We start from the raw sequence: 57,671 nt of genomic DNA, 5'->3' as shown, positions 1-57,671 counted from the left end.
CTTTAAAAGGCTTGGAGTAAAAAGTATAAGGTTAGATTTTGGATATGATATAAATAAAATTGCAAAGCTTAGCAATAATTCCTATGGGTTAGAAATAGATTTAAATGCTAGTACTATAACTTTAGATGATTTAAAAAAGCTTAAGGAATTAGGGGCTAATTTTAATAATATAAAATGTACTCATAATTATTATCCTAAAAAGTACACAGGCCTAGGAGAGGATTATTTTATAAATCAAAACAAAATTTTAAAAAGTTATGGATTAAAAGTGGCAGCATTTGTACCTTCTAATAATCAAAGAAGAGGTCCTATATATGATGGACTTCCTACATTAGAGTGTCATAGATTAGGAAGTGCGGAAATGTCTTGGAATCATCTTATAGCTTTAGGTGTTGATGATATTTACTTTTCAGATGCTTATTGCAGTATAGATGAAATAAAATCTGTGGCTAAGTTAAGTGATGAGTGTGTAACTTTAAGAGTTAAAACAGATAAAAATATAACTGAAAAAGAAAAGGCAATATTATTTGGAAATATTCATTGTAATAGAGTAGATTATTCTGATGTTGTAATAAGATCAGCTACAGTTAGAGGACAAGATGTAAAAGCTAGGAAAAATGATTCTTATAGTTATAGTGGTGGAATGGTTACTATAGATAATGAATTATATAAAAGGTATTGCGGTGAAGTTCAAATTTTTATTAGAGATGTAAAGGTAGATGAAAGAAGCAATGTAGTTTGTGAAGTTATAAAGGAAGATTTATATTTATTAAAGCATATAAAAGGAAATACAAAATTTATATTTGTAGAAGTTTAGATTTTTATAAAAAGGAACCTAGTAAAAACTAGGTTCTAATTATATATTGAAGTATTAAATTTACTAGCCCATTTTTCTGCTTGTTCCTGTATCTCTGTGCAATAGAATCCCCAAGAAAAATCTTTAGTAAATCTATGTTTACGTATTTCTGGAAATTCAGAGGAAACTCGATTCGCATTGGCTCGCTGAGTAAGTTCGTCTTGCCAAATGTAAAATTTGGAGACTTAGAGGAAACTCGATTCGCATTGGCTCACTGAGTAAGTTCGTCTTGCCAAATGTAAAATTTGGAGATTCAGAGGAAACTCGATTCGCATTGGCTCACTGAGTAAGTTCGTCTTGCCAAATGTAAAATTTGGAGACTCAGAGGAAACTCGATTCGCATTGGCTCGCTGAGTAAGTTCGTCTTGCCAAATGTAAAATTTGGAGATTCAGAGGAAACTCGATTCGCATTGGCTCACTGAGTAAGTTCGTCTTGCCAAATGTAAAATTTGGAGACTCACTTAGTAACAATTATGTATGGTAATGAATATATTGTAGTATACAAAAGATGAGAGGTGATTAGGTATGCAATGGTGTAGATGTTGTTGCTGCCGTAGATGCTGTAGATGTTGTTGTTGTAGATGTTGTAGATGTTGTAGATGTTGTAGATGTTGTTGTTGTTTCGGGTGTTGTTAATTTTTACAATTATTTATTGACCTTATAATAAATTAAGAAATTCCTAGTGAAAAATATATTTTACATTAGGAATTTTTTGTTTATAGATATGAGTAGAAATTAGGGGGGGATATTAGATATATTGCTATTAAATTATGTTAATGTAGAACCGCCTGTCCCCGGAGATATTGAGGGATATTGGATATATTGCTATTAAATAGTATATATAATCCATGTTTTTGAATAATATTAAATATTAATAAAATTTTTCGCATATAAAATACATTAATTTTATATATTATACATAAAAAGTAATATAAACTATTGCATTTTAAATTAATTTATGCCAATATATTCATGTAAATTAATTTAAAGGATAATTAATATAAAATTACAGGAGATAAGTTGTTAGAAACAGATGGAGGAGATACTATGTTTAAGTATTATGAAAAAACAAGCAAGTTTAATACACGAGGCTTTTCGGAAACCTGGCTTAGGCTTTTTATATTTATAATTTTATTGGTGAATTTATTTAATATTTTTATATTAGGTCCTATTTTAGAAATACCGTTATCTAATATAGATTTTTTTTATTTAAGTATAATATTGTCAGGTATTCTTAGTGGATGTGCCGCTTCTTATTTAAAAATAGAAATAGAAACCTTAAAAGTAAGTAATACTGAGGAATTTATTAAAGTTATAAATTTTGTATTACCACAAATGGCATACTATCCAGAAAGTAAAATTGATAATTTTATTACATTTAAACCTTCTTTTGAAGTTGGTTTATTTTCTAGTAGAGTTACTATACATATAGATAATAATTCAGTTACAATAATGGGACCTAAAAATATAGTAAAAAGATTAAAAAATATAACTGTGTAAATAAAAAAATAACTCCTTCTTGGTAAGAATTAAGGAAAATTCTTTATCAAGAAGGAGTATTTTAAAAATTAGACATATTACATAATTACTTAAATTCTTTATCTGTTTTGGATATTTTTGTAATTATATAGATGGATAATAATAAAGAAAATATTAAAACTAATATACTATATAGCTTATAATCTAACAAAATAAACATTAATGAAGTTATAGTTGATATCCTTAATAGAATTGTAGATACACTACTAATCCTTAATTTATTTTGTAATAAAATAATATATTTATTTGTTTTAGATAAATAATTATTTATAGATATAATTGGAGGGAATATACTAGTTATCAAAGTTAATATAATCGTAATAATAATAGGGAAGTAATCTATTTGAATTACTTCAAAGGGTAAAAAATAACTATTATTAATGTCAATACTTAACATAATCCAAGGAAATAATCTGACAATTATAAGTGAAAATATAAATATCCCAAATAGTCCAAAACTAAACTTTTCTAATTTTAAAAAAGTCTTAAAAAATTCATTTGATTTAAGTTGGCAAGTAGTATTAGTCTTTAGTAAGAAATCACAAAAGAATTCAATACAAAGAACTACAACAGCAGATATTATTAATATATAGTCTAATCTTGTAGTATTTACTAATGCTAGAAATATTAAAATAAGTGAAATTATAAGTAGTAGAAGTTTGTTTTTGTTATTTATTTTAGTCATTTTAAAATCCTTCTGAAAATATTATAATATTTAATGGATATTTTGTAAAATATTACATGGAATATGTGAGGTAATATATTCGTTTAAATTTATATTTTAGGATTAAAGGGAATGTAAGTGAATTTCGATAATTAAGTGAAAATTTACATTTAAGGTGATATAATTTGTATAACAGTTTTTAAAATAAGGTGAGTTTTTTAGGGAATTATGAAAAATAATATGCTTAACTTTATAATTATCTTAAAATCCTTAGTTTTGCTGGGGTAACAAAATATAAATGGATTAAAAGGAGATTATTCAATATGGTAAATGGATTAAGATGTGATATTCCTAATGAATGGGGCAGATATTTATTTGATATATTAAAAGGAATAGATATTCACAAATATAATTGGCATGTGGATAATGATGAGGTGATTATATGCTCAAAGGATAATGAGTATAAATCGTTATTTGATTCTACTTCATTAAGGGGTGGGGAGCTATATGATAGAATCTGTAATGAAAAATATTATGTTATTTTTTTAGAACTTACTGGACAATACGGGACAAGTAATATACCACAAATAGAAACTTATAATGATTTTGTAGAAGGTAATTGTGAAATATTTTTAGTAGTAACAGATTGCAGTTATTTAGAGGTATATTGTAAGAATTCTGATGAGTTAAAGATTATTGAAAGAAATTTAAAAGAATTAAGTTTAATTCCTGAAACTATAACAGAAGAGACCCTTAGAAGTAGCTTGTTAGCTTTTTAATTAAGGGAGATCTTATAAGAAAAATTTATAATAAAGTTAGTTAATTTTAAGCAGTATTCCTAAACTTTATAGGGGGTACTGCTTTGTTTTTTATTATGGGAAGAAGAAGGTATAAAGTAATATATTAAAAACCTCGTAAAAAGTAAAAATAGTGAGAAATAATTAGAAATATGAAAATAATTTACTTAAAAGATGAATTATGATATTGATAATCATTTTCAACAAATGGAGGTTTATGTTAAAATTACTTCATAGTTTAATTTTAAAGGAGGTAAACAATGGCTAAAGATAGAAGACCACGTTTTAAAATGTGCAGAAGACTTGGTTTAAATGTTGTTGGTCATCCCAAAGCAATGGACCGTGCCATTAAGGGGACTAGCAGAGCAGACAAAAAGTTATCAGATTATGGAGTTAGATTGTTAGAAAAGCAGAGGTTAAGAGCTTACTATGGTGTATTAGAAAAACAATTTGAAAAGTATGTTTATGATGCGTTTAATGAAAAAGGTGTTACCACAGGCGAAGCCTTACTTATTAGATTAGAATCTAGACTAGACAATATGGTGTATAGAATGGGATTTGCAAACTCAATTAGAGCTGCAAGACAAATGGTTACACATGGGCACCTTCTTGTTAATGGAAAGAAGATAGACATTCCATCATATAAACTAGTACCAGGTGATGAAATCTCATTAAGAGAAAAATCAAGAAAGATTCCTAATTTTGTGGAGGCTGCGCAAACCAATAAAAGTAATATTTTACCTTATATAAATAAGGACTTAGATAATTTTAAAGGATCTTATACAAGATTACCCCAAAGAGAAGAGATTCCTATTCAAATTAATGAAAATCTAATAGTAGAATTCTATTCTAGATAATATAGCTATAGTTTACATACCTTCTTAAATTAAAGTATATTTTGCCAACAGAAAGAAGTCATACATTTTGTATGGCTTCTTTTTTTATTTTGTGGAAATTATATAAATATCTAGAAAAAATTCTTTTTTTGAGTAATATTTATCTTTTTAAAATTTTATTTGCAAATAAAAGGATAAAAATGGTATAATTTGAGAGTGGAATTTTAAATTATTAAAAAAAAATATTATAATAATTAAAATAATGTAAATTTTTTATATTTAATCTGATTTATATATAGGATATAATAAAAGTAATACAGGAAGTATATATTAATTATGTTATTTAGGAGAAAATATGAGATTAGAAGATTTTAAAGACATAGAAGAAGATTTTCAAATTACTTTTAAGGAAAGGCTAAGAGATTATATGAGAATTTTTAATCTAGGTGATGACCATAGGATTATTGCAATGCATATGGGGGGCGTATTCTTAGAATGTCTATTAAAACATAAAATTATTTCAATGTATGAATTAAAAAAATGTAAATACGTAAAGAAGAACGAAGTATGGTTTTCAGATGAAGCAGTAAGGGAAATAGTTACTGAGGACAAGCCTACTGAACAGTATATTAAATCCAGAGGAATTATAAATCCAGGACATAACCTAATTAATGCAATTAAGCTTTTAAGAGATTTAGACGAATCTTTAAATAGTTACGATATGGAGTTAGTAAATAATCCACTAATAAATGATTCCAAAGAATATAAAAGTTTTATTGATTTAGAATATTGTACTATAAAGGATTTTAGAAATCTTGAGAATACTTTTGATAGCTGGATTAAAAGCTTTAATAATCTAAAAAGTATAATTGTTGCATATAAGGGATGGGAGGAATAAAGTATGCTGTATAACAATAGAAAGAAAAAACTTATAGATGATGTAAGATCATATTTTGTAAATGGTTATAATGAGTGGATAACCATTGACATAGTTAATTTAAATAGAGTTGATATAATTGGGGTTACTGAAAGAGCTAATGATATTCTTTTGGCTAAAAAGTACATACATAAAAAAATCGAAGAAATTAATTTATTAGGAGTAGAAAAAGAGTGGGAAGTTTTTACCCCAGGAATTATTGAGCTATATACAGAAATGGAAGCTAAGTTTTTACAGTTAGATAGAACAGTAAAAGTTAGTGGAGCAGCTTCTTTTAGTGAATTCATAGATAAAAACGATTTAGAAGAGCGTTATGAAGAAAAGAAGATTATAGCATTTTATTCATATAAGGGGGGCGTAGGAAGAACTTCAGCCTTAATACAAACTGCATATTCTTTAGCTGAAAGAGGCAAAAATGTTGCCTTAATTGACTTAGATTTAGAATCTCCAAGTTTTAATTATGTTTTTTCAAATGATATACAATCTGATACTGGACTAATAGATTATTTACATGAAAACATTTATGATACTAACATAGAAAGAAATAATTCAGGTTTAGAAATAGATTCTTTTATAACTAAGCTAAATAAAGGTTTTTTAGGTGATATATACATAATTCCAGCTGGGGAAGTGAATTATAATTATATAAAAAAACTAGAAAGAATAAAGCAAAATAGCGTTTATAAAAATAGCTATATTGAATATTTAATTGAAAAAATAAAACAGATGTATGATATAGATTATATATTAATAGATTCAGTAAATGGCATAAATAAATGGGCAGCATTAGCGTTAACAGATCTTGCAAGTGACGTATTTATTTTTGGAGGGCCAAATAAAGAAGATATTTCAGGAATAAAATTAATTTTAGATATAATAGGAAGTAAGAGAAAATCCACTATTGTTATGTCAAAAATTAAAGGTCATGGAGAAAAAGTAGCTAAATCCTTACTTAATGATTTAGGTATATATGAAGATTTTATATCTATTAAGTATGATCCAGATATAGAGGGAGCTTCAAATTATATAACTGAAAATAGGTTAGAGGATTTTGATGAAATAAGTAACTTTATATTAGGAAATGATAATACAATACAAAATAAGAGATGGATATATGAAAATAAAGAAAAGGTAAGAAGAATTTTAGATAAAATAAGTGCTAAAAAATTATTTTCAAATGTAGTTATAAATAATGAAATAAATATCTTAGATAAAAGTAAATTTATAATAGTAAAAAATAATAATGTTAATTTAGAAAATTTATTTCAAGTTAACAATAAAAAAATAAACAAAATAGATATGTTTAAATTAGATGTAAATCTTATAAATGCTACCAACAGTCCAGTAGATTCACTATCAGTGATATTAGCGTATTTATTTAGTTCCTTCGAAGAATTATTTAGTATAGAAGTCAAAGCAGGACTAGAGGGATTTGAGGATAGAGTTATAGCCTATAGCGAAGAGTTTATAAATGTCAAAAGAAATAAAAATGTAGCAAAAATATATGAAGATAAATGTAATGAAATAAGTGAACGATTATCCCAAATGGGAAGAAATGATAATATATATATGTATTGGAGTTTAAACGATTTAGGATTATTACTAAGAGATGTTGAACAAGAATGGATAGCCAATGAAAAAAGCTTACTTGATATTATATTCTTAGCTACAGATATAATAAATAGCATTAAAAATATTAATTTAAAGATTATCATGGATGAAGATGTATATGAAAATATTAATAATTATGATATGTCTATATTAGCGGGCATAAACTCTAATATATTAAACTTATCTTTAAAATCAGAAAATAAAGATGCTCTTAGAGACATAATAACTGAAATACTAGATAAAAGTATAATGTACTTAAATAACAGTGTCATGCGTTCTGAAACAATATTGAGAGATTTAAATTTATCAAAGGAAGATGATATAAACTTAAATTTAGTATATTGTGAAAGAATTGTTGAAAATAGCTATTCTAAAACCCTTGCAGCATGGTTAGCTGAAAGGTTAATTTATGTTGAGGATTTAAGCAAGGAAGTTATATTAGATGTTATAGCTAAGGCTGCTGAAATAGAGAAATCTAATGAAAATTATAAAAGAAATAGTATTATTACATTTGAAAGCTTCAAAAAGGCATTAGAGGATGAAGAATAATAAAATATAATTTTTATATATTTTAATTTATATGTTTTCAGTATGTTATAATTATGATGATCTATATTATTGAAAGAATAAGAAAGAGTGGTACAGTATATGGGAAATGATATTATATATAATAAAATATCAGATGAATTGTGCACAAAAAGCTTAAACATATGGTTGGTTTTAGAAATATAGCTGTTCACAACTATCAAGAAGTTAGTCTTAAAGTTATTAAAATGATAATAGAAAAGCATATATATGATTTTAATGAGTTTATATATGCAATTAATAAATTAATATAGAATAGATGTCTTTTCCTGTCGGAAAAAACTTTTAAAAAAAATCATGTTTTTTACGTAAAAATCGTAAAAAACATGATTTTTTTCGTATTTATATATTAGAAGGATAATTACATAATGTTTATTAATTACCTAGAAATTTTATATATAAATTGAGAAAGGAGTTTTCTTATGGAAAGAAAGAATTTTACTGTAATTGATAATTGGATTTTAGAAAGTGAGGATTTAAATATTGAGGAAAAGTATTTTCTTATAGCTTTAAAGAAATTTGATCATAGAAATTGTGGAGAGGTTTTTCCAAGTTATAAATCATTAATGATGATTTGTAGTACAAAAAGAAAGGCAAAGATTTCTAAGTTAATTAAAGCTTTAGTTGAAAAGGGATATATTGAAAAGAAAATTATAAAAAGAGTTAATCATTATTATTTTAAAAAAGATTTTTAGTTAGGGGGAGAGTTTATGGGGATGATGAATTACATGGTAAGTGAGGAAGCTATATTTTTAGATGAAAGGTTAAATGCAGAGGAAAAGTATTTTTTAATTGGTTTATGGTCTTTAGATAGAAGTAGAGTTGGAGTTGTTGAAGTTACTTATAAAGATATTATGGATTTTATAAAAATAAGAAGTAGGTCTAAGATTTCAAAACTTCTTTCAAACTTAAAAACCAAGGGTTATATTGAAATGATGAAAACAGGAAGAGCTACTAGATATTTTCTTTATAAGGGATATTTATTTTATAAAAGTTTGGTAGAGAAGACTTTGAATATAGGTGGACAAGAGTTTAAGAAAGTGAAAAATAATAGTGAAGAAAATATAGAAGATAAAGTAGATGTAGAAGTATCAAAAGATAATAATATAACTAAAGATAAGGTAAATAAAAAAGTAACAGAAGATAAAAATGTAAGTAAGAATGAATATGATGATGGAGGTATTAATGGAATATCTAATATGAAAAATTCAAATGAAAAGTACTCTAAAGCCTCTGAAATAGGTGAAGTTCTTCAAAGTCTTAATGGTAAAACATCAGATGTATCTATGGTTTCTAAAGTTGGAACCCATAATGGTTCTATAGATGAAACCCTAAAAATACAAGAAAAAAACAATAATATATATATAAGGATTATTGAGTGTTGGAACTCTTGTAACATAAATGGCAAAGAGGAGTTAAGTTTAAAAAATAAGCTTGCTATGGAAAAAGCTTTACTTAACTTTTCAGTTTATGAAATTATTGATGGCATATCTCATTATTCAGAAATTCTTAAAAGTAAATATTACTATAGCTTTGTATGGTCTTTAAAGAGCTTTTTAGTTAAAGACAATGGTATTAAAAGATTTGTTGATAAAGGGGATTTGTGGAATCAATATTCTTTGAAGTTTAAGAATAAAGATAAATTTAAAAAGAAAATGGACTTTACTAAGTATATATATTAATAGGCTGTAGGAGGAAATATTTATGCTTACAAATCAAGAGGTTATATTAGAGCAAGAGATTTTAGGAGGAATATTTAATAATAGCAAGTTGCTTTTAAAGGCTAAAGAGAGGATAAGCCCTTTTATGTTTAGAATTGCAACTCATAAAAAGATGTATGAGTATATTTTAAGAATGTCTGAAGAGGGGAAGGCCATAGACACTATAAACTTTCTTGAAAATTATAAAGAGGTTACTAAAGAAATAGGTGGAGTAACTTATATTACCCAAGTTGCAACATGTTCAAGTAGTGATGAAAATTTTATAACTAAGCTAGAGCTTTTAGTTGAAAATCATAAAAGAAATGAGCTTTTATCCCTTATCCAAAAATTAAATCACAATTTATCAACAGCAAATATGATTGAACATGTGGAAAACACCTTAGCTTCTGTGTATAAATCTTCCATAAAGAAAGAAGTTGACATAGTAAGTCCTTATGAAAACTACTTAGATTGGCTTTATAACAATAATGGGGAAAATGGATTTGAAAGCGGTCTTAATAAACTTGATAAGATGCTTTGTAATTTCCAAAGAGGTCGTCTTATAACTTTCTTTTCAAGAAGTGGAGTTGGAAAAACTACAATGTCATTACAAATTGCTTTAAATATGGCTATGAATGGGCAAAAAATAATTTATTGTAGTGGAGAAATGAGCAATACAGAAGTTTTTAATAAAATGTCAGCAAGTTATTGTTATATAAAATATGCTGATATTTCTAATAGAACATCCATTCTAGAAGAGAAGAAGGACAAGATCAACTTTCTTGTAACTAAGCTTCTTAGCAATGATTTTTACGTTACTAATGAAACTAATGTAGATGCTTTAATAGATGAAATTAAACTATATAAGCTAGAGCATGGCTTAGATATTATATTTGTTGATTATATTAATAAATATATAGGTGGAGTTTCAGGAAATTCATTAACAGAAAAGCTTGGAACAATTTCATCAAAATTCAAAACTCTAGCTATGAATGAAAATATCTGCGTAGTACTTTTAGCACAAGCAAATAGAGGGGTTGATAGAAATATTTCAGATAATATCTGTGATAAGATATCAGAAAGTGATATACAAGATAGTGCAAGAATAGAACAAGATAGCGATCAAGTTATAGCCCTTTATAGAAATAAAAAATTAGAAAATCCAGCATATAGAGATGAAATGAGTATAGAAGGAAAAGTTAATTACAACTCTAAAAGCGCCGACGAAAATCCAAACTGCATAAATGCAATGATACTAAAAAACAGACACGGAGAAAAAGGAATGGTGGGATTGCGGTGGTTTGGGGAGTATTCGAGAATTGAGAATATGTTTTAGATGAAAGTTTGTAGAGTATGAAGTAGTTAAGCAAATACATTCAAGAAAGCTATATTAAAGTTGTATTTATAAAACTCTAGGGTCCATAATAATGTCTCTTTCATGTGTCACCTAACTAATCTCTTCAGTAGTATTATTTCTACAAGTTTATTTATAGTAAACTAAAAAACTATATTTTTTCAAGTTTTAATATCTTATAAATGGCTTAAAATCGTTAATTTTAATTTCTTAGTGAAAATTACTTTTAATGAAATTTACAAAATTATGGGATCTTAATTTATAATTTGAAGCTTCATAAATATAGCTTTAAAATTTAATATTTAAGTTACAAGTTATGACAAAAAAATAAATTATAATAATGTATAATTAAACAGAAATATATAATATGTTAAGTTAATATGAGTACAAATTCTGTATAATAAAAGCCATTTTTTATATTATGGTTATAAAATTTAAAAATAATGTAGAAGATGTAGAAAAGTTTATGTAGTACACTTATTTAAATTGGTTTTGGTTGAAAACATATTATATGACATTTAATATAATTTGTATATTAAGTCCAATTATAATTAATGTTTATGATGTAAAGAAGAAGTCAGAATTTTATAGTGATGCTTCTATGCTGATTCTTAAGATATTAATGACTATAATTATGATTTTATTTGATATATATATATTTTTTTATTTATTACCAAAAGTGATAATGAAAATATTTAAGAAACTTTCTATTAAACATTATAAAAACAAGCCAATTTTTTCAGCTGAAAAGACAGTGTTAGTGAAGGATGATTCTATAGAAGTTACATATGATAATAAAAAGTTAATTATTCCATTAAAAGAAAATATTTTTGCACATGAGTTTAAAGGAAATATAATTATAGCATCTATTTTTCTTAAGAATAAAATAAATAAAGTTTATCCTGTTATAATTCCAGTAACAGCATTTGAAAATGAAGAAAATAAAGATGAATTTATTAGAAATATTAATGAAAAAGGATGTTTTATTGGGACAAAAGTAAATAGTTAGGCATTATTCTAAATCAAGATTCTATGAGGTTTTAGAAGACATGTATAATGTTAGCTTAATGTTTATATACTTTATTGATTAAAGTAACATATAATTATTTTTTTAATTATACTGTATTGGAGTTTTTATTATGTATTTAATGAAAAATATAAAACAAATTTTTGATTATAAAATTAAAGAATTTCTAGCATTATCGGGAGGGTTAACATTAATCTTTTTACTTACAAGATTAGATACACCAGATTTTATTGATGGGTATATGCTAGCTATTTTAATTACCATTTCTATGATGGGAAGATATAATTTTGTTTCAGAACATATAGTAAAAGAAGATTCTATTTACTTAAAAAAACATAAGGCAACCTTAAAATATATTATATCAAAAAATCTAGTTACACTTTTTTTAGTTATGATATTAGTTTTTATAGTTTTCTTACTAGAATTTATAATAACTAAAGCAACTTTATCCTATGAATTCTATTTTAAAAGTTTAATTTTATCTATATTAACAATGGCTTTTAATAATATTATTTTCATGTTTAATAATAAACCTGAAAAATCAAGCTCAGCTGAATTTGATGAGTGGACTAGTATTGTTTTAGGCTTTAAGAGTTTAATTAATAGTTTGCCATCTATTTTAATTGTATTTATAATACTGTATTTTAATAAATATTTATATAACATAAACATGTATGATGCTTTAATAGTTGAGATAATGTCAATTATTTTATTAAATTTTAAGTTGAAAAGCGAGTATAAATAATATATTAAAATTAATTATTCAAATATTAATCTTTATTTATAGATTAGATTAAAGTAATAATAAAAGCCAATGTTTAATATAGCATTGGCTTTTATGTTGACTAAAGATGGATTTAACCATAAGATAACTATCTATATTTCAAAAGTCTTGTTGTCAATGAAAATCATAGAATAACAAACATATAGCTTAAGACTTTAAAATATCTGTATAAGAAATGTGACCATCCATATTTAGTTACTTAACTTTGTTTTACAAAAGTTTGAAGATTATTCACCAGCCAGAACCTTCTTTAGACTTTCATCTATAGCCTCAGAGTCTTCAGGATGATTCATAAGCAATTCAGTTGACTTCATAATAGCAGCAGAATGTGAAGTTTGTACTGATTGTTTTACTTTAGAATCATCAATAGAATCAATGTAATCTTCTTGTTTCTGCCAAGCTTCTTTTATTAAGTCATAATAATCTTTTTCATTTGCTTCTTGGTGCGTATCTTTTTGTACATCCTCATCCTCTTGTTTACTTTCTACTGCATTTTCAACAGAGGGATGTGTATTTTTTTGTACATCCTCTTGTTTGCTTTCTACTACGTTTTCAACAGAAGGATTTGTAGTTTTTACACTTTCTTTTACCGAATTTTGAGTGCTGCTAACAAATTGGCTTGTACTTGATTTAGAAGAATTATCTTCTTCTGATGAATTCTTTTTTTGTCCACATGAGACAAGTGATAGAGATAATAACAATAATCCTAATTTCAAAAATAGCTTTTTATTCATTTCAAATCTCCTTAAAATAGATATTTCATTTTTGTTAGAAATATATCGACAGATTTATTTTAAATCAATATTAAAAGAAAATGAAGTAATATGATTTTCTATATTCATTTTAACAATGAACACCATTATAATTAATACTTGAAAAAATTGCAATTTATTTATTTTTTATGTATAATTTTCATGTGAAAAATAAATTATATTAATTTTTTAGAAAAAATATAACCTAGTATATTTATTTGAATTGAGAAAAAGTAATAAAGAGAACTTTTAAAATGGGAGGATTATATGAAATTACAAAGGATAATAAAAATTAAATGTTATGAAAGCTTAATTTTTATTTCAATTTTTTTATTAACTATAGTATCTAATAGCATTTATGAGGCTGTTTCATTACAAAAAAATTTAAATTCACAGCATATAGATACTGGATTTATACAATTGAAGGATAATTATGATGGATTTAAAGGAAGACTATCAATTATAGAATTTTTTAATGAACCTAATTCTTTAGATAAAATGAAAAAGTTATACATAGATATCGCTAATGATAATAATTTGAAGTATTATGAAATATTAAAGCAACCTTTAACGTATATCGGAGAGTATAAAGGTAACCCCATATGTACTAAAGGTGAAGAGTTTATTAATAAAGAAGTAGATGGAAAGCTTATGACTACAGTAAATTCATTGCAAATAGGTTATAAAACTAGTAATTATTTAAATATGAAGGATAAAATCGAATGTGGAGAATATTTCTCGGGGGATGATTATCTTTTAGATGAAAGTAAGGCAGTTCCAGTGGTTTTAGGTTATTCATATTTAGAGAATTATAATATAGGAGATTATATTCAATGTGATTATTTATTTTTAAACCTTAAATTAAAAGTTATTGGATTTCTAAAAAAAGATAGTAAATTTTCTATAGAATACGAAAATTTCTTAGATGATAAAATTATTATGCCTTCATTAAATATAGAAAGTGATAATTTTTCAGACAGTAAATTTACTAAGATATTATATTCTTTAAAAAATACTGGCTATATTCCATATGATAATGACAGTGAATATAATTATATAACAACCACAGTTGATAATATAGTTGATAAATTAGATATTGATTGGACTTATCGTGGCAGAGTAGAAAACCCATTTAAAGAAAATCCAGTTAATATTTCTGTTAAAGCAAGTAAAATTATAAAAATATCCTCATGGATTTTATCATTAATTTTATTAATATTAATTTTTATTTTAGAGAAAAAAAGATGTGATTTTGAAGATTTTAGCCTAAATAAAAGGGATCGCCTTATAATGAAGACAAAAATTTTCGGGGGTACACTTCTACAAATAATATTACTATATATAATTACATGTTTTATATTGTGGGTTTGTTTTAGAAGTAATGTTATATATTTTACGCTAAAGAACATACAAATAAGAGTGTTTCCAATTATGTTACTTGGCTTTATTATTATAGTTTATATAAATAACTTACACATAGAAAAGTCAGTAAAGGAGTGATTTATATGAACATTATTAGTACAGCTATTTTTGGAGCTATTCCATTTTATATATCAGCAATTCCAATAATATTATTAAATATGCTTTTAATTAGTGAAAAAAGAGCATTGCTAAATATTAGATTTGAATTAAAAGAAAAAATAGCTATCCTTGGATTCATACTAAGTATAATATTTGTTTTAGGTATTACAATAGGAAATAATTCTTCTGCCTCTTTCGATATGGTAAGATTGAGGAGTATAAATATAATCCCTTTTAAGGGTATGAACGTTCAGTATTTATTTGCACTTAAGGGAGATATGTATTCTATAGTAAATCTCTTTGGAAATATTCTTATCTTTATTCCATTTGGTTTTTTTCTATCAATATATTATAAAGATGATGCAAAAGAGAGGTTTAAAATTATAATAACTGCAATGATTATATCTTTCTTTATAGAATTTTTACAGTTATTTATAGGACGTGCTGTAGATATAAACGATATAATTTTAAATACAACAGGAGTACTTTTAGGTAGAATTATATTCCGATATTTTAATATTATATTTGGAAATATCTTAAATACTATTAATTTAAGATGTATAAATATATCTAATAATAAAGGAGTAAAAAGAATAAGGATACTACAGTTATTTCTTTGGATTATTTTTCTTGTATTTAATTTGATGTAAATTAAATATAACTAATAGTATAATAATATTTAATGTTATGTTAAGTAAATCTTTACTATATCCAAGAGTAAATTTCAAAAAACTATAAAAATTTAATCTATACATATTATATATGTGTAGTACACATTAATAATAAAGTCCAGCAAATTACTTGCTGGACTTCAATTTTTTATAATTTTAAATTATGAAATAAAGACTCTATTTATGCTTTTTCTCAATAAAACATTTATTATTCCCATAGAAAATATTAAAACACCAATTAGGTTTTTAATAAAAAAAGATAACATATAGCTAAGTGGTTATACTAGGTGTAGATTTTAATGAAACATTATTTTGAAATTCACCTAAAAGTAAACGTTTAAATATCTTAAATCTTCTAAGTATATATATAGAAAATGGTAAGCAAAAACTTCCTACTATCATATTACTTATAAAAAATATATTGTAGTTAGAAATTTTTAATATTTTAGTTATTAATATCATTGAAGTTATTTGAAAAAACCATGAAAAAAGGTAAATGTCCATAGAGTATTGTCCTAAATAGGATAATGTACTGCAGACTTTTAAATTTTTAATCTTTTCTATAAGCATAAGTATTAGAATCATACCACATAATCCACAAAGAAAATTTAAAGTGCTTAAAAGATATTTTGATATAAATATTCCATTAGTTATTATATATGAATAAGAAAAAATACAGATTGCAGAAATAATAAAGAGAGTTATTTTTTTAAAGGTAGAAATCATTTTAAATATATTATTTTTATTAGCTTGATAATATGTTCTAAAATAAAGTCCTATAAGAAAATATACTAAAAAGAAGTTTATTCTACTAATAGATAAAAAGTTTATGTATTTAGGTGTAAAGATATTTAGCAATAATGATAAGGTAATTGTTAGCTTTAGTGGTAGCTTAACAATAAATGGTGCAAGTATAGCAATAAAAAATAAAGTGTATAAAAACCAAAGAGCTCCCATAATTCCATCTTCAGGATATAAAAATATTGTTTTAATCCTATCTAGTAAAGTACTAGTAGATACCGGTTCATTAAGTACTTGTTTAAAAGCAATAATTATAAAATTAGTTATAAAAGAAAATATTAAAAATGGAACTCCTAATCTGTAAAACTTAGTTTTTATAAAAGATAAGTATTCTTTATTTAAATTCATATTAATAATTTTGTATGATAAAAAACCAGATACTAAAAAAAATAATGGCATATGAATAGAGTAAATTAATTGTACCATGAATTCATAAGTATAAGGTCTTTGTAAAAAAGATGGTGTAGAAGCATGTCCTATAAAAACTAATAGTATTGCTATTCCTTTAATATAATTAATTTCTTTGATAGTATTTTCTTTTATCATATAAGTTATGTCCTCCTAAAAATAAGTTGATAAAAATTTATATTATCTATTTGAATTTTATTTCTGCCAATTTACATCTTTCTTTTCTTCTAATTATTTAATCTGTAGTCTAACTAAAAAAGGATCTGCCTTTAACTAACTAATAAAAGAGCCCAACAAATCTTTAATCTTTCTCGAAATTGAATTACATTTATATAAAATTATATCATTAAATACAACTTTTTCATATAATTTGAAGAGAAAATTTATAATAATTTAATTTTTTTTATATAAAAAAGTATTTTAATGGTGATTTTCAAATTAGTAATTATATAAGAATTTGTTAAATCAATAATAAATTTTATAATTTTTATTGCAAATTTAATATGGGTATTAAAGAGGAGTTTTAAAAAATAGCTTAATAATTTTAAGCTATTAATTTTACTAATGATAAAAATAATGAGGTAAGTATAAATGAGAAAAATAAAACCTTTGAATGATTTTATATTTCTGAAACTACATTAAAGTAGTTGATGAGTTTGGATACAGCAATAGAAAAAGCTGAACAAAAAATCGAATATTTAAGTAGTGATGAAGAAGTAATGAGGATTTATTATGAGAGAGAAAGGTCACTTCATGAAAGGGCAAATATGATTAACTCAGCAGAAGCAAGAGTAATAGAACAAGGGAAAAAAGAAGAAAAGAAAAATATACCAAGTGAAATATTATCAGTTGTAAAGTGTTTATATTCAGATTGGGATTATTTCTTTTATATATTATCTAATTTGTCTTTTTAGTAGTTATGGCTTTATATAGATTAAATGTAATTAAAGCAATTAAACAAATTAAAATTAAGTAAATATAGGGTAATGAATTCATGAAATAATCTGTATTTGCATTTTGTGGTAATCTTGAGTCATTATCTATTTTTATAGTAATAAGAAAGCTGACAAGTATAATTATTGATGTGAAAGTGTTAAATAAATATCCTTTTTTAAAGATCTTCATAGTGCACCATCCTTTTTCATTTCACTGGCAAATAGTTTTATAAATATAATCCTATATTAGTATATATATTCAATATTAACATATTTTACCAAAAGTGTGTTATTAATTTTATATAAATTTTTTATTTGTTTTATATTTAAAACCTTTCAGCAACTGTAAGTGTTTTATATTATAAACTCCATTTATAATAAGTATATAGATAAGAATTAGTAACAGTTAGATTCCGGAGTTTTATTTGTTAGATATAAAGTTATGAAGTGAAAGGTGATTATAATGATAGAGAGAATATTAGAAGTTAAAAACTTAAAAAAATATTATGGTAAAAAAGATTTTGAAACTAAGGCTTTAGATGGAATTAGTTTTCAGGTAATGAATGGTGAATTCATTGGAATTATGGGAAGCAGTGGATCAGGAAAAACAACACTTCTTAATTGTATTGCAACTACAACTCATCCTACTGAAGGCAATATTTTATTAAAGGGAGAGAGAATAGAAGACTTTAAAGGAAATAAATTAGCAGATTATAGAGGAAATAAGATAGGTTATTTATTTCAAAACTTTGAGCTACTAGAAAATTTGACTGCAAAGGAAAATATTCTACTTCCAATGGCTATTCACAATAAATTGAAGAAAAATAGTAATATAGAATTAGAAAAGTTAGCAGAGTATATGGAGATTACAGATGTATTAGATAAATTTCCTAATGAAATTTCAGGTGGACAAAAGCAACGTGTTGCAGCAGCAAGAGCTTTAATTTTAAATCCACAAATTATTCTTGCAGATGAACCTACAGGAGCATTAGATTCTAAAAATGCAAAAGCATTAATGCAAAAACTATCTGATTTAAATGAGGATGAAAAAACAACTATTTTAATGGTTACTCATGATGCAAATGTAGCTAGCTTTTGTTCAAGAATTTTATTTATACAAGATGGAAAGCTTTTTCATGAGCTAAGACGTAAAAAGCCAGAAGAATCTAGGCAAGATTTTTATGAAAGAATACTTCTAGTTATGGCACAACTAGGAGGTGGAAGTGCAAATGTTTTATGATTTAGTTAAGAGAAATAGTAAGCGAAATAGAAAAGAAAATGGGTTATTTTTTGTATCATTAATTATATCTATTGTTGCATTTTATATTATTTTATCTCTTGAAAAACAAGATGTTATTATATTTTTAAAGACTATGGAAAGTGAAGCACTAAACAAGTTATTTTTATTGATTCCATCTTTATATGGATTATCATTATTTATCTTATTTTTTCTTGTATATTTTGCAGGGAAATATCAACTAGAAAGAAGAAATAAAGAACTTGGAATGTATTTAATGCTTGGTATGAAGCGTAGTAAGTTATTATTAATGCTTTTTGCAGAAGAGTTATGGAATAGTATATTGTCAGTACTAATTGGTATTCCAGTTGCAATCTGTATATCTGAAATTATTAGTTTAGTAACAGCTAAAGTTATAGGGTTAGGTATAATAGGACATAATTTTTCATTTTCATTTTCAGCAATTATAGGAACTATTATAGGATATTTTATTATTAGATTTATAGCACTTATTATTTTAAGTGGTAAATTTTCAAGAAAAGAGGTTACCGAATTACTTTCAGAATCTCAAGGAGAAAAGAAAAGAAAAATAAATAAAGTAATTGTTATTATTAAATTAGTTTTAGGAGTAATATTACTTACAGTTGCATTTATTATAGCAATTAAGGGAGTTTCATGGGGAAGTATAAAGCTTATGGGGATTACACTAATATTAGGACTTATTGGAACTTTACTATTATTTCAAGGTATAGGTGTATTATTTGAAGTAATTCTTAAAAATAAAACTAACATAAATGAATTAAATATGTTTACCTTTAGACAATTGCAAGAATCAGTATTTTTAAAGCCAAATACTTTAGCTATTTCATCACTTTTAATTTTAATGGCAATTAGTTGTTTTGCATATGGTATTCCAGTAGGATACTTATTTAATTCAAAGCAATCTCATGTTATAGACTACACATTTGAAGCAGAATATAAGGATGTGGAGTCAGTAATAAATAAGTTAGATTTAAATGAGTATATTGATGGCATATATGCTATGAATTTAGGAATGTTTCATGGTGACAATAGTTTTTCAGCAAAAGATTTGATAAGTGTAATAGAAAATCAAAAGAATGAAGAGGGTAAAGATACTTTATTAAACAACCTTCAATATATGGATAGTCCGTATTTAATTTCTGTAACTTCATATAATAAGCTTTTAGAGTTACAAGGAAAGGAAAAAATTATATTAAAGGATAATGAGGTAGCTCTTTATAATGATCCTAAGTTTAAAGTTGGAGATTTAATTGAAAATGCTTTAAAAGAAAGACCTACTTTATATTTTGATAGAGAAGAATATAAGTTAATAGATAAATGTTATACTGATAGCGTTGTAACAGATAAATTAATTACTATTAGCTATGGTTTAATAGTTACAGAAGAAGTTTTTAACAAATATACTAGTGAAAATAATGTTAGCACTTATTGGAATGCAACTTTAAATAAGGAATTTGTTAAGGAAAATGGGTTAATGCAAGCTATTAGTAAAGTTAATGAAAAACTTAATACTACTGATATACTTTATGAAAGTTATCTTCAAAATATAGGAAGAGAGTTGTTTTATACTGTTGCAGCAAGTTATGTAACTATTTATTTAGCAGTTATTTTTCTAATAATAGCTAATACAGTTATGGGAGTACAATTTTTAATGCATCAACAAAAAACAAAAAAGAGGTATCAATCATTAACATATTTAGGTGCAAGCTATGAAGTGCTATGTAAATCTGCAAGAAGTCAAATTACTTGGTATTTTTCACTACCAATAGCAATTGCAGCAATAAGTAGTATATTTGCAGTAAGAGCATTATTTACAGGTATTGTGACAACAAGAATGAAGGAACAAGTTGGTAAACTAATGGTTATTTCAATTTGTGTTGTTGTCTTAATATGTGTGATAGAATTAATTTATATGCAATTTGTAAAGAAAAGCAGTGATAAAAATATTTTAAAGATAATGGATATAAAAAGAGAAGATAATTAGAGGTGATAATGGTGAAGAAGATTTTAATTGTAGAAGATGAACTTTTTATGAGAGAGGAACTTCAGTATATTTTAGAAAAGGAAGGTTATGATACCTTTTGTATAACGAAGTTTTCAAATCCAATAGATGAGATTATAGCTGCTTCACCAGACCTTGTATTATTAGATTTAAATTTACCTAGAATATCTGGGTTTGAAATTTGTAAGGGAATTAGACAGAAAAGTAATGTACCAATACTTGTTTTAACAGGTAGAGATCAAATGAAAGATGAATTACATGCTCTTGATATTGGTGCAGATGAATATATAAATAAACCTTGCCATAAAGAACGTTTATTAGCAAGAATAACAAATTTATTACGTCGTTTAGATGATAGAAAGAACTTTGTAGAAATAAAGGACATTAGTTTAGATTTACAAACCTATACTATTAACGTTAAAGGTAAAGCTATGATTTTACCTGATAATCAGGGAAAGATTATGAAGCTATTACTTGAAAATTATCCAAAGCTTGTTACTAAGGAGATGCTATTTAAGAGTCTTTGGGGTACAACAGAATATATAGATGAAAATGCTCTTCATGTTAATATGACTAGGTTAAAGAAATCATTACATAATTTAGATACTCATTATAAGATAAGTACAATTAGGGGGAAAGGTTACTCCTTAGAGCCTATAGGAGATAAGAGTAATGATTAGAAAGTTAAAAGGAATATTTCAAAAAAATAGACTTTGGATTATTGTTATATTTACATTGAACTTTATATTTGGAGTATTGCTATGGTTAAGTAATGATAAAGCTTTTATTTATATTTTTCCTACAATGATTATTGGTTCTTTAATTTTATATTGTGCTACAGCATTTAGTATTTATAAAAATGACTTAAAAAGAGAACAAGCAATTAGAAGGTTTTTAGATGAGCCAACTAAAGATGTGGAAAATGAAATTATTAGCTTATTTAATTACGAAGAAGTAGAAGTAATAAAAGATATAGGTGAAATTTTAAGGCAAAATCAAAATACTATAAATACTCATAAGAGAGGAATTGATGAGTATGAAGAATATATAGAGGCTTGGGCACATGAGATAAAAACTCCTTTAGGGCTAATGACCTTTGTACTAGATAATAGAAAAGAAGAAATATCACCTATAGTATATAAAAGACTACAATATGTAAGAACAAAAATGCAAGAGGATATAGAAAGAATGCTATATTATGCAAGGCTAAAATCCACTTGTAATGATTACTTTTTCAAAGAGTTATCATTACAAGAGAGTTGTATAGAAGTAATTGAAGAATATAAAGTAATATTACAGGAAAAATCTATAGATGTAATACTAGACATTGGGGATTATAAAGTACTATCTGATAAAAGAGGAATTCAATTTATTATAAGGCAAATAATTAGTAATTCAGTAAAATATAAAAATATCGAAATAAGTGATCCACATATAGTTATTACTTCATATGAAAATGAGAAAAATATAATCCTTACTATAAGAGATAATGGAATAGGAGTTAAGGAATATGATATACCATTTATATTTGAAAAAGCTTTCACAGGTGAAATTGGAGAGCAAAGAAAAAACTCAACAGGAATGGGATTATATCTAGCAAAACAAATGGCTAAAAATTTAAAAATAACCTTAGAAGTAAATAATAATTATACCCATGGGTTTGAAATTTCATTATTATTTCCTAAGGTAATTCATTGAATCCTTCTAGGCAGTATTTTATATGAAAAATAAAGATATTAATTTATATGATATTTTCACAAGATATTCCTATAATGATATTATGAAATTGCTTGAAAGCTCAAAAAGCAAAGAAGAAAAAGACTTTTATGCGAATTTATAAAACATCATATTACAACGAGAACAAATGAAGGTTATAGATAAGTAATATAAAACAGGCAAAAGAAAAAGGATTTTATGTTACCATGAATTTTAATAATAAGTAGTAGAAGTTAAGCAAATTTTACTGCTTATTTTTTTATGAAAATATATAATTAAAACTTGAATTTGAAATATTACTAACTATATTGTATATGTGAAAGTATATAGTTTTTAATAAAATTGGATTTTAAAATGTAATGATAAAAGTTTGGATAACGCCTACAGGGGGTGGCTATAATAGCAGCATTCCTTGTGGTGTTTTTTTATAATTAAACAAGATATATAAATAAAAAGCAGTAGATAAACATTTGACATATATATCATTTATTGATATAGTACATTTAATGATATATCAATAAATGATATAATGATAGGAAGGAGAATTTTATGCCAAGAAAAGATTCTATTGATATTGGGGAACTAACAGATTCTGCTTTTTATATTTTATCTAGTGTCATTGAGGAAAAGCACGGATACCTAATTATGAAAACTATTGAGAACCTTACTAATAATGAAGTTACTATTGGTCCTGCATCACTTTATACAACACTTAAAAAGCTTTTATCAGCAGATTTAGTGGAATTAAGTTCTGGTACAGATGAAAATAAAAAAGTATATAAAATAACAAATAAAGGACGAGAGATGCTCATAAAAGAGATTGAGCGTAAAAAGCAGATGGTTAAATTTGCTGAAAATTTTTTAAAGTAGAAAAGGAGGGTATTCATGAAAAAGAAATATGTAATGATTAGAGGACTTGCATTTAGTGAAGAAGATGATATGGAAAAACTAAAAAATTATGCAAGTCAAGGTTGGATATTAGAAGACATAGTAGTAGGAATTTTCTATAAACTAAGAAAAGATAAGCCTCAAAACATAGTATATAACCTAGATTACCAAACAGAGACAAATGAAGAATACTTCACTATGTTTAAAGAGGCTGGATGGAAACTTGTTGTTTCTATAGAAAATTATATGCACATTTTTTCAGCACAAGTTGGAACTAAACCAATTTATAGTGATTGTGAATCAGAAATAGATAAATATACAAGTATAAGAAATACAACAAGAAAAGGAACTCTATATTCTTTAATAATAGCTATAGCATTAATGGGGTTACTAGTTGTTTCCTTAATGGTTATTAAACCTATATTTCTGATTATCCTTGGATTATTAATAATTGATATATTTATATTTGTATTTAATTTTATGCCTTATTTAGCATATAATTCAAGAATCAAGCAAATAAAAAAGTATGGTAAATGTAACAGTAAAACAATAGATAATAAAATTTCATGGAAATTATATGGAATTGCAGGCGTTTTATGGTTAGCTATAGGAATATGGCATTTAATTGGAGAACTATATTTTTCTTCAGTATTTTTTATAATTTTTGGTGCTTTTTTTATTTTTTTAAGTTCATCTTACTTTAAGAAATATAAAAAGTCTTTATAAATTATATACAAATTAAAGAATATTAAGATAGTATAACAATACCAAGTAACATCAGGTTTGATATTATATAAATAAATAGGAATTTGTATGGATAAAGATATATTTAAAAGGATATAAAGTTATGGAGTTTAGTAAATTATATGAAATTGCAAAAGCTACATTAAATCCACGTGAGTTATCACGTAGTGCTTATGCAGCCTCTGTAGCAGCAGCCATACTTACAGAAAAGGGGAATGTATATAAGGGAGTTTGTATTGATACACCATCTTCAATGGGATTTTGTGCTGAACATGCAACAATTGCTACTATGATAACAGCAGGAGAAAGTTGTATAGTAAAAATGGTAGCTGTTTATCGTTCAGGTGAAATAGTTGCACCTTGCGGACGCTGTAGAGAATTTATAAATCAGATTGATTATAATAATTATAAATGTGAAGTAATGTTAAAGGATAAAATTCTTACAATATCAGATTTACTTCCAGAACCATGGAACTAATAACATAATGGATAACTATGACGATAAATTCCAATTTGTATAGTAGATTTGATGAACAATATTATAAAATAAATCTAAAATATAAATATATATTATAGTTAAGAATGATATTTGAATAAAGACATTACTTACAATAAACTTCTATGTGTAATTAGATTGCATATAGAAGTTTTTATATTTTAGGGAGGATTGATGCTGAAGAAGATTTATAAGGAAAATATAGATTAGAAAAGAATAAATACTGAGCAAATTTTACTGCTTATTTTTTATGAAAATATATAATTAAAACTTGAATTTGAAATATTATTAACTATATTTATATGTGAAAGTATATAGTTTTTTTACTTACAGTAAGGTGAAGCATATTTGTGGAGAAGCAAAATTAGTAGAAATATGAAAAAGATATAAAGCTAATGATATCAATAGGATTTCTGGTTTATGTTATAATTAAAAGGTAATTATTTGAATATGTATATTATACAAACATACATATTAGGGAACTTAAGGAGATTGGAGATGGATTTGGATAAAAAAAATATTATAACAATAATTAATGATAAGATTGATTATTCATTTTTATCGATGTGTAATGATGCTAAACTAATATATGTTAATGGATCTGGTAAGTTAAAGACATCTACTAGCATTGTTGAGGATTCATATTATGGAATGCGTTACTTGAAACAGATAACTCTTAATGATATTCCCTTAGTGAAAATTAATTCTCCATCTTGTCCAACCTGCAAATGTATATTATCTCTAGGTTTAGGAATTAATAAAGTAAATTCACATGAACTCATGGAAATTAGTAATAAAATTAATAGTAATTTTATTAGTTTGGAAACATCAATTAATGATTTAGAATCATTATTGTCATTATTAGAAAGTGGGTTATATGTAATAGCAGATATTTTATGCTATCCGACAGATGGAGATGGAAATTTCTTTTGGAATATACCAAACAGACCAACTGAATATTCAGGAACAGTAGGTGTTTTATTGCCTGAAGATGACTATAACTATGTTGATGGTGAGCCAGTATTTCTGTATCCAACTGAAGATACAAGTTGTTTTAATGAAGAAAGAGTTGAATACTACCTAAATACAATAAATAATTCTGAATCACCACCAAGAGCAATAGTTTATAACTTTAAAGAGTTTATGAGCTTCATTATTGATGGTCATCATAAGACTTGTGCTGCATCTATTTTAAGAAGGCCAGTAAATTGTATAGCTATAATACCAGTTTCAGCATATGAATATAGAAAAAATGGGGACGAAATGCTTATAGATAGCTTGTGTTTTTCTAATATTAGAATAAATAGCAATGATATACCAGTACAATATCTTACTCAAAAGTCTAAGAAGGAATTTTTGGTTGACAAAAATAAAGTGGAATTAAGTGAAGGAAGATTTAAGAATACATCTTGGGCGCAAAAGTATTTGGATTCTTCCAAATATTATCCTACAGTAGAAGAGTATGCTGAGATGATATCAAGTGAAGTATACAATATTTCAGATGAATTAATTGAGGAATGTCTTGAAAATCTCAATAATGAGAATCAAAAAAGAATGAAAAAAATACTTTTTTATCTTAGTAATAGGGAGGATATTCGTCTTAAAAAGATAGCTATTATTTGTGCTAAAAAATTAGGTGATTGTAAGTTGAAGGTACAGGCATTTAAAATATTATCAAATATTAAAGATGATACTGAGATTGAAGAATTATTTATTGACTATTTAATTGAAAATGAAGATAAGCATAGTATATTAAGAGAGATAGCAAATATTGGACTTAATAAATAGGCAAAGAGATAAAATATAATAATATGGTTAGAATTTTGAATTGAGATAGGATTAGTTAATAAATGAGAGATTATGTAACTAAAACTATCTTATTTTTTATAAAAACATAGTTGAAACTTGAATTTGAACTAATGTTAATTATATTGTATATGGGTAAGTCTATAGTTTTTTATTTATGATACGGTGAACCGTATCATAAGTAGTCGCAAACTTTTTATTTATTTTTTGAGCCTGTACATCTACAGGCTCAAAATGCAACTTGATTTTATTAATAATTCTATCTTTAGTAGTTTTACCTTCATTAACAGAAATACTATCTATTATGGAGCGTAATAATGATTTCTTTTGTTCGATTGTAGCATTTATAAATACATTGTTAAAATTTTTAAGGATATCAATAACTTTTTTAGAATCTATACATTGAAAATTTGCTAATTGTGAAATTTCATTTTTGATTATATTTATTTGAGTAGTAATTTTATCTTCTTTTTCTCTTAAATATTTTAAATTTGCATTTAAATCATCAGAACTAATAAAATCATTAAAATGATTTTCCATATGTTCATTTCTTTTAATATTTATTTTGGCTAATGATTTTTCTAATTCTTTTAATTGCTTTTCAAGAGGAGTTATATCTTTAGTTGTTCTATTATTTAATTTAGAAATTAATGAATTAATAATTTCTTGTGAATTAATAATTTCAGATATTCTATCTAACACATATTTTTCAGCAGTGTCAGCATTTACTAAGTTAGATGTACATACAGTAACTCCTTTATTAAAGAAGTTAGAACATTGATAATAGCGATAAAATTCATTAGGTTTATTTTTCTTTTTAGTACGATGGCTTATCATAGAAGCACCACATACTGGGCAACGTAGAAGTCCTGTTAATATAAAATCACCTTCATATATTTTATTGAATTTATCTTTATTAATTTTCCTCATAGCTTGAGCTTTTGTCCAAGTATCCATATCAATAATAGGTTGATGTTGTCCTTGGAATAATTCATAGTTTTCATTTTTACCTTTTCTTCCTTTTTTAGCCCAATCAACATATTGCCCCCATCTTATAAACCCAGCATATATTGGATTATCTATTATTTGTTTTATAGATTGTATAGACCAAGTACCATTTTTAAGTGTCTTATAATTACAAGTATTAAGATAACAAGCTATTTTTTTATATCCCCAGTTTTTATTTACATAGAGATTAAAAATTTCTTTTATAATTTTTTCTTGTTCTGGTACTATCTCTAATTCTTTATCTACATTAGAAACATATCCAAATATTTTACCACCATTCCATAAACCTTCTTTTGCCCTTTGTTCCATACCAGAACGGCATGTGCTTACAATATTATATCGACTTAATTCTGCAAAAGTACCAAGCATATATGCAATACTTCGACCATAAATATCAGAAGTGTTTATGTTATCATCTATAGATATTAAAGTAATATCATATTCTTCAAGTAATTTTATTATATAGGCTATATCAGATAAACTTCTTGATAAACGGCTAATATTATAGACTAAGATAGCTTGTATCGGATTTGATTTACTTTTCATATCCTTAATCATTTGAACAAAGTTTGTTCTGTTTTTAATAGTTGTTCCACTTTTACCCTCATCAATATATTTTCCACAAATGTTATAACCATATAATTTGCAATAAGCAGTTATTTTATCTATTTGGGAAGGAATTGAGAAGTTATCTATTTGTAAGTCTGTACTCGTACGGCAATACATAAATATATTTTTTATTTCTTTATTGTTTTTTATCATTATTAAAATCCTCCTTCAAGTGATGTTTCACAGTTATTTATATTTTGAGATACTATATCAAATAATATATTAATAAATTCTTTAGATTTTATGTATTTAGTGTTAGGATGTTCTAATCCTAATTTAGTGAATAAATCAATTTCTATGTCTAAGTTTTCATTATTTATATTTGTATCCATAATAAATCCCCCTTATTTATTTGCTTTGAAGTAAATTTAATTTTTCTTATAGGTAAATAATAAAATGAAAAATTAAATTTGTCAATAGGAAAATAAAGAGTTGCATGTAAGAATACGAAGTGTTAATATTAACTTATAAGTTTTAAGGAGGCGTATATAATGGAATTTTCAGATTTAATAAAAATAAGTAGAAAAAATTGTAGTCTTAAGTTAACTGAGCTTGAAAGTTTAACAGGAATAAGTGCATCATATATAAGTCGTATAGAAAATGGAATAAATAAATCTCCATCAGCAGAACATGCAATTTCATTGGCAGAAGCACTTAATATACCATATGAAGAGTTAGCAAAAAGCTTTTTAAAAGACAAGGAGTCTAAAATAATTACAAATCAAAAAGACAGGGTGTTAATAAAAAAAGGAACAAATATATTAGAAGATATATCAAAAAATAAATTATCACTTAGAGAAGCTTTGGAAAAACTGGTGGGGATATGCACAGAGCTTGAAAAGAAACATATATTTATAGTTGCTCAAAATAAAGAAAATAAATATATAGTAAAGTTACCGATTTATGATGACTTACTTGTTAGAAAGATAAAAGAATTAATGAAAATACAATTTAAAACAGAAAATATATCTGTTTTAGAAGGGAGAGTATTGGAAATGGATAAGTGCAAAGAATACGAATTAGAAGAGTTTCTAAAAGGAGCAAATGAATATTTTATGACAATAGATGATAAAGAATATTTAGAGATAAAAGGATATTTAAATTCTATAGGATATTGATAGAAACACTTAATTTATTGCAAATATGCAATAAGTTAAGTGTTTTTTTCTTATATAAAAATGATAGTGCAAAAATATTATATAAATTTTTAATTAAAAAATATATTATGATGTCAAGTTGTTTAATTAAAACTAATTGATAAGGAAAAATTTAGCTCGGGATAAATAAAAAAATGCATATAAATATAGCTTATAAATGTTGAAAAAATAGAAAATATAAATATCCCATAAAATGAAATAGTAGAAGGAGAATTAATAATTATGATACATACAGCAGAATTTTATATAAATTTTCATGAAAAACAAAGAGATTTTTTAGAAAAGAAATACAAAAAAGAACTTTTTAAAGTGGAGTCTTTAATTAATAAAATATATAAAGATACAGGAATAACTATACATTCTATAAAAAGAGTTTATGGAATATATAGATTAAACTTTACAATTGATTTTATAAAATTATTAAAAAAAGCTGAGATAGTAGAAGAAGACATTATACAAATAGAGGATAAAATATATGGTTTCATATATGACATTACAGGGAGTAATTTTATTGAGCCATATATGAAAAGATTAGATTATAGATATGATGCTATAGTTAATGAAGACCAAAGAAAAGTATTATTTCATATTTATAAGAAGACTATGGATAGGTATGGCTTCAAGAAAAAATATAATGGATTTGATACAACTATATACTATAACAGTAGGAGTATAGTATCAAAAGTATATGATAAAGAAAGGGAAAGAATCGTAAAAAACAAAGAAATTATGGCATATGAAAAAAATATCTTGAGATTTGAAATTTCATTGAATAATGACCATTTAAATTATAATAAAAGACGATATAATTTGAATAAAGATATTTCATTATATTTAAATGAAAGTATGTACATTATTTATTTTAAAAGGCATTTAGAGGTATTTACTTATTCAGGAGATTATTATAATATTTACAATGCAAGAAAAATGATAAATAGTAGTAAGATAAATGAAAAAGATAAGAATGAATTAATAGAGTTTTTAAAATATATATCTAAAAAAGGTGTTACAGAAGCAAAAGAAAAGTATAGTAGTTACTATTTCAAAAAATACATAACATATTTAAAAGAACTTAAAATTAACCCTATATTAATTCCTAAAAATCTAAAGGGAGCTTCATCATATATAAAAAATCCTTTTAATATATGTGCTTAAAATAAAAGAATATAAAAAGAAATAATATAATATAAAAACTTTATAAAATAAAATAAAAAATATTTTATTATTATGAAAACTTATTTTATAATTTTTCATTTTATAAAACAATATTTTAGTACAAGTTGATATTTCAACTTGTATTTTTTTGTGAAAAAATAGTTGAATTTATTACTTAGAGTTATAAATTTAAGAGGAACAAACTACAATTATAGAAACTATAAATTGTAGTTTTAATAATAGATATATCAAGTAGTGGAGCGATAGATGGGGGATAAGGGGCTTCACTTTTGGGTATCAGTCCACTAAATCATTTAGTGGCTTCTACCATAAAGCTCATTTTTATTAACGGTTGCTTCACTACATTTCGACAACCTAAAAAATGGCTTTCAAAAGTTCAGCCCCTTATTGAGGGGAATATTGCCCCTAACGGAGCAATTGAGCTATCGCTCAAATAGTTTTACAAACTATAAAATTTACAAGTAAATTTATGAAAGGAGAAATTTTTAATGGCAAAGCCTAAAATTAAAAATCTTTATAATAGAGATAGACTTGCATTAACAAGTATTAGTAAGTGTGGTCATGTTAGAGAGTCTGAATTAAAAAACTTTATTGCAGATAAAAGAATAAATAACTATGTAAAAGATAATTTGGTAACAAGGGAAGTCTTTAATAAAAATAATGGAGAACAATTAGTTGCATATAAATTAACTAAAGAAGGAAAGAAATTATTAGAAAGAGAATGGGGAGTAAAAAATCATTATAATGCACAATCAATAAATCACGATTTAGGTATATCTAATAAATATTTTTCTTTGAGTGAAGATAAAAGAGAAACTTGGAAAACTGAAACAGAGTTAAGGCAAGAGTTAGAAGAAAAATTACAGGAAATAAAAACGATAGATTATGAAAGGTATCAAGAGATAAATAGAATGTTAGAAGAAAAATTAATTTCAACGCCAGATGGAGCTTACATAGATAAAGAAACAGGAATAGAAACATATTTTGAAGTAATAACTAATTCTTATGGTCAAACAGAGATTGAAGCAAAAGAAAGATTTATTGAAATTATGGACATAAAATCATATTAAATGGAGAGGGTTTAAAGCATGGTAACAAATGAGAGAAAACAGAATACTTGTAATAAGTATCATGAATACTTACGAATAATAGATATCTTAGGTAATAAAATGATGTTACAAAAGCAATTTATAGAGTTATCAATTGCCTTAGGGGTTGTAAAGGATAAGTTTCAAGCAATAAAAGGAATTCAAGAGTTAGAGAGAGCTGAAATAATAAAAAAAATAAAGTTTAGTGGGACAAGTAATAAATTTATCTTATTTAGAAAATATGCTATAAGATATTTAGCAAAGGCTAATAAAAGTTCAGACGTATCAGGTATAAGTGTAGTAAATTCTAATAAAAGGTATATAGAAAATATCATGAAAGTACAATTTATACTGACAACTATTATTCCTACAGCTAAAAAGAATAATATAGAATTAACTTTAGATAATCTAATAGAATTTATAGACAAATTAAATTGTAATATATTATACAAGGATAATAATATGTATAAATTTTATGAGCAATTATTAAATAGAACAAGTTTATTTTTTGATAAAGAAGAAATGGAAGTAGATTTCCAAAGGCTAAAAGATGAACACGATAAAAGAATTAAAAATCTAAAGGGTATTGGGGAAGTAAATGAGAAAAAGTATCGAAAAAATAAATATGATTATTTATTTAATAGTGATATAGCTACTTTAAGTAGAAAAAACATTTACTTAGTTAATATAAAATATAGTAAAAAAACTGATACAACAAGAATTATTGCATATTATTTTAATATATCTATAGATAAAAATTCTTATGCAGTAGCTTTAAATTATAGTATTTTATACAATACAATGAAAAGATTATTTGGTAATAATATTAATATAGAATTTAGAGTTATATGCTTAAATCAATTAATACAGGAGAGGATTATTGAAGATTTAAATAAAAAAGGAATAAATCCAAGAACTAAAGAAAAAAGAGTAGATACATATCTTGTAGAGATGTTAAGAAATAATAAATTGACAGAAGTGGATTTCCTAAAAATAAATATGAAAATTTTATCATATGACCTTGATATATAAATGTAAAAAGCAAGTAGAAACTAAAACTACTTGCTTTTTCATTGTAACAATAATTATGAAGTTTAAAATTATTAAAAAAGTTTTTATAAATAGTAGATATAGCTTGATATTAAGTAATATTTTAAGTTACTATAATAAAAATTAATAAAGCAAGTTTATATAAATGGAGGGGATTGAGTAATGAACTTTTATTTGGATAAATTGACAGTTGATTATTGTTTTCAATCAAAAGACTATATATCATTTGAAATATTACCATATGAAAATCCATACTATGATGTTGAAGATATAGAAAGTGAAGAGTTAATTTATAGAGATGAATATGTTGATTCATGTATAGATTGTGCTTGTAAAGTATGGAACAGTTGTAATTTTTCAGATAATTTAGCTGTTATATATGAAGACAAATATAATGAGTCTAAAAAAAGAGAAAATGAATTTATTGAAATGTATTTAGAGTCTACTGAATGTACTACTTTCCCATTTGAATGGATTGATGATGAAGAAAAATATTATGGAACACGGTATATTTGGGAAACAAATAGAATAAATATTGAAAAACTTTTTAGAAAGATTATTATTTCTGATATAGGAGATAATACTGAGCTTGATTGTGCAGTTTATATAATAGATAAAGAAACAGATAATGTATTTTTTCTTTATGATGATAGGGGAATTCATGTATTTTCTAACGATTGCACATTTATAGAAAAGTTAAAGCAAATAAAAATATAATATTTAAATAGTAACTATCAGATATAGAATATAAGGAGGGCTATATGGGTAAATCATGGACTGGATTAAGGAAAGAATTAGAAGAAGAATTTTTATGTGAAAGTTTGAGAGGGCGTGTCCAGTATTTTTTAACACATTATCATGGAGCACCAGATAATTATGGGAGATTTTGTGTGAGAGTTGATAAAAATGAGTATGCTATGGCAAATCCATACGCATATTATGTGAAGGGATATTCTAATTTAGAATATTTGACTAAACAAGAACTTGATATTCCAGAGAGGAAATGGACAGATAAAGGATATCTATATGATGAGGAAAATAAGGCGATTGAAGATGAAGTTGTAAATATATCAATAAATAATGGAGATTTTGATATTTATAACATTACAGATGCAATTAGAGAATATAAAGAATTACCTATCGTGAAAAGTATTGTATCGGAAAATCCAATTGTTAGGATGTTTGCTGTAATGGATAGACGTATAGGAAAAAGAACACTTAAAAAATTAGCCGAAGAAGTTGATACACAGCCTAAATGGTTACAATTCTTCTATAAACTACGCTTAGACTCTGAAAATATTTATTATTAAAGTTATTAATTATAGATAATATTATGTACATAAATTTATAAAAATATAGAGTTAGATGATATATATTGTCTAACTCTATATTTTTTCTATAACAAAGATATTTACAAATAAGTCAAATATAAGATGTGAAATCGTATCTTAAAAAGTAAAAATTAATCTTGCATTTCAGCAAGTTTCAATTCTACCATACCTTCAATTTTTAATTTTTCTTTTTCTGGCAATTTTCTAAAGTTAGTTATAAAGTTTATTTCTTCCTCTGATAAGTCGAAGTTAGCAGTATCCAATCCTAAAAGCCAGTCAGAACTAACATTAAAATACTTTGAAAGTTTTGATAATATCTCAATGTTTGGTTCTCTTTTATCTTTTTCATATTTATGCAAATTTTCAAATTGAAGAGTATCCATTAATTCACGCTGTGTTACACCAGCTTTTTTTCTTAAATAAGCAAGTTTTTCTCCTAAAGTTTCTATTCTAAACACCTCTCTTAAAGTCTAAATGACTTAAAAATATACAAAAAGAGTCTTAGTGACTACAAAAATATTGACTCAGAGTCAAAATGACTTTAAAATAGATATTGGATAAGAAATTACATCATTTTAAGGTCAAATTTATTATAACATAATGAGCTTAAGATATAAATTAAAGGAGGAGGTTTATGAACAAAGATACAGATTTGTTTGGAGTAATTGTGAAGAAGAGGTTAATAGAATTAAAAATGACACAAAGAGATTTAGCTAAAAAATTAAATATGAATGAAAATTATTTAACAGACATATTAGCAGGAAGAAAGAGTGGTGCAAAATACAGAAATAACATTTTAAGTGAAATTGGATTAATAGAAGAGTTGGGGGATTAAAATGAGATACATAAAATATTTATTTAATTATTATAATAAAGAATATTTAATAAAAAGTTATTTAGTAGCTTTATTTATGGCATTTCTTTATATATCGGGTATATTAGAAGCAGATAAAGTTAATGTATTGATATCAGTAGAAGGTATGAAATATATAATAATTGCAATTTCCTTTACTATACTATATCCATTTTCTAAAGGGACTTATTTGAGTATTAAAGAAAGTTTGTTATCGGACATACCAATAATATTTGCCAATATAGTAGTTATATTTATAGCAAAACTTTTTATGGCTATGATATTATGGGGATTTTCTGTTCCATTAGGAATTGTAAATTTAATTATAATTTACACTAAATATAGAAAAAATACTGTTAAAATTATAAAGAAAGATATAACAGCAGATATTGAAGGATTTAAAATAGATTAATTTAGAAATATGTAAGTGTTATTATATTTAGACCTAAGGGGGGAAGAATATGTTTCTTAAGAAGGCTATAGTGGTTAAAGTAATAATCTTAGCATTAGTTTGTGTTGGGTGTACATCAAATGATATAAATAAGACATCATATACGAAAGACCCCAATAAATCAGATATTGAATTAAAAGATGAAAACAGCGAATTAGAAGATGATGAGAAAAGTAATCTTGATGAAAGTATGATTAAGAGTGATGATGGGAAAAAAGGGACAGTTGAAGTTATTAATGAAGATACTAATGAAATAACAACAGAAGCTGAAGTAGAGGTAATGGATTTAATACCAGATAAAGATTTTTTCTTTCCAGATTTAGAGCAATTACCATCAGATATAAAAGAGTGGGTTTTAGCTAATAAAGATAAGAAAAAAGAAATATCAGCATATGTAAAAACTACAGCTAATGCAACATATGTATTAGCTTCGGTAACCAATGATACTGGTGGTAAAATAGCAATGATACACACACCTTATATGATAAGTGATTCTGATGAATGGGTTGTGCCATATAGTTTTATGCTTAGAGATAAATGGATAGATAGCAATGGTAATGAATATTTAATAATGCAAACATCTAAACCTGTTAAGGTTAGATTAGAACATGCTACTATTTATGAGCATTAAAAAGAATAAAAATAAGTAGAAATTATGTTTATATATTAGGAACTATTGTTTATTAGATAATAAAATTAATGACTAAAGCAAAAAGCAAGTAGAAATTATACCTACTTGCTTTTTGCTTTAGTTATATAAATCTTTACCTATTAAACCATTAACCTTAAAAAAGATTAAACCTTTGTATGTTAGATGTTTTTAATAAAGTTTAGTAAACAAACTTTAAAATAGAAGCGAATGTTATCATACTCAAAATATATGAAATGTTAAATCTTATCCTTATCTAAAATACTTACCTTATACAAAATCATAACCTTTTAAAGTTTAATCAAATGATTAACCTATTAATATATTATAGATTATTTATATATTTTTATAACTATCATAAGTTCAAAATAAGAAAAAATTAATCATAGATAGGCTTAGTGATTAAAATTATATATTATGTTAAAATTGATAAATAGAAACTAATTATAATATGTTACGGAGGAAATCGAAGTGAGTAAGAGTATAGACGATATATTAAGTATATTCAAAGATGATGAAAGAGTTTATGTAAACAATGAATATATAATAGGTAAAATACAAGAATTAGCATTAAAATATGATGAAAAATTAATTTCTACAATACTTAATAATTCTAAAATGAAGCTACATTTCTTTATAGAAGTAGGTGGAGCATTAATATTTAAGAGAGAAGAATTTATTGAATTTATAGGTGGTAAATATTATCTTGAGGATAGTTATACAAAATATAGAAATAAAATAGGATTAGCAGTTGATAATAGTTATATAAAAGAAAATAGAGATGTTGTATTAAATTGGGCGTATAAAGATTGTGTTTTAGAAGGTGGTCAAGATAGAGAAGATGCAAAGCAAGATGAAGTATTTTATAATGAAGTTCTTGCTTCTGATGATATAGATAGATTATATGAAAATAAGGTATTAACTAACTTTAAGAAGTTTGACGAAAATGGTGAATCAGAAGCTTTAGTGATTAATGAAAATGATAATCTAATAATTAAAGGGAATAATTTAATAGCTTTACATTCTATAAAAGATAGATATAAAGGTAAGGTTAAGGTTATTTTTATTGACCCTCCTTATAACACTGATAATGATTCATTTAATTATAATGACAAATTTACTCGCTCAACTTGGTTAACTTTTGTAAAAAACAGATTAGAAGTAGCTAAGCAGTTACTTGCAGAAAATGGTACAATATGGATAACTTTAAGTGATGTTCAAGCACATTATTTCAAAGTTTTAGCAGATGGAATATTAGGAGAAGAGAATTTTATAGGAGATGTTATATGGCAAAGTAGAAAGTCAGTATCAAATGATACTTTTATATCTTTATCAACAAATCATGTTTTTGTTTATGCAAAAAATAAATCAGTGTTAGATAAAAATAAATTTAGGCTTAAAATAGATACAAGTAAATTTAAATATGATGATAATGATGGTAGAGGATTATATAGATGTGACCCATTTGATGCCCCAAATGAAAGAAAAAATTTAAGTTATGAAATAAAAAATCCTAATACAGAAGAAGTATATCTTCCTCCAGAAGGTAGATGTTGGAGAACTACAAATGAAGAGTACAATAGACTTTTAAGTGAAGGAAGAATAGCTTTTGGAAGGAAAGGAACGTCAAAGCCACAACTAAAGGTTTACTTAAACGAATCATTAGAAGAGCAAAAGGGAGTGACTCCTACGACATTATGGAATGATATAGATACTACTACAAATGCAACGAAAGATTTAGAAAAGTTATTTGGAAGTAAAGTATTTAAAAATCCTAAGCCAGAACAACTTATAGAAAGAATTTTAGAAATAGCATCTAATGAAAATGATATAGTATTAGATTACCATCTTGGAAGTGGAACAACTTGTGCTACTGCTCACAAAATGAATAGAAAATATATTGGAATAGAACAGATGGATTATATTGAAGATATATCTGTTGAGAGACTAAAGAAAGTAATTGAAGGTGAACAGACAGGAATAAGCCAAAGTTTAAATTGGCAAGGTGGGGGAAGTTTTGTTTATTGTGAATTAATGAAATGGAATGAAATATTCATCAATAAGATAGAAAAAGCTAATGATTCAAAAGCGTTAAAATATATATGGAATGAAATGAAGGAAAAATCATTCTTAAGTTATAGAGTTAAAGTAAAACAAATTGATAATAATATGAGTGAATTTGAAGAACTTTCTTTTGAACAACAAAAAGAATTTTTAATAGAAATATTAGATAAGAATCATTTATATGTTAATTTAAGCGAAATAGATGATATAACATATAGTGTTTCAGATGAAGATAAGAAACTAAATAAAGAATTTTATGGATTAAAATAAAGGGGGGGAAGATTTATGGCAACAATGGATTTATTAAGTAATAAATTTCAAGCTTTTCTTGAAGAAGAAATGATTGATTGTGAAATTCCTTCTTGTATTAAAGATAATATCAATAAAAAGTTTGAGCTAAGACCGTATCAAATAGACTCTCAAAGTTTATTAAGGTACTATATTGAAAAATATAAAAAGAAGATAAAACCAGTACATTTAATGTTTAATTTAGCAACTGGAAGTGGAAAAACATTATTAATGGCAAGTAATATTTTATATTTATACGATAGAGGTTATAGAAACTTTATATTTTTTGTTAATAGTACAAATATAATAGATAAGACTAAATATAACTTTTTAGATTACACTTCAAGTAAATTTTTATTTAATAATAAGATTACAATTAATAATAAAATTGTTGATATTAGAGAAGTTAATAATTTAGAAGATGCAGATGATGATTCTATAAATATAATGTTTACTACTATTCAAGGATTACATTATAAATTAAATACACCAACAGAAGGTTCAATTACTTATGAAGACTTTAAGGATAAAAAGGTTGTATTACTTAGTGATGAAGCACATCACTTAAACACATTAACCAAAAGTAAATTAAGTAAAACAGAGGAAGAAGAGAAAAATAGTTGGGAATATACTGTAAATAATATACTACATCATAATCAAGATAATATATTATTAGAATACACAGCAACAGCAGAGCTTGAAAATCCTTTAGTATATGATAAATATAAAGATAAAGTCATATATAAGTATGATTTACCAAAGTTTAGAAAAGATAAATACTCTAAAGAAGTTATAGTTTTACAGTCTGATAATAAAATCAAGGAAAGACTTCTACAAGCTGTAATTACAAGTGAATATAGAAGAAAAGTAGCTGAAAAAAATAAGATAGTATTAAAACCAGTTATTCTAATAAAATCAAATAAAATAGCTCAATCTAAAGAAATCTTGGAGAATTTTAATAGTTGGATTACTAATCTTACCGTAGAGGATTTAAATAAGTTAAAATCTGATGAAGATAATAATGTAATAACAAAAGCATTTAAATTTTTTGAAGATGAGAATATTACTTTAGACAACCTTATAGTAGAAATTAAATATCAATTTAATGAAGATAAATGTATAGAAGTAAATAATAAAGAGGAAAGTGAACAAAAGCAGATTATAGTAAATACTTTAGAAGATAAAGGTAATATGTATAGAGCTGTTTTTGCTGTTGATATGTTAAATGAGGGTTGGGATGTACTTAATTTATTTGATATTGTAAGAGTTGATGATGGTAGAGGTTCAAAAACTACAACAACAAAAGAGGCACAGTTAATCGGTAGAGGTGCGAGGTATTATCCATTTAATTTAGATGATACAGAAGATAAGTATAAAAGAAAATATGATAATGATTTAGATAATGAATTAAGAATATTGGAAGAATTATATTATCATAGTATAAATGAGCCTAAGTATATTTCTGACTTAAAGAAAGAACTTAAAGAAAAAGGTATAATTGAAGATGAGTCAAATAAGATAACAGTTGATTTAAAGCTAAAAGACAGCTTTAAGAAAACTAATGTATTTAAGAATGGTGTTATATTTTCAAATAGACAGGTTGTAAATACAAATAAAGATATAGAAGCATTATCTCAAATGAAGGTAGAGTTATCTTATGATTTTGACTTGAAAACTGGTAATATTAAAGAAAATCATATATTAGATGATAATACAGATAAAGATAAAGCCGATAATCTTACTCCAACAACATTTAAATTAAAAGACTTTGGTTACAATGTTATAAGAAAAGCAATAAGTAAAAATGAGTTTTACTCATTTGAAAATTTGAAAAAATATTTACCAAATTTACAATCCATAAATGAATTTATTACAGATAATAAATACTTAGATGCAATTGAAGTAACTATAAGAAGTAAATACACTGAAATTGATGATATAGATAATATAGAGCTTTTAGAGATTGTTTTAGATATATTGAAAGAAATAGAAGGTAAGATAAAGAAAAACTATATTCCTTATATAGGGACAAAAGAATTCTATCCAGAAGCACTTAAAAATCTTAATTTTGAGAAAAAGGCATCATTTATTATTGGTGGAGAAGATAAAGAAATGGGTAAACCAATGAGCGTACAAGATGGTTCAAATTTAAGATTAAACTTAATGAATGAAAAATGGTATGCTTATGAAGAAAATTATGGTACATCAGAAGAAAAGAGATTAATATTACTAATGAAATCAGTTTATAGTGATTTAATTAATAGTGGATATGAAGATGTGTACTTAATAAGAAATGAGAAAATATTAAAATTATATCATTTTGATACAGACCAAGTAACAGAACCAGACTTTTTGCTATGGGCTAAGAAAAAAGAAGATAGTGAATATAAATATTATCAATTATTTATAGAACCTAAAGGTGACCATTTATTAGAAAAAGATAAATGGAAGGAAGAACTATTACTAAGAATAGAAGATGAGTCTTTAGCTGTATTAAGTAAACCAAATGAAGTTATAAAAGAGAGTACAGCAGTATATGAAGCAGAAGGAACTTTATTACCAAAAGATGCATCTTTTGATGTTGAAAATAGTGTATTAGTTGATAATGAAAGGTATAGACTAATAGGCTTATCATTCTATAATAAATCACAAGAAAAAGAGTTTAAAGAAGAATTTAAACAAAAATTAGAAATATAAAAATGACAAAATAGAGATATTCAGAATTTGGATATCTATTTATAACAACATTTCAAGGGGGATGAATTTATGCAATTATTAGAAGGTAGATTTGTTAAAGATAATGAAAATAATGAATATCTAATAGAAAAATTTATTGGAAATGGAGCTTTTGGGAATGTATTTAAGATAAGAAGGATATCAGATGATACAGAGTGGGCTTTAAAAACTATAGCACAAGGTTTTACAGATGAACAAAATTTAATTGCATTTAAAAATGAAATAAATTTAGCGACTAAGATTGATGATAGTAATGTAATTAAATATCTATTTGCAAATGATGGAGATACAATAAGCAATTTGCCACCATATGTAATTATGGAATATGCTAATAAAGGTACGCTTAAAGAGTATATAAAGTCACAAAAGTTGGAAAATAAATTTTTAGATGAAGGTAAGTTGAAAAATTTATTTCTTCAATTAGCAAAAGGAATGAAAGCAGTAAATAGTGTATTAGTTCACAGAGATATAAAACCAGATAATATATTAATAAAAGATGATGTAATTAAAATAAGTGACTTTGGGTTATCAAAGATTTCAACTGATAGAACCAGAACTATTACATTTAAAGGATTTGGACATCTTATGTATACAGCACCAGAAGGATGGAAGAATGACAAAAATACTATACAAATGGATATTTACTCTATGGGATTGGTTTTTTATGAACTTGCAACTTTGCAGTTTCCATATAATGTTACTATTCCAAATGATGTGGAACAATGGAAAAACCATCATTTATTTAGTGAACCAGTAAATCCAAGTAGAATTAATACAAATTTATCGCCAGTGCTATCTGGAGTTATAATGAAGATGTTAGAAAAGTCAACAACTAAAAGATTCAATAATTGGGAAGAGATAGAGTCTTACTTAATAAATAATGATATAGAAGAAAAAGAGTTTTCAAGTATAATAAATGCTATGATTAATAATAGATTAGCTAAAGATAATTTTGAATCCAAGAAAAAATTAGAAGAAGAAAGAAAAAGAAAAGAAGATGAAGATTTTTGTAAGTTAGTTGAGTATCAATTTAAAAAGGATATTTATAATCCAATACAAGAATTTATAGATACATTTAATAAGGCGTATCCTCAAGGTGAAATTACAATAACTCCAGAAGGGAGAATATCAAGATATGAATCTATTGAGGTAAAAATTAATTTAATTTCAAAAAAAGTAATAGATATTAAGCTTAAACCTATTCTTGAAAAAGATTTTATTAGGAAAGTAACAAGAAGAGAGTTTGGGGAAGAATATACAAGGGTTGAATTGCAACTTCCAACTTGTAGAGGAAGAAAGATAAAAGCTTGGGGTGGATTATATATAGACAAAAAAGGGTTTAATATACTTTTAGTACAAGATGGAGAAGAACTATATGGAGAATGGTTTATATTAGAAAATACTAATTCTGGTTTAGTTCAAAGTAATAGACCAGACCCATTTGCTTTTGATTTTAACGAAATTGAAAAAGGTGTTCAACAAATTAATGTTATGAGTAGATATAATAGTAACATTGAGGAGTTTAATATAGAGAAATTTATGAATTATATATCTATGTATAATATGTAAAAAATAAGTGAGGTAACAATGAATTGTTATCTCACTTATTTTAATAATTATATTTCTATAAATATTTTGCGAATCGACTGTTGACGGTGAACCGTATCACAAATAAGTGAGGTTTATAGTCTTAACCATTGATATTACTAGGTTAAGACTATTTTTATAAGTAAAAATACCATATCATAAATAAGATAAATATTATTATACTTATGGAAAATATAGTATAATTATTATATCAAATAACAAATGAGGTTTATGAAAAAATAAATTTTTGAGAGGTGATTAATATAAAAAGTATAGTTGATGAAATACCTAGTATAAAAAAGATGAAGGATGAAATAAAGGGTATGAAGCTGTTAGGATTCCTAGGGGGAGAGGATGTTAAAAGGCAAATAAGAGAAGCAGAGAATAATTTGAATAAATTTATTAGTCAAATAGAATTATTTAATGAACGATTTTCTGATAAAGGATGGATAGTTTATGATAAATTAAGTTCAACATTGATAGAAGAAGTAAATAAAGTATATGATGAAAATGGGGAAGAGATGGCTGAAAAGGTATTAATTACATATTATTCTTCTAAGGTTGAAGAGTCTCTCTTTTTTTTTGAAGAATAATTGTGAAGAACTTCTTGTAAGGTATAATTTGATTTTAAAAGCATTTGAAGACCATAAAGAAGGAAGATATCATGCAAGTGTTCCTTTGTTTTTAATGATTATAGATGGTGCAGTAAATGATTATACAAAAAGTAAAGGTTTCTTTGCGGAAGGAACTGATGTAAGTGCTTGGGATTGTTTGGTTGGCTGTAGTAGCGGCCTAAGTAAAATAAAAAATATTTATTGTAAAGGTCGAAAGAAAACAAATACTGATGTGATTTATTTACCATATAGAAATGGAATATTGCATGGCAGAGATTTAAATTATGATAATATATTTGTGTCTAGTAAATGTATCGTATTACTTTTTGCAATTCATGATTGGATGACTAATAAAAAAAGCGAAGATTCTAGGAGAGAAAGATTTATTGAAGCACAAAAGCCAGTAAGTTTTAAAGAAATAATAACACAGTTTAATAAAAATCAAGAAGATAAAAAAATAATTGATTCATGGAAACCAAGAATCGTGACTATTGGCAGCACTATACCTGAGAGTGGTAAATATGAAGAATATAATGATTATGAATATATTCAAAAGGTGCTTAAAATTTTTGAGTATTGGGACAAGAAGAATTATGGACAACTTTCTAAGATATTAGATAAAATGTTTAATTATGAAAAGTCACAAGGATTAAGACCCAAACTATGTAAAGAGCTATTTAAAAACAAAGAACTAATATCATATAGATTAATAGAAGTAGAAGAGCGTGCGATTTCATTAAGAAGAGTATTAGTAGAAGCAAAATGGGAAAGTACTAATAAAATATTTATTGAAGATTTAGAATTTGGAGTAGTTTATCAAGGTGAAAAGGATAGACCATTGTTACTCAATGAAAAAGGCGGAGAGTGGGTAATAGTACCTTGGAAAGTACAAGGATTGTATAAAATTTAATTATGAAAAATGATTAGAGGAGAATTTGGATAATTAGTTTTTGTATAATTTGTGACTAGTTAGAGTAGAGGTGAGATATTTGAATTTAAATATTATTGGTAATGGTTTTGATTTATATCATGGGTTACCGAGTAGTTATTATTATTTTGGATGCTACCTTATAATGAATAATACAGAATTTTATGAAGAGGTAGGGAAGATGTATAACTTTAGGTATATGAAACCAATTGGTCCTCCAATAGCTCATGACTATGAGTATGTCGTTGAGGATATATTTTGGAAAGATTTTGAGAGGCATCTAGGAGAAGTAGATGAATTTTTCATTATTGACACACACGAAGATGATTTAGGTTTGGAATATAATGACCCAGTAGATATTGAAATGAATGAAGATAAAGTTGCTGAAAGCCTAAAGAGATACTTTGTTCAATGGGTTATAAATACATTGGATAAGGATGAAAATTATGATATTATTGCAAGAATGATAAAAAAAATAGATAGTGTAATATTGTTTAATAGTGATGATTATTTTATTTAATTTAATTATACACATACACTACAACAGCTGTATAAAATTTCTGATGATAAAATCCATTATGTGCATGGTGAATGTTGCGGCGAAGAAGATGATGAATTAATTATTGGACATGGCAATAATCAGCGAATTAATGAAATAAAGAAATATATTGATGAACTTGAGGAAAAATATGATTTTACACAAACAATGAGTAATAGCATTAATGAATACAATTGTTTATTAAGATACATTGAAAGATTAAAAAAAGATGTTAATAAGCATATGGATATATGTAATACATTTTATAAAAGAATAGGTGACAAGTTAGATTGCATTAATGTTTATGGCTTATCTTTGGGTGAGGTAGACATTCCATATCTTAAACAAATTCGAGCAAAGTGGCCTAATTCAAAGTGGAGGTTTTCGTATTATTCTTTAGAAGATGAAAATAGAATTACAAATATAGCAAGCAAATTATTGAATTTAAATGAAGACGAGTATGAAACATTTCATTTTTTAAACTCACTATCCAATAATATTAGAGGTGAAATTATAAAAATACAGAATATTGTTAGTTATTAGAATTTATAATTAGGATTATTTTTATTAGTAAAATTATATATAGACAAAAATTTTTTTAGGTATTTACATATCTTAACTAGTGACAAACATGACATTGGAGAATGGTTTAGGGAGTACAGTTTAGAGAGCGCAGGAGATAGGCGACGTTATGTAAAATTTATTACACCATTGTAAATATAAAATATATAAAAATAAAAACCTCACTTGTACTAGGTATGGAGAAGCGTATCACAAGTAAGTGATACGGTTTTTTATTAAAAGAACATAAATCATTGCTTTAAGATTAAGGAATGCAACTATAAGTTAACAAAAAGCAACTACACTATAATTGTGAGGTTATCAATAAATAATTATAATTAAGTTAAGATGAGGTGATTATAGTGAATTTAGGAGAAAATATAAAGAAGTTAAGAAAAGAAAAAGGTTTATCACAGGAGCAACTTGCTGAAATGTTAAATGTATCTCGTCAAGCTGTATCAAAATGGGAATCAGGTAAAACATATCCCGATATAGATAACCTTATATTATTAAAAGGTATATTTAATGTAACTTTAGATGATTTGATAATTAATGATGATAAAACTAAAAGTGAAGATACAATTGAATCAAGTAAATCATGTGATAATAATGAAATAGAGTATGATAGAGATGAGGAAGTTGAGGAAGTTGAGGAAGATGATGAGCTATCAGTGAATTTAATTCTTGCCTGTTTTATAATTGGAACAGCAATTGGATTTATTACAGATAACTTTATGTGGGGTACAGCTGGAAGTTTTATAGGTATGGGAATAGGGTATATATTAGAATATATAAGAAAAAGAGAACTTTATCACAAGTAGATGAGCTTTATTATATTTTTATAAAGATTATGATAAATATATTTAGAGAAATGGAAAAAAAGTAATAAATATAAATTACTGCTAAATAATTTGGAGAAATTTATCGATATATAATGGTATGATTAAAAGAAAAGAGGATATATAATATGAGAAAAATTAAGTTTAGCTCAAATACTAGAAACATAAGGACAGAATTAATATTTATGATGGTATCAATTGTATTAATTTTAACTTTAGGAATTGTTTTATCAATAAATGCTATATTATCTAAAGTATATGATTCACAAATCAATAAAAATAATGAAACTGTATCTACGCTTATATCTAGAAACTTATCTGCATTTATAGACAAGGCATACAAAGTTACAGAAGATTTATCTGTAGATCCAAGAATATTAAGTATGAATACTGATACACAACATAATGTGTTGTTAGAAGCACAAAGAAGAAATGAGTTTTTTGAATTACTATATGTTCAAAATATGAATGGAATGCAAACAGGAAAATCAGAAGGAAAATTATTAGACCGCTCAGGAAGAGATTACTTTATAAAAATGAAAGAAGAAATGAAGCCATTTGTATTTAAATCATTTAAATCAAGTACATCCAATAAGTTAGTTACATCTATTTTTATTCCAATGTATTCAAACGGTAAGCCAGTAGGTGTAATTGGAAGTAATATTAAATTAGACTATCTAAGGCAATTAATAAATGAAAATTCAAATGAAGAAGAAGGAAGATATTCTTTTGTTATTGATGGAGAAGGTGCAGTTATAGCCCATCCTAATAATACAATAATGGAAGAAAGATATAATTATAAAAAATTAACTAAGACTACAAAGATTATGGATGGTAGTGGCAAACCAATATTAGATGGAAATGGAAAAGAAAAGATTAAAGAAGAACCAATTGAAGTATCTAATGGATATAAGAAAATTATAGAAGAATTACTTTTACATAATGAAGGAAGCTTTAAGTTTAAAGATTTAGACGGAAAAAATTACTATGCATCATATTCTCCTATAGAATTAGTGGGAAATTCAGATAATTGGGGTGTTGTTACAATACAAAAAGAGTCAACAGCTAAAAGTATAATAGTAACAGTAATTAAGGGCGTAGTAGTTGCAAGTATCATAATATTAATTTTATCAATAGTACTTATAAGCATATTATCTAAGAAAATTGCAAATCCTATAATACATATATCAGGCTTATTATCTAAAGCTGCAACTGGAGATTTCACTATAGTTTCTAAACATGATGGGAAAAATGAAATTGGTACTTTATCAAATAGCCTAAATGAAATGATAAAAAATGTTTCAGAGTTAATTAAAGATACTAAAGGATTAACTAACATAATAACAGATAGTTCAATTGTTTTAAATGAAAAAGCTGAACAAGCCACAAAAGTAGCAAATGAAATAAATATTGCAGTTAATGAAATTGCAGTAGGAGCATCATCTCAAGCAAAAGATGCAGAATGTAGTTTGGCACTTGGTATTAATATGACCGATAAATTTAGTAGCTTAACTGAAAAAAGTAGTTTAATGATTAAGGAAGCTAATAATTCTACTAGTGTTACTGAAGAAGGTATTATCAAGGTAGAGGATTTAAAATATAAGACCCAAAATAATATTGAAATTATAAGGAAGACGGAAGAAAGTGTTGATAATTTAAATGAAAAGTCTAAATCAATAGAAAAGATTTTAGAAACTCTTAATAATATATCAGAACAGACACAATTATTATCATTAAATGCGTCAATAGAAGCAGCTAGAGCAGGGGAGCTTGGTAAGGGATTTAGTGTGGTAGCTGGAGAAGTTCAAAAACTAGCTGAAGCATCAAAGGTATCAACTAAAGATATAGCTAAAATAATATACGATATTAAATCAGAGATTTCAAATAGTGTTAAAATGATGCAAGAGATAAATCACAGTTCAATAGAACAAGTTAATGCAGTAAATGATGTTAATAGTGCTTTTGAAAATATTACTGAGACTACGGAAAATATAAAGAATATGATAAATGATGTAAATATATTTATTAATGAGATGAATAATGCTAATAATGGTATGGTTTCATCTATAAATAATATAGTATCAGTATCAGAAGAAACTGCAAGTTGTACAGAAGAAGTTACATCTTCAATTGAAGAACAAGGAGAAGCTATTAAAATGTTCAAAAATCAATCTAATGATTTAAAAGAAAAAGCAGAACTTTTAAAAGTTGAAATTAATAAGTTTAAAATAGAATAAAGTAATAATAAAAACTTCGTATTTACAATTAGTATATACGAAGTTTTTATTATTACAAAATCAATTAAATATACAAGATAATGTGTAAAATATAGAGTTACCAAACAGTAATTTTTAATGCTATTTAGAAATTTTTTTATTAATTATATACTATTTAATCCAAAAATAAACATTACCATTTGGGTCAATTGCATAAAGGAAATTCCCCTTTTCTCCTAGTAGATACTTATCATTTTTAATATTTTTTTCAATCTCCTTTTTATTCCACCATCTTTTTCTAATACTTTTCATTTTTAATACTTCATTTTTTTCAATTGGGTTTAATGTTTCAAAGAATTCTTTAGCTTCTTTTTCAGATAGATTAAAAACACCATTACCTATGTTTGTATCCAAGTCGTGAACCTCATAAATGTTTGTAGCTGTATTTGGTATTTCACTTGAAATCCAACCATTTTCCATCAATATTGTTGCTTCATTATAATTATTAAATTTAGAGCTAAAGGTACTACTAAAGTAATCTCCCAAAAAGTAATAAGAAGTTCCAAGAAATAAAATAGATGTTATTAATAAAATAGGTTTTTTAAATTTTTTTATACTTATATTACTATTTTTTTCATTAAGTTCTTTATTAATTTTTACAGTTTTAATAATTAAGTAGAATACAAATCCAATGTAATTTGGAAATAACATAGTAATTGTTGACCAAATTTTAGAGTTTAATTGTAAGTCTTCTGCATCTTTATATACATAAAAGCTCAATAACAGTTTCGTTACAAGGTAAAAAACATAAAATATAAAAGCTAAAGTTAATGTGCTCATACTATATCCCCCTTTATTTTAAGAAAGTTAATTATTTCATATCTATAAATGAAATTTAGAATTAACACACAAGCAAAACTTAAAGTTAAACTAAGTATTAAGGTAATGTTTTGGCTTTGTATAGATAAATAAATTGCTTTAATAGAAAATATTAAACATATAAGAACTAAGAAAAGTATATACATTTTATTTATCCATAAATCACGCCTTTTTTTCTTTTTAATTAAGTTTTTAGTAGTTTCTATTAAAGCTTCTTCTGGGGATAAAGTACATTCATCCATTAAACTATTTTTAATAAGTTTATTAAATTGATCTTCTTTCATTATTTATCCTCCTTTTATAAAATGTTTTTAAGTTTTGTTTTTAATAATTTCTTTCCATGATTAAGTCGATATTTTACTGTACCAACAGGTATATTCAAAGTTGTTGCTATATCACTATAGCTGTAATCTAAATAATAATACATTATTATTGGAAGTTTATATTTTTCATCTAAGGTTTTAACGAGTTTCTGAATTCTTTCTTTTTCAATATTATTAAAGACTATAAGTTCAGTTTCATCTATGCTTGATGTTTGCTGCTCCATAATTTCATGCTTAACTTTAGAATCAAAGAAGTCAGTTATAACCCTTAGCCATCGTTTCTTTTTTGAATATGAGTCTTTATATGTATTGATACAAATTGTATATATCCAGTTCCTTATTGATTTTTGTTTATCTATTTTATAAAGATTATTATATATCTTTAACCAGGTTTCTTGAAAAAGATCATCTGCATCTGTTTTATTACTTGTTAATTTAAGGCAAATTTTATAAACATCATCTTTGTAAATATCAATCATATTTTCTATATTCAAACTTTAGATCACCTCGCTTTCATAATATATATACGAATAGACTACTATTTTGTTTGAAATAAATAATTAAAATTTATAATTTTAAATAGAGTATCATAAGTAATGCATATTAAAAGAATGTAACTCTACAAATTGTGGTAATAATGCTACATTTTTAGTAGAACTGTTAAGAAAAAATAATATCAAGTTTAATAATATAATTCTTGTACAGGATTCAACTATGCAAAATCGTATGGAAGCAGTACTTCGCAAATATATGCCAAATAATATTTCAATTATAAATTTTGCTGCATATACTGCAAAAGTAATTATTAAAGATGGTAACCTTGCTTATGAAACTGATATTGAAGGAATGTGGGATATGGAACGTTACATTACATTATTAATGGGGGAAATACCAAGACTATCTGAGGATATTTATGGGTACGGCCCTAAAGAAAAAGGTTTCATTGCACATGTTGATATACCTAATGAAGTTGTTGAAGCTTTTTCTGAATTAAAAGAAGAATACTCAGAATTGATTGGAGAGGCAAATCCATTATATGCCTCAAAAAGCTAATAAAAATATATATATTATAAAGAAATAGATATTATAAAAGCAACTAACAAGATTAAATTATCTTATTAGTTGCTTTTTATTTGGATAATTAAACAATATCTCCATATAATTATTTTGTAGATGTGGTTATTATAATCAAATTTGTATTTATAATTATAAATAGAAAAAAGATGTAAAACATAGTAAAATAAAAGTACATAATATAGGAGGTCTAAATAATGATTACAGGTGAATTAAAAAGTAAAGTAGATAAAATTTGGGAAACTTTTTGGACTGGTGGAATAACTAATCCATTAGAAGTAATTGAGCAGTTTACATATCTTTTATTTATAAAAGGGTTAGATGATGTTGAAACAACTAAAGAAGCAGAGGCTTCAATATTAAGTATAGATTTTGAAAGAACATTTCCAGAGGATAAACAACATTTAAGATGGAGTAAATTTTCTAATGAAGGTGATCCAGAAAAAATGTATTTAATAGTACAAAATGAGGTATTTCCATTTATAAAAAATCTACATGGAAATAAAGAATCGGCATATGCAAAGTATATGGGAGATGCAATATTTAAAATTCCAACACCACTTATGCTTTCAAAAATAGTTGATGGAATTAACAATATTAAGTTTGAGAAAGATAAAGATACTAAGGGAGATTTATATGAGTATCTATTATCAAAAGTAGCTACAGCAGGAACAAATGGACAATTTAGAACACCAAGACACATAATTGATATGATGGTTAATTTAATGAAACCAACACCAGAAGATATTATTATTGATCCAGCAGCAGGTTCAGCAGGATTTTTAGTTTCTTCACAACAATATTTAAGACAAAATCATGCAGACTTATTCCTAGTTCAAGGGTTAAAAGAACATTTTAATAATAATATGTTCTATGGGTTTGATATGGATAGAACAATGCTTAGAATAGGTGCTATGAACATGATGCTACATGGTGTTGATAATCCTAATATAGAATATAAAGATTCCTTATCTGAAGTAAATACTGATAATGATAAATTCACATTAGTATTAGCAAATCCTCCATTTAAAGGTAGCTTAGACTATGAAGCAGTATCAGCAGATCTTTTAAAAGTAACTAAAACAAAGAAAACAGAACTTTTATTCTTAGCACTATTCTTAAGAATACTAAAAGCAGGTGGAAGATGTGCATCTATAGTACCTGATGGAGTTTTATTTGGTTCAACAGGTGGTCATAAATCCATAAGAAAAGAAATAGTTGAAAACCATAAATTAGAAGCAATAATATCAATGCCATCTGGAGTATTTAAACCATATGCAGGGGTGTCTACAGCAATAATGATATTCACTAAAACAGGTACAGGTGGAACAGATAAAGTATGGTTCTACGATATGAAAGCAGATGGATACTCCCTAGACGATAAAAGAAATCCTATAGAAGATAACGACATAAATGACATCATAGAAAGATTTAATAACCTAGATAAAGAAGAAGAAAGAAAAAGAACAGAACAAAGCTTCTTCGTACCAGTAGAAGAAATTAGAGATAATGGATATGATTTATCAATAAATAAATATAAAGAAATAGAATATGAAGAAGTTCATTATGATGCTCCAAGTGTTATTTTAGATAGAGTTAAATCTTTAGAGAAGGAAATAACTCAAGGACTAGAAGAATTAGAAAGAATGCTTGGGGTGTAGAATATGAAATATAAATTAAGTGATATTTTTCAGAAACCTATTAGTGGGGAATGGGGTAGTGAGTTAGAGGAAGGAAAGAAAGGTGTTAAAGTTTTAAGAACAACTAATTTTACCAATTTAGGGAGATTGAATTTAAATGATGTTGTTGAAAGGGAGATTGATATAAATAAACATAGAAGTAAAATACTAAAACAAGGTGATATTATTATTGAAAAATCAGGAGGAAGTCCAACACAACCTGTTGGAAGAGTTGTTATTTTTGAAGAAGGTGGTAATGAAATATATTTTTGCAATAATTTTACGTCTATATTGAGACCCCAAAAACTAATTAATAGTAAGTATTCTCTGTATTTGATGAAAGATTTATATAATAAAAGAAAAGTTCTAAAATATCAAAATAAAACAACCGGTATAATTAATCTCAAATTAGCTGATTATATTGCAAATACAGAAATTATTTTGCCAACTATTAATGTACAAATCAAAATTGCTAAAGTATTAGATAAAGCACAAGAATTAATTGATAAAAGAAAAGAACAAATACAAGCATTAGATGAATTAACTAAATCACAATTTATCGAGATGTTTGGTACTTTAAAAAATGAACATAAATTACCGTTAGAAAAATGTACTACATTTATAGATTATCGTGGAAAGACTCCAACTCTTTCAGAAAGTGGAATTAGAATTATAAATGCAAAATCAGTAGGAAATGGATTTTTTAAATATATCGATGAATATATATCAGAAGAAACTTATGATTCATGGATGAAAAGAGGATTCCCTGTTGCTGGAGATGTACTTTTTGTTACTGAGGGGCATACATTTGGTAACGTATGTAGAATACCAAATGATTTAAATAAATTTGCAATGGGTCAGAGGGTTATAACCATGCAAGGTAAAGAGAAATTATTAAATAATGTATTTCTTGCTCAATATATGCAAAGTATGCCATTTAAGATAGATATAGATAAATATAAAACTGGTAGCTCAGCACAAGGGATTAGAAGTAAAGAACTTCAAAAAATTCTTATACCTATTCCTAATATAGAACTTCAAAACCAATTTGCTGATTTTGTTAAACAGACAGACAGATTAAAACTTAAAATGGAGAAGAGTTTAAAGGAATTAGAAGATAATTTTAATTCTTTAATGCAAAGAGCTTTTAATGGTGAGTTATTTAGTGAATAAAATATATTAAGAGTAGGGGTGAAGTATTTATGGGTGAATTATCTAAAGATATAAAAATGTTAGTATTTCAGATAATAAGATTGATTGGTTCTGTAGCTTTTTTAGTATTTGCCATTATAGGGTTATTTAAATTCATAATTGAATAATTGTACTAAGAAGTTTTATATAGCAAGAATTAATGAAGTAAATTTATAATAAAAAAACTGAAAACAAAAATATGTTTTAATTATTAGAAGTGTATTTAAATAAAGGGGATGAAATTTTGAGTAACTTTGAGTTTTTAAAAGGAAAAAAGAATTTTGAAAGTTTTACTAATCCTTGTTTAGAAGCAGAAAAAAGTATATTAGTTAGTCCAGCTACAACTGCAATTTTATCAAGGAGAGCTTTAGAATTAGCTGTTAAATGGGTATATAGCTTTGATTCAGATTTGGTATTACCATATCAAGATAATATAAGCTCATTAATTCATAATAATAGTTTTATTGAGCTTATAGATTATGAAATGTTACCTATAATAAAATATGTTATTAAACTTGGAAATGTTGCAGTTCACACTAATGCTAGTATTAGCAGAGGGGAAGCCATTTTATCATTAAACAATTTACATAAGTTTATAAGCTGGATTGATTACTGTTATGCAGATGATTACACAGCAGAAGAGTTTGACGAGGATGTTTTACTTGAAGGTGACGAAAAGAGAGTTAGACCAGAGGAGTTAAAGAATTTATATGAAAAGCTTAGCTCAAAAGATAAAAAGATAGAAGAAATAAGAAAGCATAATAAAGACTTAATAAAAGAATTAACAGAGAAAAGAAAATCAAGCAAAGAAAATTATGATTTTAATATAGATGAAATAAGTGAATTTGAAACAAGAAAGAAATATATAGATGTTGAATTAAAACTTGCAGGCTGGAATATAGGTTCAGATGTAGATGAAGAAGTTAAAGTTATAGGTATGCCTAATAATGAAGGTGTAGGCTATGTTGATTATGTTCTTTGTGGAGATAATGGCAAACCTTTAGCAGTAGTAGAAGCAAAGAGAACTTCTAAAGATCCAAAGGTTGGACAACAACAAGCAAAATTATATGCTGATTGTTTAGAACATCAATATGGACAAAGACCAGTTATATTCTTTACAAATGGTTTTGAAACATATATATGGGATGATTACAATGAGTATTCAGAAAGAAGAATATATGGATTTTACAAGAAATCAGAACTTCAATTACTTGTTGATAGGAGAAAAAGTAAGATTTCATTAAGTAAAATAGATATAAAAGATGAAATATCAAATAGATATTATCAAAAAGAAGCAATAGTAAATGTATGTGAAGCACTAGAAAGAAGAGAAAGAAAAATGCTTTTAGTATGTGCTACAGGAACAGGAAAGACAAGAACTGCAATTTCATTAGTTGATGTACTTTCAAGACATAATTGGATTAAAAACATATTATTTTTAGCAGATAGAAAAGCACTTGTAAGACAAGCAAAAAATAACTTTTCAAAGCTTTTACCTAATTTACCATTATGTAATCTTCTTGATAATAGGGATAACCCAGAAGAAGCAAGAATGATATTTTCAACTTATCCAACTATGATGAATGCAATAGATGAAACTAAATCAAAAGATGGCAAAAGATTATTTACTCCAGGACATTTTGATTTAATTATTGTAGATGAAAGTCATAGATCAATTTATAAAAAGTTTAAAGCAATTTTTGATTACTATGATTCATACTTAATAGGACTTACAGCTACACCAAAGGACGAAATAGACAAAAATACATATACTGTTTTTGATCTTGAAAATGGAGTACCAACTTATGCATATGAATATGATAAAGCTGTAGAAGATAGGTTTCTTGTGGATTATTCTACAATAGAAGTTAAGTCAAAAATTATGGAAGATGGAATTAAGTATGATGACCTTTCACAAGAGGAAAAAGAAGAGTTTGAAGCTACCTTTGAAGATGATGAAAATGTTGATAAAGAAATAGGAAATACAGCAGTTAACGAATGGTTATTTAATGCTGATACTATTGATTTAGTTTTAAATAAACTTATGACAGAAGGTTTACGTATTGAAGGTGGAGAAAAGCTTGGAAAGACAATAATCTTTGCTAAAAATAGTAGACACGCTAAGGCAATCGTAGATAGGTTTAATACTATATATAAAGAATATGGTGGTAATTTTGCTAAAGTAATAGACTATAGTACAAACTATGTAGAAACTTTAATTGATGATTTTTCAGATAAAAATAAACTTCCACAAATAGCTGTTAGTGTAGATATGTTAGATACAGGTATAGATATACCTGAAATTTTAAATCTTGTTTTCTTTAAAAAGGTAAGAAGTAAAACTAAGTTCTGGCAAATGATAGGTAGAGGAACAAGGTTATGTAAAGATTTATTAGGTTTAGATAAAGATAAAGAAAAATTCTTAATTTTAGATTTCTGTAATAACTTTGAATTCTTTAGAGTAAATCCAAAGGGATATGAAGGGGGAAAAGTAGAAACAATTACAGAAAAATTATTTAATATTAAGGTTGAAATAATTAAAGAACTTCAAGACTTAAAGTATTCTGATAGTGAATACATAGATTTAAGAAAAGAATTAGTAGATGAGTTATTAAATAGTATTAAAGGGTTAAATGAAGATAATTTCTTAGTTAGAATGAATTTAAACTATGTTCAAAAGTTTAAAAATGAAAAAGAGTGGGAAGCTTTAGGAGCTGTTTCAGTTAATAATTTAAAGGAGCATGTTTCAATGTTAATTACTCCTTTAAATGATGATGAGTTAGCTAAGAGATTTGATTTAGTAATGTACAATATCCAATTTGCATATCTTAAAGGAACTAATGCCACAAGAGGAATTAAATCAGTTATAGATACAGCAGAGCAGCTATCAAAGCTTGGAACAATACCTCAAATTCAACAGCAAAAGTATGTTATTGAAAAAGTTATGTCAGAAAGCTTTTGGGAAAGTGCAGATATATTTGAACTAGATGGAGTTAGGGAAGCATTAAGAGAGCTTATAAAATACTTAGAAAAAAAAGGTCAATTGATTTATTATACGGAATTTAAAGATATGATAATTTCAGAAGAAAGAAATGCTTCTATATATAATGTAAATGATCTTAAAAATTATAGAAAAAAGGTTGAACATTATTTAAGTGAACATAAAGATGAAATAGCAATATACAAACTTAGAAATAATAAAAAATTAACTAAGGATGATATAAAACATTTAGAAGATGTAATGTTTACTGAGTTAGGTAGCCAATCAGATTACCAAAAAGAATTTGGAGATACTCCAATTACAAAGCTTGTTAGAAATATGGTAGGTTTAGATAGAAATGCAGCTAATGAAGCTTTTTCAGAGTTTTTAAATAATGAAAATCTAAATTCATTTCAAATTCACTTTATTAAGCTAATAGTTGATTATATAGTTAAAAATGGAATGATAGATAATAATATAGTATTAACAGAAGATCCTTTCAAAACTGTAGGTAATATAGTTGAATTATTTGAAGATAATATTGAAGTTAGAGGTAAGATACTAAGTGTTATTAAAGAAATAAAAGATAATGCCATAGAAGTTAGTTAGATTTAAATAAATAAGTTATTTAAGAAAATTTTTTTTATTTTAAAGATTAAATAGTAAAATTTCTTTTTAATAAAAGTATAGATATAAAATTAAATTTTAAATCCAAGTAGAATCAATATTATGTCCTACTTGGATTTATTTAATTTGCTATAAAGATTAAATAAAAACATATAATTAATTTAATTGTAATAAATTTTGTTACTATTAATTTACTTTTTTATGTATAATTAATATTGTAATAGAATAATAAACCTATTTTATTATTATTTAATTAAATACCAATTTGAAGTCTTATTACTATATTAAAGTATCTTATATTTAAATCTAAAATTATGGGCAAGTTAAATATTACCAAAAATACAAATAATTTTTTAAGGTAAGAAGGATGGTTTTATGGATATAATATTAGAAGAGTTGTTTACATTGGTATTAGATGGATGTTTTGAAATAATTACTAATAAAAAAATTAATAGCATTATTAGAA

The 57,671-nt window shown here is 25.3% G+C and carries 54 protein-coding genes and 2 pseudogenes (2 of these 56 only partly in view); 46 read left to right on the top strand and 10 right to left on the bottom strand.

What is annotated here, in order from left to right:
- Positions 1 to 817: the 3' portion of a DUF871 domain-containing protein gene (locus CP523_RS04865; protein WP_066675764.1), read on the top strand. 254 nt of this gene lie to the left of the window's left edge; 817 of the gene's 1,071 nt are visible here — the last part of the coding sequence; its start codon lies off the left edge, out of view; its stop codon occupies positions 815 to 817.
- Between the two features lie 35 nt (positions 818 to 852).
- Here CP523_RS04865 and CP523_RS16655 read toward each other — a convergent pair whose 3' ends face one another.
- Positions 853 to 963: a DUF3990 domain-containing protein gene (locus CP523_RS16655; RefSeq protein WP_083089448.1), complete on the bottom strand. Its 111-nt coding sequence runs from the start codon at positions 961 to 963 to the stop codon at positions 853 to 855.
- A gap of 940 nt (positions 964 to 1,903) precedes the next feature.
- On the opposite strand from CP523_RS16655, the gene CP523_RS04850 reads away from it, so the two are divergent.
- The 12 genes from CP523_RS04850 to CP523_RS04795 all read left to right on the top strand — a co-directional run bounded on the left by CP523_RS04850 (position 1,904) and on the right by CP523_RS04795 (position 12,651).
- Entirely contained in the window at positions 1,904 to 2,356 is a 453-nt protein-coding gene (locus CP523_RS04850; protein WP_207666556.1) for a hypothetical protein, read from the top strand.
- A 419-nt stretch (positions 2,357 to 2,775) separates the two neighbouring features.
- Positions 2,776 to 2,988 (top strand): hypothetical protein, encoded by a 213-nt coding sequence (locus tag CP523_RS15920; RefSeq protein WP_162925946.1) that lies wholly within the window; start codon positions 2,776 to 2,778, stop codon positions 2,986 to 2,988.
- A gap of 394 nt (positions 2,989 to 3,382) precedes the next feature.
- Positions 3,383 to 3,838 (top strand): DUF2691 family protein, encoded by a 456-nt coding sequence (locus CP523_RS04840; protein WP_066675774.1) that lies wholly within the window; start codon positions 3,383 to 3,385, stop codon positions 3,836 to 3,838.
- Between the two features lie 278 nt (positions 3,839 to 4,116).
- Positions 4,117 to 4,713 carry a 30S ribosomal protein S4 gene (gene rpsD / locus CP523_RS04835; RefSeq protein ID WP_066675776.1) on the top strand — a complete coding sequence of 199 codons (597 nt, stop codon included), beginning with the start codon at positions 4,117 to 4,119 and terminating at the stop codon, positions 4,711 to 4,713.
- A gap of 334 nt (positions 4,714 to 5,047) precedes the next feature.
- Complete coding sequence (locus CP523_RS04830) at positions 5,048 to 5,590, top strand: hypothetical protein (RefSeq protein ID WP_066675778.1); 543 nt, start codon at positions 5,048 to 5,050, stop codon at positions 5,588 to 5,590.
- A gap of 3 nt (positions 5,591 to 5,593) precedes the next feature.
- Positions 5,594 to 7,789: a tyrosine-protein kinase family protein gene (locus CP523_RS04825; protein ID WP_120140578.1), complete on the top strand. Its 2,196-nt coding sequence runs from the start codon at positions 5,594 to 5,596 to the stop codon at positions 7,787 to 7,789.
- A 140-nt stretch (positions 7,790 to 7,929) separates the two neighbouring features.
- Positions 7,930 to 8,079 (top strand): HepT-like ribonuclease domain-containing protein, encoded by a 150-nt coding sequence (locus CP523_RS04820; protein WP_227909574.1) that lies wholly within the window; start codon positions 7,930 to 7,932, stop codon positions 8,077 to 8,079.
- 168 nt (positions 8,080 to 8,247) lie between these two features.
- The gene (locus tag CP523_RS04815) at positions 8,248 to 8,520 is read left to right on the top strand and encodes a helix-turn-helix domain-containing protein (RefSeq protein WP_066675782.1); all 273 of its coding nucleotides are present in this window, start codon (positions 8,248 to 8,250) and stop codon (positions 8,518 to 8,520) included.
- Between the two features lie 15 nt (positions 8,521 to 8,535).
- Positions 8,536 to 9,507, top strand: coding sequence for a helix-turn-helix domain-containing protein (locus tag CP523_RS04810; protein ID WP_120140577.1), 972 nt, complete (start codon positions 8,536 to 8,538; stop codon positions 9,505 to 9,507).
- A gap of 22 nt (positions 9,508 to 9,529) precedes the next feature.
- On the top strand, positions 9,530 to 10,861 hold the full coding sequence (locus CP523_RS04805; protein ID WP_066675786.1) for a replicative DNA helicase: 1,332 nt from the start codon (positions 9,530 to 9,532) through the stop codon (positions 10,859 to 10,861).
- 529 nt (positions 10,862 to 11,390) lie between these two features.
- Positions 11,391 to 11,888 carry a hypothetical protein gene (locus CP523_RS04800; RefSeq protein WP_066675787.1) on the top strand — a complete coding sequence of 166 codons (498 nt, stop codon included), beginning with the start codon at positions 11,391 to 11,393 and terminating at the stop codon, positions 11,886 to 11,888.
- 130 nt (positions 11,889 to 12,018) lie between these two features.
- Positions 12,019 to 12,651, top strand: coding sequence for a hypothetical protein (locus tag CP523_RS04795; protein ID WP_120140576.1), 633 nt, complete (start codon positions 12,019 to 12,021; stop codon positions 12,649 to 12,651).
- A gap of 266 nt (positions 12,652 to 12,917) precedes the next feature.
- Here CP523_RS04795 and CP523_RS04790 read toward each other — a convergent pair whose 3' ends face one another.
- Positions 12,918 to 13,424 carry a hypothetical protein gene (locus tag CP523_RS04790; protein WP_120140575.1) on the bottom strand — a complete coding sequence of 169 codons (507 nt, stop codon included), beginning with the start codon at positions 13,422 to 13,424 and terminating at the stop codon, positions 12,918 to 12,920.
- Positions 13,425 to 13,709: 285 nt separating this feature from the next.
- On the opposite strand from CP523_RS04790, the gene CP523_RS04785 reads away from it, so the two are divergent.
- Entirely contained in the window at positions 13,710 to 14,942 is a 1,233-nt protein-coding gene (locus tag CP523_RS04785) for a hypothetical protein (RefSeq protein WP_120140574.1), read from the top strand.
- A 5-nt stretch (positions 14,943 to 14,947) separates the two neighbouring features.
- Positions 14,948 to 15,613 (top strand): VanZ family protein, encoded by a 666-nt coding sequence (locus CP523_RS04780; protein WP_120140573.1) that lies wholly within the window; start codon positions 14,948 to 14,950, stop codon positions 15,611 to 15,613.
- Positions 15,614 to 15,904: 291 nt separating this feature from the next.
- Here CP523_RS04780 and CP523_RS04775 read toward each other — a convergent pair whose 3' ends face one another.
- Positions 15,905 to 16,981, bottom strand: a complete 1,077-nt coding sequence (locus tag CP523_RS04775; RefSeq protein WP_120140572.1) for an acyltransferase family protein — start codon at positions 16,979 to 16,981, stop codon at positions 15,905 to 15,907.
- Between the two features lie 518 nt (positions 16,982 to 17,499).
- On the opposite strand from CP523_RS04775, the gene CP523_RS04770 reads away from it, so the two are divergent.
- Positions 17,500 to 17,757, top strand: coding sequence for a hypothetical protein (locus tag CP523_RS04770; protein ID WP_066675794.1), 258 nt, complete (start codon positions 17,500 to 17,502; stop codon positions 17,755 to 17,757).
- Here the strand turns inward: CP523_RS04770 and CP523_RS04765 are convergent.
- The gene (locus tag CP523_RS04765; RefSeq protein ID WP_066675796.1) at positions 17,741 to 17,968 is read right to left on the bottom strand and encodes a hypothetical protein; all 228 of its coding nucleotides are present in this window, start codon (positions 17,966 to 17,968) and stop codon (positions 17,741 to 17,743) included. The two genes, CP523_RS04770 and CP523_RS04765, sit on opposite strands and share 17 nt — an antisense overlap.
- A 273-nt stretch (positions 17,969 to 18,241) precedes the next feature.
- Between CP523_RS04765 and CP523_RS04760 the strand changes: the two genes are divergently transcribed.
- From CP523_RS04760 to CP523_RS04720, 8 genes are all read left to right on the top strand, one after another.
- Positions 18,242 to 19,018, top strand: coding sequence for an ABC transporter ATP-binding protein (locus tag CP523_RS04760; protein ID WP_066675797.1), 777 nt, complete (start codon positions 18,242 to 18,244; stop codon positions 19,016 to 19,018).
- Positions 19,008 to 21,041, top strand: a complete 2,034-nt coding sequence (locus tag CP523_RS04755; protein ID WP_120140571.1) for an ABC transporter permease — start codon at positions 19,008 to 19,010, stop codon at positions 21,039 to 21,041. The genes CP523_RS04760 and CP523_RS04755 overlap by 11 nt, the downstream gene beginning before the upstream one ends.
- Positions 21,042 to 21,049: 8 nt before the next feature.
- Positions 21,050 to 21,739 carry a response regulator transcription factor gene (locus CP523_RS04750; protein ID WP_353888259.1) on the top strand — a complete coding sequence of 230 codons (690 nt, stop codon included), beginning with the start codon at positions 21,050 to 21,052 and terminating at the stop codon, positions 21,737 to 21,739.
- On the top strand, positions 21,732 to 22,757 hold the full coding sequence (locus CP523_RS04745; RefSeq protein ID WP_120140570.1) for a sensor histidine kinase: 1,026 nt from the start codon (positions 21,732 to 21,734) through the stop codon (positions 22,755 to 22,757). Before CP523_RS04750 ends, CP523_RS04745 begins: the two co-directional genes overlap by 8 nt.
- A 567-nt stretch (positions 22,758 to 23,324) precedes the next feature.
- Complete coding sequence (locus CP523_RS04735) at positions 23,325 to 23,645, top strand: PadR family transcriptional regulator (RefSeq protein ID WP_120140568.1); 321 nt, start codon at positions 23,325 to 23,327, stop codon at positions 23,643 to 23,645.
- Between the two features lie 15 nt (positions 23,646 to 23,660).
- Positions 23,661 to 24,389 carry a DUF2812 domain-containing protein gene (locus CP523_RS04730; RefSeq protein WP_120140567.1) on the top strand — a complete coding sequence of 243 codons (729 nt, stop codon included), beginning with the start codon at positions 23,661 to 23,663 and terminating at the stop codon, positions 24,387 to 24,389.
- A 121-nt stretch (positions 24,390 to 24,510) separates the two neighbouring features.
- Positions 24,511 to 24,885: a cytidine deaminase family protein gene (locus tag CP523_RS04725; RefSeq protein WP_120140566.1), complete on the top strand. Its 375-nt coding sequence runs from the start codon at positions 24,511 to 24,513 to the stop codon at positions 24,883 to 24,885.
- Positions 24,886 to 25,401: 516 nt separating this feature from the next.
- Positions 25,402 to 26,691: a hypothetical protein gene (locus tag CP523_RS04720; RefSeq protein ID WP_066675811.1), complete on the top strand. Its 1,290-nt coding sequence runs from the start codon at positions 25,402 to 25,404 to the stop codon at positions 26,689 to 26,691.
- Positions 26,692 to 26,850: 159 nt separating this feature from the next.
- Here the strand turns inward: CP523_RS04720 and CP523_RS04715 are convergent, their stop codons facing one another.
- Positions 26,851 to 28,479, bottom strand: coding sequence for a recombinase family protein (locus CP523_RS04715; RefSeq protein WP_120140565.1), 1,629 nt, complete (start codon positions 28,477 to 28,479; stop codon positions 26,851 to 26,853).
- A gap of 2 nt (positions 28,480 to 28,481) precedes the next feature.
- Positions 28,482 to 28,658, bottom strand: coding sequence for a hypothetical protein (locus CP523_RS15915; protein ID WP_162925943.1), 177 nt, complete (start codon positions 28,656 to 28,658; stop codon positions 28,482 to 28,484).
- A gap of 159 nt (positions 28,659 to 28,817) precedes the next feature.
- On the opposite strand from CP523_RS15915, the gene CP523_RS04710 reads away from it, so the two are divergent.
- The 6 genes from CP523_RS04710 (at position 28,818) to CP523_RS04685 (ending at position 34,107) form a co-directional block, all read left to right on the top strand.
- Positions 28,818 to 29,444 (top strand): helix-turn-helix domain-containing protein, encoded by a 627-nt coding sequence (locus CP523_RS04710; protein ID WP_120140564.1) that lies wholly within the window; start codon positions 28,818 to 28,820, stop codon positions 29,442 to 29,444.
- A 261-nt stretch (positions 29,445 to 29,705) separates the two neighbouring features.
- Positions 29,706 to 30,638: a hypothetical protein gene (locus CP523_RS04705; RefSeq protein ID WP_120140563.1), complete on the top strand. Its 933-nt coding sequence runs from the start codon at positions 29,706 to 29,708 to the stop codon at positions 30,636 to 30,638.
- Positions 30,639 to 31,147: 509 nt separating this feature from the next.
- Positions 31,148 to 31,729: a hypothetical protein gene (locus CP523_RS04700; RefSeq protein ID WP_120140562.1), complete on the top strand. Its 582-nt coding sequence runs from the start codon at positions 31,148 to 31,150 to the stop codon at positions 31,727 to 31,729.
- 18 nt (positions 31,730 to 31,747) lie between these two features.
- Positions 31,748 to 32,779 carry a hypothetical protein gene (locus tag CP523_RS04695; RefSeq protein WP_120140561.1) on the top strand — a complete coding sequence of 344 codons (1,032 nt, stop codon included), beginning with the start codon at positions 31,748 to 31,750 and terminating at the stop codon, positions 32,777 to 32,779.
- A gap of 180 nt (positions 32,780 to 32,959) precedes the next feature.
- A complete protein-coding gene (locus CP523_RS04690; RefSeq protein ID WP_120140560.1) occupies positions 32,960 to 33,514 on the top strand; it encodes a DUF3885 domain-containing protein in 555 nt (184 codons plus the stop codon).
- Positions 33,515 to 33,558: 44 nt separating this feature from the next.
- The gene (locus CP523_RS04685; RefSeq protein WP_120140559.1) at positions 33,559 to 34,107 is read left to right on the top strand and encodes an SF0329 family protein; all 549 of its coding nucleotides are present in this window, start codon (positions 33,559 to 33,561) and stop codon (positions 34,105 to 34,107) included.
- 152 nt (positions 34,108 to 34,259) lie between these two features.
- On the opposite strand, the gene CP523_RS04680 is transcribed toward CP523_RS04685, so the two are convergent.
- A complete protein-coding gene (locus CP523_RS04680) occupies positions 34,260 to 34,586 on the bottom strand; it encodes a helix-turn-helix domain-containing protein (protein ID WP_227909575.1) in 327 nt (108 codons plus the stop codon).
- A gap of 176 nt (positions 34,587 to 34,762) precedes the next feature.
- On the opposite strand from CP523_RS04680, the gene CP523_RS04675 reads away from it, so the two are divergent.
- The 11 genes and pseudogenes from CP523_RS04675 to CP523_RS04620 all read left to right on the top strand — a co-directional run bounded on the left by CP523_RS04675 (position 34,763) and on the right by CP523_RS04620 (position 48,473).
- Entirely contained in the window at positions 34,763 to 34,963 is a 201-nt protein-coding gene (locus tag CP523_RS04675; protein ID WP_120140558.1) for a helix-turn-helix domain-containing protein, read from the top strand.
- A 1-nt stretch (position 34,964) separates the two neighbouring features.
- Positions 34,965 to 35,393 (top strand): hypothetical protein, encoded by a 429-nt coding sequence (locus CP523_RS04670; protein ID WP_120140557.1) that lies wholly within the window; start codon positions 34,965 to 34,967, stop codon positions 35,391 to 35,393.
- Between the two features lie 49 nt (positions 35,394 to 35,442).
- Complete coding sequence (locus CP523_RS04665) at positions 35,443 to 36,063, top strand: hypothetical protein (RefSeq protein WP_120140556.1); 621 nt, start codon at positions 35,443 to 35,445, stop codon at positions 36,061 to 36,063.
- 489 nt (positions 36,064 to 36,552) lie between these two features.
- Complete coding sequence (locus tag CP523_RS04660; protein WP_120140555.1) at positions 36,553 to 38,415, top strand: DNA methyltransferase; 1,863 nt, start codon at positions 36,553 to 36,555, stop codon at positions 38,413 to 38,415.
- A 15-nt stretch (positions 38,416 to 38,430) separates the two neighbouring features.
- Positions 38,431 to 41,130 (top strand): DEAD/DEAH box helicase family protein, encoded by a 2,700-nt coding sequence (locus tag CP523_RS04655; RefSeq protein WP_120140554.1) that lies wholly within the window; start codon positions 38,431 to 38,433, stop codon positions 41,128 to 41,130.
- Positions 41,131 to 41,199: 69 nt separating this feature from the next.
- Positions 41,200 to 42,738, top strand: coding sequence for a serine/threonine-protein kinase (locus tag CP523_RS04650; RefSeq protein WP_120140553.1), 1,539 nt, complete (start codon positions 41,200 to 41,202; stop codon positions 42,736 to 42,738).
- Positions 42,739 to 43,010: 272 nt separating this feature from the next.
- Positions 43,011 to 43,349 carry a hypothetical protein gene (locus CP523_RS04645; protein WP_120140552.1) on the top strand — a complete coding sequence of 113 codons (339 nt, stop codon included), beginning with the start codon at positions 43,011 to 43,013 and terminating at the stop codon, positions 43,347 to 43,349.
- Positions 43,339 to 44,280 (top strand): hypothetical protein, encoded by a 942-nt coding sequence (locus tag CP523_RS04640; protein WP_120140551.1) that lies wholly within the window; start codon positions 43,339 to 43,341, stop codon positions 44,278 to 44,280. The genes CP523_RS04645 and CP523_RS04640 overlap by 11 nt, the downstream gene beginning before the upstream one ends.
- A gap of 70 nt (positions 44,281 to 44,350) precedes the next feature.
- A pseudogene (locus CP523_RS16615) lies at positions 44,351 to 45,379 on the top strand (AbiH family protein).
- Between the two features lie 380 nt (positions 45,380 to 45,759).
- Positions 45,760 to 46,218 (top strand): helix-turn-helix domain-containing protein, encoded by a 459-nt coding sequence (locus CP523_RS04625; protein WP_066675823.1) that lies wholly within the window; start codon positions 45,760 to 45,762, stop codon positions 46,216 to 46,218.
- Positions 46,219 to 46,364: 146 nt separating this feature from the next.
- A complete protein-coding gene (locus CP523_RS04620; RefSeq protein WP_120140548.1) occupies positions 46,365 to 48,473 on the top strand; it encodes a methyl-accepting chemotaxis protein in 2,109 nt (702 codons plus the stop codon).
- 150 nt (positions 48,474 to 48,623) lie between these two features.
- On the opposite strand, the gene CP523_RS04615 is transcribed toward CP523_RS04620, so the two are convergent.
- The 3 genes from CP523_RS04615 to CP523_RS04605 are packed head-to-tail and all read right to left on the bottom strand — an operon-like array spanning position 48,624 to position 50,148.
- On the bottom strand, positions 48,624 to 49,292 hold the full coding sequence (locus tag CP523_RS04615; protein WP_066675827.1) for a YbbD-related protein: 669 nt from the start codon (positions 49,290 to 49,292) through the stop codon (positions 48,624 to 48,626).
- Entirely contained in the window at positions 49,289 to 49,615 is a 327-nt protein-coding gene (locus tag CP523_RS04610; RefSeq protein WP_066675828.1) for a hypothetical protein, read from the bottom strand. Before CP523_RS04610 ends, CP523_RS04615 begins: the two co-directional genes overlap by 4 nt.
- Positions 49,616 to 49,629: 14 nt before the next feature.
- A complete protein-coding gene (locus tag CP523_RS04605) occupies positions 49,630 to 50,148 on the bottom strand; it encodes an RNA polymerase sigma factor (protein WP_083089445.1) in 519 nt (172 codons plus the stop codon).
- Positions 50,149 to 50,257: 109 nt separating this feature from the next.
- Here CP523_RS04605 and CP523_RS04600 point away from each other — a divergent pair.
- The 5 genes and pseudogenes from CP523_RS04600 to CP523_RS04580 form a co-directional block, all read left to right on the top strand.
- Positions 50,258 to 50,707 (top strand): annotated as a pseudogene (locus tag CP523_RS04600) (YdcF family protein); the annotation flags it as partial.
- A 218-nt stretch (positions 50,708 to 50,925) separates the two neighbouring features.
- Entirely contained in the window at positions 50,926 to 52,389 is a 1,464-nt protein-coding gene (locus CP523_RS04595) for a type I restriction-modification system subunit M (RefSeq protein ID WP_120140546.1), read from the top strand.
- Positions 52,390 to 52,392: 3 nt separating this feature from the next.
- Positions 52,393 to 53,580, top strand: coding sequence for a restriction endonuclease subunit S (locus CP523_RS04590; protein ID WP_066675831.1), 1,188 nt, complete (start codon positions 52,393 to 52,395; stop codon positions 53,578 to 53,580).
- A 259-nt stretch (positions 53,581 to 53,839) separates the two neighbouring features.
- Positions 53,840 to 57,187 (top strand): DEAD/DEAH box helicase family protein, encoded by a 3,348-nt coding sequence (locus CP523_RS04585; protein ID WP_120141040.1) that lies wholly within the window; start codon positions 53,840 to 53,842, stop codon positions 57,185 to 57,187.
- 393 nt (positions 57,188 to 57,580) lie between these two features.
- Positions 57,581 to 57,671, top strand: partial view of a hypothetical protein gene (locus CP523_RS04580; RefSeq protein ID WP_066675832.1) — the 5' end (the start) only. It continues 176 nt past the right edge of the window; only the first 91 of its 267 coding nucleotides appear in the window; it begins with the start codon at positions 57,581 to 57,583; its stop codon lies off the right edge, out of view.

Origin of the sequence: Clostridium septicum (assembly GCF_003606265.1) — a bacterium.
In the GTDB taxonomy this organism is placed as follows: Bacteria; Bacillota; Clostridia; order Clostridiales; family Clostridiaceae; genus Clostridium; species Clostridium septicum.
This window is presented reverse-complemented; position numbering and strand designations above follow the sequence as displayed.

Bases quoted from the DNA above. Each gene is read 5' to 3' on its own strand.
- CP523_RS04725 (WP_120140566.1), top strand. From the start codon at position 24,511: ATGGAGTTTAGTAAATTATATGAAATTGCAAAAGCTACATTAAATCCA.
- CP523_RS04795 (WP_120140576.1), top strand. From the start codon at position 12,019: ATGTATTTAATGAAAAATATAAAACAAATTTTTGATTATAAAATTAAA.
- rpsD (WP_066675776.1), top strand. From the start codon at position 4,117: ATGGCTAAAGATAGAAGACCACGTTTTAAAATGTGCAGAAGACTTGGT.
- CP523_RS04765 (WP_066675796.1), bottom strand. From the start codon at position 17,968: ATGAAGATCTTTAAAAAAGGATATTTATTTAACACTTTCACATCAATA.
- CP523_RS04710 (WP_120140564.1), top strand. From the start codon at position 28,818: ATGGAATTTTCAGATTTAATAAAAATAAGTAGAAAAAATTGTAGTCTT.
- CP523_RS04700 (WP_120140562.1), top strand. From the start codon at position 31,148: ATGGCAAAGCCTAAAATTAAAAATCTTTATAATAGAGATAGACTTGCA.
- CP523_RS04735 (WP_120140568.1), top strand. From the start codon at position 23,325: ATGCCAAGAAAAGATTCTATTGATATTGGGGAACTAACAGATTCTGCT.
- CP523_RS04695 (WP_120140561.1), top strand. From the start codon at position 31,748: ATGGTAACAAATGAGAGAAAACAGAATACTTGTAATAAGTATCATGAA.
- CP523_RS04825 (WP_120140578.1), top strand. From the start codon at position 5,594: ATGCTGTATAACAATAGAAAGAAAAAACTTATAGATGATGTAAGATCA.
- CP523_RS15915 (WP_162925943.1), bottom strand. From the start codon at position 28,658: ATGGATACAAATATAAATAATGAAAACTTAGACATAGAAATTGATTTA.
- CP523_RS04705 (WP_120140563.1), top strand. From the start codon at position 29,706: ATGATACATACAGCAGAATTTTATATAAATTTTCATGAAAAACAAAGA.
- CP523_RS04730 (WP_120140567.1), top strand. From the start codon at position 23,661: ATGAAAAAGAAATATGTAATGATTAGAGGACTTGCATTTAGTGAAGAA.
- CP523_RS04715 (WP_120140565.1), bottom strand. From the start codon at position 28,479: ATGATAAAAAACAATAAAGAAATAAAAAATATATTTATGTATTGCCGT.
- CP523_RS04810 (WP_120140577.1), top strand. From the start codon at position 8,536: ATGGGGATGATGAATTACATGGTAAGTGAGGAAGCTATATTTTTAGAT.
- CP523_RS04830 (WP_066675778.1), top strand. From the start codon at position 5,048: ATGAGATTAGAAGATTTTAAAGACATAGAAGAAGATTTTCAAATTACT.
- CP523_RS04840 (WP_066675774.1), top strand. From the start codon at position 3,383: ATGGTAAATGGATTAAGATGTGATATTCCTAATGAATGGGGCAGATAT.
- CP523_RS04775 (WP_120140572.1), bottom strand. From the start codon at position 16,981: ATGATAAAAGAAAATACTATCAAAGAAATTAATTATATTAAAGGAATA.
- CP523_RS04785 (WP_120140574.1), top strand. From the start codon at position 13,710: ATGAAATTACAAAGGATAATAAAAATTAAATGTTATGAAAGCTTAATT.
- CP523_RS04815 (WP_066675782.1), top strand. From the start codon at position 8,248: ATGGAAAGAAAGAATTTTACTGTAATTGATAATTGGATTTTAGAAAGT.
- CP523_RS04590 (WP_066675831.1), top strand. From the start codon at position 52,393: ATGAAATATAAATTAAGTGATATTTTTCAGAAACCTATTAGTGGGGAA.
- CP523_RS04780 (WP_120140573.1), top strand. From the start codon at position 14,948: ATGAACATTATTAGTACAGCTATTTTTGGAGCTATTCCATTTTATATA.
- CP523_RS04610 (WP_066675828.1), bottom strand. From the start codon at position 49,615: ATGAAAGAAGATCAATTTAATAAACTTATTAAAAATAGTTTAATGGAT.
- CP523_RS04720 (WP_066675811.1), top strand. From the start codon at position 25,402: ATGGATTTGGATAAAAAAAATATTATAACAATAATTAATGATAAGATT.
- CP523_RS04800 (WP_066675787.1), top strand. From the start codon at position 11,391: ATGACATTTAATATAATTTGTATATTAAGTCCAATTATAATTAATGTT.
- CP523_RS04745 (WP_120140570.1), top strand. From the start codon at position 21,732: ATGATTAGAAAGTTAAAAGGAATATTTCAAAAAAATAGACTTTGGATT.
- CP523_RS04665 (WP_120140556.1), top strand. From the start codon at position 35,443: ATGTTTCTTAAGAAGGCTATAGTGGTTAAAGTAATAATCTTAGCATTA.
- CP523_RS15920 (WP_162925946.1), top strand. From the start codon at position 2,776: ATGTCAATACTTAACATAATCCAAGGAAATAATCTGACAATTATAAGT.
- CP523_RS04670 (WP_120140557.1), top strand. From the start codon at position 34,965: ATGAGATACATAAAATATTTATTTAATTATTATAATAAAGAATATTTA.
- CP523_RS04650 (WP_120140553.1), top strand. From the start codon at position 41,200: ATGCAATTATTAGAAGGTAGATTTGTTAAAGATAATGAAAATAATGAA.
- CP523_RS04805 (WP_066675786.1), top strand. From the start codon at position 9,530: ATGCTTACAAATCAAGAGGTTATATTAGAGCAAGAGATTTTAGGAGGA.
- CP523_RS04850 (WP_207666556.1), top strand. From the start codon at position 1,904: ATGTTTAAGTATTATGAAAAAACAAGCAAGTTTAATACACGAGGCTTT.
- CP523_RS04675 (WP_120140558.1), top strand. From the start codon at position 34,763: ATGAACAAAGATACAGATTTGTTTGGAGTAATTGTGAAGAAGAGGTTA.
- CP523_RS04760 (WP_066675797.1), top strand. From the start codon at position 18,242: ATGATAGAGAGAATATTAGAAGTTAAAAACTTAAAAAAATATTATGGT.
- CP523_RS04750 (WP_353888259.1), top strand. From the start codon at position 21,050: ATGGTGAAGAAGATTTTAATTGTAGAAGATGAACTTTTTATGAGAGAG.
- CP523_RS04655 (WP_120140554.1), top strand. From the start codon at position 38,431: ATGGCAACAATGGATTTATTAAGTAATAAATTTCAAGCTTTTCTTGAA.
- CP523_RS04755 (WP_120140571.1), top strand. From the start codon at position 19,008: ATGTTTTATGATTTAGTTAAGAGAAATAGTAAGCGAAATAGAAAAGAA.
- CP523_RS04615 (WP_066675827.1), bottom strand. From the start codon at position 49,292: ATGAGCACATTAACTTTAGCTTTTATATTTTATGTTTTTTACCTTGTA.
- CP523_RS04620 (WP_120140548.1), top strand. From the start codon at position 46,365: ATGAGAAAAATTAAGTTTAGCTCAAATACTAGAAACATAAGGACAGAA.
- CP523_RS04790 (WP_120140575.1), bottom strand. From the start codon at position 13,424: ATGAATAAAAAGCTATTTTTGAAATTAGGATTATTGTTATTATCTCTA.
- CP523_RS04690 (WP_120140560.1), top strand. From the start codon at position 32,960: ATGAACTTTTATTTGGATAAATTGACAGTTGATTATTGTTTTCAATCA.
- CP523_RS04595 (WP_120140546.1), top strand. From the start codon at position 50,926: ATGATTACAGGTGAATTAAAAAGTAAAGTAGATAAAATTTGGGAAACT.
- CP523_RS04685 (WP_120140559.1), top strand. From the start codon at position 33,559: ATGGGTAAATCATGGACTGGATTAAGGAAAGAATTAGAAGAAGAATTT.